Source organism: Aeribacillus sp. JST-2 (assembly GCF_056032925.1).
Genome location: NZ_JBVVUU010000016.1, coordinates 1 through 56,728, shown reverse-complemented (window position 1 = coordinate 56,728; position 56,728 = coordinate 1). Strand labels below are relative to the sequence as shown.

At 38.4% G+C, this 56,728-nt stretch carries 52 protein-coding genes and 2 pseudogenes; 39 read left to right on the top strand and 15 right to left on the bottom strand.

Annotation, left to right across the window (positions count from 1 at the left end; genetic code table 11):
- Nucleotides 1-451: 451 nt before the first annotated feature.
- Nucleotides 452-2,383, bottom strand: a complete 1,932-nt coding sequence (locus tag AC0KTX_RS10010; RefSeq protein ID WP_474252060.1) for an ABC-F family ATP-binding cassette domain-containing protein — start codon at nt 2,381-2,383, stop codon at nt 452-454.
- A gap of 327 nt (nt 2,384-2,710) precedes the next feature.
- On the opposite strand from AC0KTX_RS10010, the gene AC0KTX_RS10005 reads away from it, so the two are divergent.
- The 3 genes from AC0KTX_RS10005 to tatC are packed head-to-tail and all read left to right on the top strand — an operon-like array spanning nt 2,711 to nt 4,312.
- Nucleotides 2,711-3,352: a redox-sensing transcriptional repressor Rex gene (locus tag AC0KTX_RS10005; RefSeq protein ID WP_474252059.1), complete on the top strand. Its 642-nt coding sequence runs from the start codon at nt 2,711-2,713 to the stop codon at nt 3,350-3,352.
- A 15-nt stretch (nt 3,353-3,367) separates the two neighbouring features.
- Nucleotides 3,368-3,544, top strand: coding sequence for a twin-arginine translocase TatA/TatE family subunit (tatA, locus tag AC0KTX_RS10000; RefSeq protein WP_474252058.1), 177 nt, complete (start codon nt 3,368-3,370; stop codon nt 3,542-3,544).
- A gap of 18 nt (nt 3,545-3,562) precedes the next feature.
- The gene (tatC, locus tag AC0KTX_RS09995) at nt 3,563-4,312 is read left to right on the top strand and encodes a twin-arginine translocase subunit TatC (protein ID WP_474252057.1); all 750 of its coding nucleotides are present in this window, start codon (nt 3,563-3,565) and stop codon (nt 4,310-4,312) included.
- A gap of 134 nt (nt 4,313-4,446) precedes the next feature.
- Here tatC and AC0KTX_RS09990 read toward each other — a convergent pair whose 3' ends face one another.
- The gene (locus AC0KTX_RS09990; protein ID WP_474252068.1) at nt 4,447-4,602 is read right to left on the bottom strand and encodes a YdiK family protein; all 156 of its coding nucleotides are present in this window, start codon (nt 4,600-4,602) and stop codon (nt 4,447-4,449) included.
- A 46-nt stretch (nt 4,603-4,648) separates the two neighbouring features.
- The gene (locus AC0KTX_RS09985) at nt 4,649-5,383 is read right to left on the bottom strand and encodes a lysostaphin resistance A-like protein (RefSeq protein ID WP_474252056.1); all 735 of its coding nucleotides are present in this window, start codon (nt 5,381-5,383) and stop codon (nt 4,649-4,651) included.
- Nucleotides 5,384-5,631: 248 nt separating this feature from the next.
- On the opposite strand from AC0KTX_RS09985, the gene groES reads away from it, so the two are divergent.
- The 3 genes and pseudogenes from groES to bglA form a co-directional block, all read left to right on the top strand.
- Nucleotides 5,632-5,916, top strand: coding sequence for a co-chaperone GroES (gene groES, locus AC0KTX_RS09980; RefSeq protein WP_474252055.1), 285 nt, complete (start codon nt 5,632-5,634; stop codon nt 5,914-5,916).
- Nucleotides 5,917-5,973: 57 nt separating this feature from the next.
- Nucleotides 5,974-7,599: a chaperonin GroEL gene (gene groL / locus AC0KTX_RS09975; protein ID WP_474252054.1), complete on the top strand. Its 1,626-nt coding sequence runs from the start codon at nt 5,974-5,976 to the stop codon at nt 7,597-7,599.
- Between the two features lie 504 nt (nt 7,600-8,103).
- Nucleotides 8,104-8,753: pseudogene (bglA, locus tag AC0KTX_RS09970) on the top strand (6-phospho-beta-glucosidase BglA); the annotation flags it as partial.
- A gap of 145 nt (nt 8,754-8,898) precedes the next feature.
- Here bglA and AC0KTX_RS09965 read toward each other — a convergent pair.
- On the bottom strand, nt 8,899-10,323 hold the full coding sequence (locus AC0KTX_RS09965) for an amidase (protein WP_474252053.1): 1,425 nt from the start codon (nt 10,321-10,323) through the stop codon (nt 8,899-8,901).
- Nucleotides 10,324-10,352: 29 nt separating this feature from the next.
- Complete coding sequence (locus AC0KTX_RS09960) at nt 10,353-11,669, bottom strand: MFS transporter (RefSeq protein ID WP_474252052.1); 1,317 nt, start codon at nt 11,667-11,669, stop codon at nt 10,353-10,355.
- Between the two features lie 276 nt (nt 11,670-11,945).
- Between AC0KTX_RS09960 and AC0KTX_RS09955 the strand changes: the two genes are divergently transcribed.
- From AC0KTX_RS09955 to arsC, 5 genes are all read left to right on the top strand, one after another.
- Entirely contained in the window at nt 11,946-13,619 is a 1,674-nt protein-coding gene (locus tag AC0KTX_RS09955) for a sigma-54 interaction domain-containing protein (RefSeq protein ID WP_474252051.1), read from the top strand.
- Nucleotides 13,620-14,137: 518 nt separating this feature from the next.
- Entirely contained in the window at nt 14,138-14,326 is a 189-nt protein-coding gene (locus AC0KTX_RS09950) for a nucleotidyltransferase substrate binding protein (protein WP_474252067.1), read from the top strand.
- Nucleotides 14,327-14,761: 435 nt separating this feature from the next.
- Entirely contained in the window at nt 14,762-15,109 is a 348-nt protein-coding gene (locus AC0KTX_RS09945; RefSeq protein WP_474252050.1) for an ArsR/SmtB family transcription factor, read from the top strand.
- Between the two features lie 244 nt (nt 15,110-15,353).
- The gene (gene arsB / locus AC0KTX_RS09940; RefSeq protein ID WP_474252049.1) at nt 15,354-16,439 is read left to right on the top strand and encodes an ACR3 family arsenite efflux transporter; all 1,086 of its coding nucleotides are present in this window, start codon (nt 15,354-15,356) and stop codon (nt 16,437-16,439) included.
- On the top strand, nt 16,436-16,858 hold the full coding sequence (gene arsC / locus AC0KTX_RS09935) for an arsenate reductase (thioredoxin) (protein WP_474252048.1): 423 nt from the start codon (nt 16,436-16,438) through the stop codon (nt 16,856-16,858). The genes arsB and arsC overlap by 4 nt, the downstream gene beginning before the upstream one ends.
- A gap of 504 nt (nt 16,859-17,362) precedes the next feature.
- On the opposite strand, the gene AC0KTX_RS09930 is transcribed toward arsC, so the two are convergent.
- From AC0KTX_RS09930 to AC0KTX_RS09915, 4 genes are all read right to left on the bottom strand, one after another.
- Nucleotides 17,363-17,959: a DUF2703 domain-containing protein gene (locus tag AC0KTX_RS09930; RefSeq protein WP_474252047.1), complete on the bottom strand. Its 597-nt coding sequence runs from the start codon at nt 17,957-17,959 to the stop codon at nt 17,363-17,365.
- 56 nt (nt 17,960-18,015) lie between these two features.
- Nucleotides 18,016-18,678: an RNA polymerase sigma factor SigZ gene (gene sigZ, locus AC0KTX_RS09925; RefSeq protein WP_474252046.1), complete on the bottom strand. Its 663-nt coding sequence runs from the start codon at nt 18,676-18,678 to the stop codon at nt 18,016-18,018.
- A gap of 136 nt (nt 18,679-18,814) precedes the next feature.
- Nucleotides 18,815-20,119, bottom strand: a complete 1,305-nt coding sequence (locus tag AC0KTX_RS09920) for a (Fe-S)-binding protein (protein ID WP_474252045.1) — start codon at nt 20,117-20,119, stop codon at nt 18,815-18,817.
- A gap of 1 nt (nt 20,120) precedes the next feature.
- Entirely contained in the window at nt 20,121-21,530 is a 1,410-nt protein-coding gene (locus AC0KTX_RS09915) for an FAD-binding oxidoreductase (RefSeq protein ID WP_474252044.1), read from the bottom strand.
- A gap of 1,629 nt (nt 21,531-23,159) precedes the next feature.
- On the opposite strand from AC0KTX_RS09915, the gene AC0KTX_RS09910 reads away from it, so the two are divergent.
- The 3 genes from AC0KTX_RS09910 to AC0KTX_RS09900 all read left to right on the top strand — a co-directional run bounded on the left by AC0KTX_RS09910 (nt 23,160) and on the right by AC0KTX_RS09900 (nt 25,249).
- Nucleotides 23,160-23,861 (top strand): GntR family transcriptional regulator, encoded by a 702-nt coding sequence (locus tag AC0KTX_RS09910; RefSeq protein ID WP_474252043.1) that lies wholly within the window; start codon nt 23,160-23,162, stop codon nt 23,859-23,861.
- An 870-nt stretch (nt 23,862-24,731) separates the two neighbouring features.
- On the top strand, nt 24,732-24,965 hold the full coding sequence (locus AC0KTX_RS09905; protein WP_474252042.1) for a helix-turn-helix transcriptional regulator: 234 nt from the start codon (nt 24,732-24,734) through the stop codon (nt 24,963-24,965).
- Nucleotides 24,962-25,249, top strand: a complete 288-nt coding sequence (locus AC0KTX_RS09900; RefSeq protein WP_474252041.1) for a DUF2178 domain-containing protein — start codon at nt 24,962-24,964, stop codon at nt 25,247-25,249. The genes AC0KTX_RS09905 and AC0KTX_RS09900 overlap by 4 nt, the downstream gene beginning before the upstream one ends.
- A gap of 147 nt (nt 25,250-25,396) precedes the next feature.
- Here AC0KTX_RS09900 and AC0KTX_RS09895 read toward each other — a convergent pair whose 3' ends face one another.
- Both AC0KTX_RS09895 and AC0KTX_RS09890 read right to left on the bottom strand, forming a co-directional pair.
- Nucleotides 25,397-25,789: a ferritin-like domain-containing protein gene (locus tag AC0KTX_RS09895; RefSeq protein ID WP_474252066.1), complete on the bottom strand. Its 393-nt coding sequence runs from the start codon at nt 25,787-25,789 to the stop codon at nt 25,397-25,399.
- A gap of 366 nt (nt 25,790-26,155) precedes the next feature.
- On the bottom strand, nt 26,156-26,272 hold the full coding sequence (locus tag AC0KTX_RS09890) for a biofilm-forming protein (RefSeq protein WP_474252040.1): 117 nt from the start codon (nt 26,270-26,272) through the stop codon (nt 26,156-26,158).
- A 407-nt stretch (nt 26,273-26,679) separates the two neighbouring features.
- Between AC0KTX_RS09890 and AC0KTX_RS09885 the strand changes: the two genes are divergently transcribed.
- On the top strand, nt 26,680-27,192 hold the full coding sequence (locus AC0KTX_RS09885; protein WP_474252039.1) for a DUF3231 family protein: 513 nt from the start codon (nt 26,680-26,682) through the stop codon (nt 27,190-27,192).
- Nucleotides 27,193-28,148: 956 nt separating this feature from the next.
- Here AC0KTX_RS09885 and AC0KTX_RS09880 read toward each other — a convergent pair.
- On the bottom strand, nt 28,149-28,886 hold the full coding sequence (locus AC0KTX_RS09880) for an SAM-dependent methyltransferase (RefSeq protein ID WP_474252038.1): 738 nt from the start codon (nt 28,884-28,886) through the stop codon (nt 28,149-28,151).
- A gap of 141 nt (nt 28,887-29,027) precedes the next feature.
- On the opposite strand from AC0KTX_RS09880, the gene AC0KTX_RS09875 reads away from it, so the two are divergent.
- The 8 genes from AC0KTX_RS09875 (at nt 29,028) to AC0KTX_RS09840 (ending at nt 35,108) form a co-directional block, all read left to right on the top strand.
- The gene (locus AC0KTX_RS09875; protein WP_474252037.1) at nt 29,028-29,180 is read left to right on the top strand and encodes a hypothetical protein; all 153 of its coding nucleotides are present in this window, start codon (nt 29,028-29,030) and stop codon (nt 29,178-29,180) included.
- Nucleotides 29,181-29,777: 597 nt separating this feature from the next.
- Nucleotides 29,778-30,143, top strand: a complete 366-nt coding sequence (locus tag AC0KTX_RS09870) for a hypothetical protein (protein WP_474252036.1) — start codon at nt 29,778-29,780, stop codon at nt 30,141-30,143.
- A 210-nt stretch (nt 30,144-30,353) separates the two neighbouring features.
- Nucleotides 30,354-31,979, top strand: coding sequence for a hypothetical protein (locus AC0KTX_RS09865; protein ID WP_474252035.1), 1,626 nt, complete (start codon nt 30,354-30,356; stop codon nt 31,977-31,979).
- Complete coding sequence (locus AC0KTX_RS09860) at nt 31,976-32,680, top strand: ABC transporter ATP-binding protein (protein ID WP_094245049.1); 705 nt, start codon at nt 31,976-31,978, stop codon at nt 32,678-32,680. Before AC0KTX_RS09865 ends, AC0KTX_RS09860 begins: the two co-directional genes overlap by 4 nt.
- A gap of 39 nt (nt 32,681-32,719) precedes the next feature.
- The gene (locus AC0KTX_RS09855) at nt 32,720-33,205 is read left to right on the top strand and encodes a stage II sporulation protein M (protein WP_474252034.1); all 486 of its coding nucleotides are present in this window, start codon (nt 32,720-32,722) and stop codon (nt 33,203-33,205) included.
- A gap of 922 nt (nt 33,206-34,127) precedes the next feature.
- A complete protein-coding gene (locus tag AC0KTX_RS09850) occupies nt 34,128-34,343 on the top strand; it encodes an AAA family ATPase (RefSeq protein ID WP_474252033.1) in 216 nt (71 codons plus the stop codon).
- Nucleotides 34,344-34,394: 51 nt separating this feature from the next.
- Nucleotides 34,395-34,556, top strand: a complete 162-nt coding sequence (locus tag AC0KTX_RS09845; protein WP_162877049.1) for a hypothetical protein — start codon at nt 34,395-34,397, stop codon at nt 34,554-34,556.
- A 243-nt stretch (nt 34,557-34,799) separates the two neighbouring features.
- On the top strand, nt 34,800-35,108 hold the full coding sequence (locus tag AC0KTX_RS09840; protein ID WP_474252032.1) for a hypothetical protein: 309 nt from the start codon (nt 34,800-34,802) through the stop codon (nt 35,106-35,108).
- Between the two features lie 542 nt (nt 35,109-35,650).
- Here the strand turns inward: AC0KTX_RS09840 and cyoE are convergent.
- On the bottom strand, nt 35,651-36,568 hold the full coding sequence (gene cyoE, locus AC0KTX_RS09835; protein ID WP_474252031.1) for a heme o synthase: 918 nt from the start codon (nt 36,566-36,568) through the stop codon (nt 35,651-35,653).
- Nucleotides 36,569-36,729: 161 nt separating this feature from the next.
- Here cyoE and AC0KTX_RS09830 point away from each other — a divergent pair, with 161 nt between their 5' ends.
- On the top strand, nt 36,730-37,344 hold the full coding sequence (locus tag AC0KTX_RS09830) for a TetR/AcrR family transcriptional regulator (protein WP_474252030.1): 615 nt from the start codon (nt 36,730-36,732) through the stop codon (nt 37,342-37,344).
- Nucleotides 37,345-37,667: 323 nt separating this feature from the next.
- Here AC0KTX_RS09830 and AC0KTX_RS09825 read toward each other — a convergent pair whose 3' ends face one another.
- Nucleotides 37,668-38,525 carry a hypothetical protein gene (locus tag AC0KTX_RS09825; protein WP_474252029.1) on the bottom strand — a complete coding sequence of 286 codons (858 nt, stop codon included), beginning with the start codon at nt 38,523-38,525 and terminating at the stop codon, nt 37,668-37,670.
- A gap of 158 nt (nt 38,526-38,683) precedes the next feature.
- Between AC0KTX_RS09825 and AC0KTX_RS09820 the strand changes: the two genes are divergently transcribed.
- From AC0KTX_RS09820 to AC0KTX_RS09775, 10 genes are all read left to right on the top strand, one after another.
- Nucleotides 38,684-39,694 (top strand): DUF4885 family protein, encoded by a 1,011-nt coding sequence (locus tag AC0KTX_RS09820; protein WP_474252028.1) that lies wholly within the window; start codon nt 38,684-38,686, stop codon nt 39,692-39,694.
- Between the two features lie 435 nt (nt 39,695-40,129).
- Nucleotides 40,130-40,438 (top strand): hypothetical protein, encoded by a 309-nt coding sequence (locus AC0KTX_RS09815; protein ID WP_474252027.1) that lies wholly within the window; start codon nt 40,130-40,132, stop codon nt 40,436-40,438.
- 209 nt (nt 40,439-40,647) lie between these two features.
- Nucleotides 40,648-40,902, top strand: a complete 255-nt coding sequence (locus AC0KTX_RS09810) for a FeoA family protein (RefSeq protein WP_474252026.1) — start codon at nt 40,648-40,650, stop codon at nt 40,900-40,902.
- Entirely contained in the window at nt 40,892-41,632 is a 741-nt protein-coding gene (locus AC0KTX_RS09805) for a FeoB small GTPase domain-containing protein (protein ID WP_474252025.1), read from the top strand. The genes AC0KTX_RS09810 and AC0KTX_RS09805 overlap by 11 nt, the downstream gene beginning before the upstream one ends.
- Nucleotides 41,595-42,995, top strand: a complete 1,401-nt coding sequence (locus AC0KTX_RS09800; RefSeq protein WP_474252024.1) for a nucleoside recognition domain-containing protein — start codon at nt 41,595-41,597, stop codon at nt 42,993-42,995. The genes AC0KTX_RS09805 and AC0KTX_RS09800 overlap by 38 nt, the downstream gene beginning before the upstream one ends.
- A 472-nt stretch (nt 42,996-43,467) precedes the next feature.
- Nucleotides 43,468-44,997 carry an amidase gene (locus AC0KTX_RS09795; protein WP_474252023.1) on the top strand — a complete coding sequence of 510 codons (1,530 nt, stop codon included), beginning with the start codon at nt 43,468-43,470 and terminating at the stop codon, nt 44,995-44,997.
- Nucleotides 44,998-45,324: 327 nt separating this feature from the next.
- A complete protein-coding gene (locus tag AC0KTX_RS09790; protein WP_474252022.1) occupies nt 45,325-47,247 on the top strand; it encodes an electron transport protein in 1,923 nt (640 codons plus the stop codon).
- 269 nt (nt 47,248-47,516) lie between these two features.
- Nucleotides 47,517-48,050: a nitroreductase family protein gene (locus AC0KTX_RS09785; RefSeq protein WP_474252021.1), complete on the top strand. Its 534-nt coding sequence runs from the start codon at nt 47,517-47,519 to the stop codon at nt 48,048-48,050.
- A gap of 518 nt (nt 48,051-48,568) precedes the next feature.
- Nucleotides 48,569-48,991, top strand: a complete 423-nt coding sequence (mntR, locus tag AC0KTX_RS09780) for a transcriptional regulator MntR (RefSeq protein ID WP_474252020.1) — start codon at nt 48,569-48,571, stop codon at nt 48,989-48,991.
- 507 nt (nt 48,992-49,498) lie between these two features.
- Entirely contained in the window at nt 49,499-50,269 is a 771-nt protein-coding gene (locus AC0KTX_RS09775) for an alpha/beta hydrolase (RefSeq protein ID WP_474252019.1), read from the top strand.
- A gap of 150 nt (nt 50,270-50,419) precedes the next feature.
- Here AC0KTX_RS09775 and AC0KTX_RS09770 read toward each other — a convergent pair whose 3' ends face one another.
- Entirely contained in the window at nt 50,420-51,184 is a 765-nt protein-coding gene (locus AC0KTX_RS09770; RefSeq protein ID WP_474252018.1) for a DeoR/GlpR family DNA-binding transcription regulator, read from the bottom strand.
- A 317-nt stretch (nt 51,185-51,501) separates the two neighbouring features.
- On the opposite strand from AC0KTX_RS09770, the gene iolA reads away from it, so the two are divergent.
- The 5 genes and pseudogenes from iolA (at nt 51,502) to AC0KTX_RS09745 (ending at nt 56,546) form a co-directional block, all read left to right on the top strand.
- Nucleotides 51,502-52,965 (top strand): methylmalonate-semialdehyde dehydrogenase, encoded by a 1,464-nt coding sequence (iolA, locus tag AC0KTX_RS09765; RefSeq protein WP_474252017.1) that lies wholly within the window; start codon nt 51,502-51,504, stop codon nt 52,963-52,965.
- 179 nt (nt 52,966-53,144) lie between these two features.
- A pseudogene (locus AC0KTX_RS09760) lies at nt 53,145-53,471 on the top strand (5-deoxy-glucuronate isomerase); the annotation flags it as partial.
- Between the two features lie 721 nt (nt 53,472-54,192).
- On the top strand, nt 54,193-54,531 hold the full coding sequence (locus AC0KTX_RS09755; protein WP_474252016.1) for a L,D-transpeptidase: 339 nt from the start codon (nt 54,193-54,195) through the stop codon (nt 54,529-54,531).
- Between the two features lie 383 nt (nt 54,532-54,914).
- On the top strand, nt 54,915-55,853 hold the full coding sequence (locus AC0KTX_RS09750) for an aldo/keto reductase (protein ID WP_474252015.1): 939 nt from the start codon (nt 54,915-54,917) through the stop codon (nt 55,851-55,853).
- A 525-nt stretch (nt 55,854-56,378) separates the two neighbouring features.
- On the top strand, nt 56,379-56,546 hold the full coding sequence (locus AC0KTX_RS09745; protein ID WP_474252014.1) for a hypothetical protein: 168 nt from the start codon (nt 56,379-56,381) through the stop codon (nt 56,544-56,546).
- The last annotated feature ends 182 nt before the right edge of the window (nt 56,547-56,728 follow it).

The following is a 56,728-nucleotide window of genomic DNA, read 5'->3' as shown; positions in this document are numbered from 1 at the left end:
TTTGGGGACGTTTTATACGAAAAAGGGATTTTTAGCGATTACCGAATGAATGCCCAACCAGGCCTCGAATTAAAGTCATATTAGGTTCAGCCAATTGGTTGAGCCTTTTTTGTGTGATCTGAAAAATTAGTCCGATTAAGCCCTGAACTTGTGTAAAAAGGAAGCAGTTTAGTTGGCCAGGAATCTAGGTTTCTGGGCTGGGAGTGAGATTTTACACAATAATTAGGACTTGACCAATTTGCCCACAAGATCTCCACAACTGTTCAAAACTTTGTGGATGAATCCAAAAAATGTTGACAGAACAGTTAGGAAAGATTTGTGTAAATGTGGATAAATCAGGTGTATTTTTGTGGATAATGTGTATAAATAAACCGAAATGAAATAGGACAGAGGTTTTGTTTGTGGAAAACTATTGATGTTGAAAAAAACAATAACCGGCGTTCTTTGCCGGTTATGTCGTTTGAAGCGTTTCCCACTCATTGATCAGCTTTTCCAACTGTTTGTTTAAGGCAACATTTTGTTCATGGATTTCCTGCGCCTGTTCGTGGTCTTGATAAACATTTGGATCACAAAGTTTTTCATCATTTTCCGCAATCTTTTTTTCAATTTCCGCAATTTCGTTCTCAATTTCCTCAATAAGCCGCTGTTTTTGCCTTTCCCGCTTTTTCAGTTCTTTTTCCTGTAGATAAGATCGTTTGCTTTGTTTTCGATTCTCGCTTTCATCCAACATTTTTTCCGATTGAGTCCATTTTTTAAGCTCGGCCATTTCAGCTTTTTTTTCGATGTAATAATCATAGTCGCCTAAATATTCCGTTATCCCATTTGTGGATAATTCAAATATTTTTGTGGCAATTTTGTTAATAAAATAACGGTCGTGGGAAACAAAAAGAATTGTTCCCGGATAATCGATCAAGGCATTTTCCAATACTTCTTTGCTGTCCAGATCAAGGTGGTTTGTCGGCTCATCCATGACAAGGAAATTAGCTTTTTTCAGCATCAGTTTTGCGAGCGCAAGACGAGCCTTCTCGCCCCCGCTTAAAGAGGAGACTGTTTTTAGAACATCATCACCGGAAAATAAAAAATTGCCTAAAACGGTTCGAATCTCCTTTTCCGTTTTTTCTGGATAATCATCCCATAGTTCATGAAGAACACGCTTTGACGATGTTAAATCAGCTTGTTCTTGGTCGTAATAGCCGATTTTTACATTTGAACCGAATTCAATTTTCCCTTCCAGTGGTTTTAACCGATGAAGGATGGTCTTTAATAATGTCGATTTTCCGATGCCGTTTGGTCCAATTAATGCAACGGCATCTTTTCGATGAATGAAAAAGCTTATGCCTGATGCGATCGTTGTTTGGCCATCGTAAGAAAGCGCTAAATCAGATGCTTTCAATACATCATTTCCGCTTTGCCGTTCGATTTCGAAGGAAAAGCGGGCTGATTTCTCGCCGCTGTTTGGTTTATCGATCAATTCCATTTTTTCAAGCATTTTTCTCCGGCTTTGAGCTCTTTTTGTCGTTGAAGCTCTTGCCAGATTTCGTTGAATAAATTCTTTCATTCGGGCGATTTCCTCTTGCTGCTTTTCATATTGTTTCATTTCCCGTTCGTAATTTTCCGCCTTTTGCCTTAAATAGGCGCTGTAGTTTCCAACATACTTCGTGCAAATAGTTTGGGAAATTTCATATATCACTTGAACGACGTTATCCAAGAAATAGCGGTCATGGGAAACAATAAGCACAGCTCCATCATAGCTTTGCAAATAACGCTCAAGCCAGCTTAACGTCTCCATATCAAGATGGTTTGTCGGTTCATCAAGGATAAGCAAATCGGGATTTGTCAAAAGAAGCTTGCCAAGCGCTAATCTAGTCTTTTGGCCTCCGCTTAAAACGGAAATTTTGGTTGAGTAATCATAATCGGAGAAGCCTAATCCATGCAAAACGGAGCGGATGTCCGCCTCGTATTGGTATCCGCCTTTTTCTTTAAATGAATGTTGAAGCAAATCATATTCTTTCATGAAACGTTCCAGTTGGCTGCTTCCTGTAGAGGGATTTATTTCCGCCATTTTTTGTTCAAGGTGTCTCATCTGTTTTTCCATTTTTCGAAGGTCTTCGAATACCGTCAGCATTTCTTCCCAAATCGAACGATCTGATTCCAACCCTGCATTTTGGGCCAGATAACCAATTGTTAAGTCCTTCGGATTTACGATTTCACCTGAATCATATGACATCTCACCGGCAATGATTTTTAATAAAGTTGATTTTCCAGCGCCGTTTCGTCCCACGAGAGCAATTTTATCTCCCGTTTGGATTTCAAGTTTAATATTCGATAGAATAAGATCAGCGCCAAAATATTTCGTAATTTGGTTTAGCTGCAATAACATCATGTTTGTTCACCTCAATCTATGATAGGATTAGTGTAGCTCATAGATTCTCATTCGAGCAAGAAAAGGTCAAGAAATTGTAACAATCATCCAAAAGACAATATGAAAAAAATAGTGTATAGTTTTAATGTAGAGCAGAGTAAAGGCTAAAACGGCTGCGCATTTAAGATGGAGAAGAGCATAGAGCAATTATGCGAACAAAAAAATTGTAAAATTATAGAAACTACTACGTGGAAGCGTTAACACGATCCGCAGTTTTAAACAGCTGTGACCTGAAATGAATAGTTTCGATCGATATCACTGTTCGTTTGTTGATAGCGAGGGATGAACATGAATCAAGATCAATCTAAAATACCGCAAGCAACTGCCAAAAGGTTGCCATTATATTATCGTTTTTTGCAAAATTTGCACGCATCAGGGAAACAACGTGTTTCCTCAAAGGAGCTGAGCGAAGCAGTCAAAGTAGATTCAGCGACGATAAGAAGAGATTTTTCTTATTTTGGAGCATTAGGCAAAAAAGGTTATGGATATAATGTGAATTATTTGTTATCATTTTTTAGAAAGACGCTTGATCAAGATGAATTGACAAAAGTCGCCTTGATTGGAGTCGGAAATTTAGGAACCGCTTTTTTAAAATACAATTTTACGAAAAATAATAACACACAAATTGTGGTTGCTTTTGATGTTCAAGAAGATAAAATAGGAAAGGAAGTTGGGGGAGTTCCTGTCTATCATTTGAATGAACTGGAAACCGTTTTGCCGGAAGACGTGCCGGTAGCCATTTTAACAGTTCCGGCTACAGAGGCGCAAAGCATTACTGATCGTTTAGTGAAAAAAGGAATTAAAGGAATATTGAATTTTACGCCGGCCCGCCTGAATGTTCCGGAAAACATTCGCATCCATCATATTGATTTATCTGTCGAACTGCAGGCGCTTGCATATTTTTTGAAGCATTATTCTGATGAACAATAAAGGAGTGTTCGCATTATGCCGACAATCGGACCTGGGAGCCTGATCCTCATCATCATTGCAGCTCTTCTTATTTTCGGACCGAAAAAACTCCCTGAACTTGGAAAAGCCGCAGGGGATACGTTAAAAGAATTTAAAAAAGCGACAAAAGGATTAACGGACGATAAAGAGGATGAAAAGAAAAAAGAAGAGTGAAAGAATGGATGAAACGTTATGAAAGATAAAAACATGTCTGTGTTGGAACATATAGCAGAGTTGAGAAAACGGCTGATCATTGTAGTCGTTTTCTTTTTCATTGCCTTCATTGCCGGTTTTTTCTTGGCCAAGCCGATCATCGTTTATTTACAGCAGACAAGCGAAGCCAAGCGTTTTGTATTAAATGCCTTTCGCCCCGCTGACCCGTTAATGGTGTATATGCAGTTTACTTTCATTATCGCCGTTGTTTTAACTTTGCCCGTTTTATTTTATCAGTTGTGGGCTTTTATCAGCCCAGGGCTTTATGAAAAAGAAAGGCGAGTGACGTTAAGCTATATTCCCATTTCGCTCATATTGTTTTTTTCAGGTGTAGCGTTCTCTTATTTCGTTTTGTTTCCGTTTGTCATAGATTTTATGGAGCGTATTGCTGATGATTTAAACATTGAGCAAATGATCGGGATCAATGAATATTTTCGGTTTTTGCTGCAGTTAACATTGCCGTTTGGTCTGTTATTCGAATTGCCCGTTGTCATTATGTTTTTCACAAGGCTTGGAATCATCCATCCGGCATTTTTGGTAAAAATCAGAAAATATGCTTATTTTGTTTTGCTCGTCATTGCAGCGATTATTACGCCGCCGGAAATCGTCTCCCATTTAATGGTAACAATTCCGTTGTTGATTTTATATGAAATCAGCATCATTGTTTCAAGATTCGCTTATAAAAGGTCGCAACAATCAAAAGCAAAAGAAGAAAAAAATCCAAAATAAAAGGTGCTGTCCAAAAAACGGTTTTTCAGACGAATTTATGAAAAAAGCAAGACCCAGGAATGCTGTTATATCAACATTCTTGGGTCTTTTACTTGGAAACATGTGAGACTAAAATGAACTTTATAGACAGTCCCTTATTTTTTGTTTTTTCGAAGCTTATAGGAAAAAGCAAACATTCGAAGCGAAACGGCAAAATCAAATGTAGCTAAAACCATCAATATGAATGTCGGGATTGACCACAAACCATCTTTTGCGCTTTGTATTGCCAAATATGTAAATAAAACTCCCATGGTGAAATAAAATAGTCCCATGGAATTCGGATTTAACTTCATACTCTCAGATGCCTCCAATAATTGTTTGAATTTGTTCCATTTGTTGAATCATGTTTTCAATGTCGTCGCGAAATATCGTTTGAATGAGCACAACGATCGTATTCATCATTGTATGGGCAAAAATAGGAACTAAAATTCGTTTTGTTTTGACATATAAAAAGGCAAACGTAAATCCCATCGAAGCATAAAGCAATATGTGTTCGGGCTCGCCATGGACGATCGCAAACAGCAAGGAACTGACAAGAGCGCCGATAAAGAAGTTTGTTTTACGATAGATAGCGCCAAAAATAATTTTTCGAAAGATGATTTCTTCCAAGATCGGGCCTATTATCGATGTGACAATGATCAAATAAGGCGTTACTTCTATCAGATCAATGATCAGCTGAGTGTTTTCCGATCCAGGGCGAATGTTAAATATATATACTTCGATATTTGCGGCAATCGTTTGGACGAAAAAAGCTAAAAAGACTCCCAAAACAGCCCATGCGACAGACTCTGCTGCTGGCGCCGCCTGAATATGGCGTTCTTTGTTTTTGACATCATGGCGGAGGAAAAATAATATCAGTAAAAGCGCTATTGTGAAACTGACAATCGACCAATAGGCTTGAGCTTGAAATAAGCTGTTATTCGGATTCTCGTCCGCACCAATTCCCAGTTTATAAAAAAGCGGCACACCGACAAAAGCAGACAACTGCATAATGGTATACGTAATGATAATCCACCAATCTTGTTTTTTCACCAATGCGTTCCCCTTTAAAAAAATTTATAAATTTATTTTAGCATAAACCGATCGTCAACATTGAGAGAGAATTTTAGATAGAACCGGCCTGTTATTATTTTGCAGCGCCGAGAAATTTTTTTAAAAGATACTTGAAAAATGAATTAGGTTTCTTTAATATAATAATTGGTGTTAGCACTCTATAATAACGAGTGCTAATAAAAAGGCAAATTTTATAAATCTCAAAAGATTTGAGGAGGTTGTTTCCCTTGTTAAAGCCATTAGGTGATCGCGTTGTTATTGAACTTGTTGAGACAGAAGAAAAAACAGCAAGCGGTATCGTTTTGCCTGACACTGCGAAAGAAAAACCGCAGGAAGGCAAAGTAATAGCAGTCGGCTCAGGTCGTGTATTAGATAATGGTGAACGAGTAGCACCTGAAGTTGCTGTTGGCGATCGCATTATCTTCTCAAAATATGCAGGCACTGAAGTAAAATACGAAGGCAAAGAATACTTAATTTTGCGCGAAAGCGACATTTTAGCTGTGATTGGTTAATGGCAGCCACAGCTTGGATATCATAATGAAATAAAATTTTGAGGAGGTTTTCGCAACATGGCAAAGGAAATTAAATTTAGTGAAGAAGCTCGTCGTGCAATGCTGCGCGGTGTTGATAAATTAGCAGATGCTGTTAAAGTAACATTGGGTCCGAAAGGCCGCAACGTTGTACTTGAGAAAAAATTCGGTTCGCCGTTAATTACTAACGACGGGGTAACAATTGCAAAAGAGATCGAATTGGAAGATCCTTTTGAAAACATGGGAGCAAAATTAGTTGCAGAAGTTGCCAGCAAAACAAATGATGTAGCAGGGGACGGTACTACAACTGCAACAGTTTTGGCGCAAGCGATGATCCGCGAAGGTCTTAAAAACGTAACAGCCGGCGCAAATCCTATGGGCGTTCGCAAAGGTATTGAAAAGGCAGTAGCAGTTGCTGTGGAAGAATTAAAAAATATCTCTAAACCAATTGAAGGAAAAGATTCTATCGCACAAGTTGCTGCCATTTCAGCTGCTGATGAAGAAGTAGGACAATTAATCGCTGAAGCAATGGAGCGCGTTGGCAACGACGGTGTCATCACAATTGAAGAATCAAAAGGTTTCTCAACAGAACTTGATGTTGTAGAAGGTATGCAATTCGACCGCGGCTACGCTTCTCCATATATGGTAACAGATTCCGACAAAATGGAAGCTGTTCTTGAAAATCCATATATCTTAATTACTGACAAAAAAATCTCTAACATTCAAGAAATTTTGCCTGTATTAGAACAAGTTGTCCAACAAGGCAAACCGTTGTTAATTATCGCTGAAGATGTTGAAGGCGAAGCTTTAGCTACATTGGTTGTGAACAAACTTCGCGGCACATTCAATGCTGTTGCTGTAAAAGCTCCAGGATTCGGCGACCGCCGCAAAGCGATGTTGGAAGATATCGCAATCCTAACTGACGGTGAAGTCATCACGGAAGACCTTGGATTAGATCTTAAGAGCGCCAATATTTCTCAATTAGGACGCGCTGCAAAAGTTGTTGTTACGAAAGAAACAACTACAATTGTTGAAGGCGCAGGAGCAAGCGATAAAATCGCAGCTCGCGTAAATCAAATTAAAGCTCAATTAGAAGAAACAACTTCCGAATTCGATAAAGAAAAACTTCAAGAGCGCTTGGCAAAACTGGCTGGCGGGGTAGCAGTCATCAAAGTTGGCGCCGCTACTGAAACAGAATTGAAAGAACGCAAACTTCGCATCGAAGACGCTCTGAACTCCACTCGTGCAGCTGTGGAAGAAGGTATCGTCTCCGGCGGTGGTACAGCTCTAGTAAATGTATACAACAAAGTGGCTGAAATTGAAGCAGAAGGCGACATTCAAACTGGCGTCAACATCGTGCTTCGCGCATTAGAAGAACCTGTTCGCCAAATCGCCCATAACGCTGGCCTAGAAGGCTCTGTCATTGTTGAACGCTTGAAAAAAGAAGAAGTCGGCGTCGGCTTTAACGCTGCAACAGGCGAATGGGTGAACATGATTGAAGCCGGAATCGTTGACCCGACAAAAGTTACTCGTTCCGCTCTGCAAAACGCAGCTTCTGTTGCCGCTATGTTCTTAACAACTGAGGCAGTAGTGGCTGACAAACCGGAAGAAAACAAAGGTAACGGCGGTATGCCTGACATGGGCGGAATGGGCGGCATGATGTAATTTGACAAAAAACCCCTTGATTTCAAGGGGTTTTTTTCATGACTATGTCGATTTGGTACCGTTGTGGTGACGAAACTGAAAAAATGATGCTAAAACTAAAATCTCAGAGGCTTCTCATAAGTTCTGAGTTGCTCCCCTTAAGATAGGCAGCCTAAAGGGAAGTTTTTCGATGCATAAAGAATTCAATAATTGTATGCTTATGAAAACAGAGATTGAACTGTTCAAGAGCTTTGTATGAGATTCATTCATGCAATGGGGAAAGAATTTTGAGGATACTCTGTGTCAAATAGACAATATTTATAAAAACTAGGCAACCTTACTTCTTTTTTCAATTGGGGTAAGGCTGTTCATCTTATCCTAGTCAAGTCCAAATTATTTTCTTTATGTCCTCTTCGATCTACTGGTTCTAACGGGGCTGTCTGAAATGAGACGTTTTTTCTTCACTTGCTTTTGTACGTTTTCCATTTTTCTCTGAAGGCATGCCGGCGGATGCCGGCTACTTGATATTTCTTTCCTGATGTACAAGTTCGTGGATATTACCCGAACTACGCTTTGAAAGAATTTGAACGGGAAGGATATAACATCAAGTTCGAAGACGGCGATGAAGAAATTTTAAGAAACGGCACTGTTGACTATTTAGGTTTTAGTTATTATATGTCGACAACCGTGAAAAGCGATGTAGAAAATGATAATACAGCAAATATCGTTAATGGCGGCTTGCCTAATAGTGCAGAAAATCCGTATATTCAATCAAGTGAATGGGGCTGGCCGATTGATCCAACCGGTTTAAGATATACATTAAACCGTTTTTATGATCGATACCAAATTCCATTATTTATTGTAGAAAATGGTTTTGGTGCTGTCGATACGTTAGAAAAGGATGGTTCTGTCCATGACCCGCAAAGAATCGAATATTTAAAAGCGCATATTGAAGCTTTAAAAAAAGCGGTCACCTACGATGGTGTGGATTTAATGGCTATACTCCATGGGGAATTATAGACATTGTGTCGTTTACAACGGGCGAAATGAAAAAACGGTATGGCATGATATACGTTGATCGTGATAATGAAGGAAATGGAACAATGAAGCGGTATAAAAAAGATTCATTTTATTGGTATAAAAATGTCATTCAAACGAATGGCGAAGAATTATAATATATAAACAAATGTAATCCTTATCCGTCCTTCTAATTGGCGGTTGTCCGACCAGAATAACATCAAAAAACAAAAATACAAAAGCGAGCTGGACTCAGTCATTTTTCCCTGAATCCGCTCAGCTTTTCTGTTTTTTTACAACTGTTCAAACGGTATCCATTTTTACATTGGGAATGGAACTTTCCTGTTCAAAGGCATAAGCGAAGCGATACAGATTTGCTTCGTCAAACGGTTTCCCGATCAGTTGCATTCCGATAGGCAATCCCGATTCCGAGAAGCCGCAGGGTACGGAGATGCTGGGGAAACCGTTAAAATTGGTGGGACTTGTCAAGCGAAGCAGCGCGGATCGGACATACTCTTTATTTCCGTGGATATGGACTTCACGCTGGCCAATGTCAGGCGGCAAAATCGGAAGCGTCGGTGTCACAATGACATCCGCTTCGTTGAACGCTTGTTTAAATTCTTGGACAGCGACGTGCCTGAGCTGCTGAGCATGGACATATGTGTGCGCTTTTTCGTCCATGCCGGTCAGCAACCGTTCCCTCACTTCCTGGTCGTATTGCTCAGACTGATCCCGAAGCATGTCTTCGTGTACCGTATAGGCTTCGCTTCGGATGATGATTTGTTGTGCCAATGAAAATTGTTGGATGTGGGGCAGATCGATGACACGCATTTCTGCCCCCAGACTTTCAAACACCTTCAATGCATGCTGCACTTGCTGTTCCACTTCTTCTTCTACATGGTCAAAGTAAAAAGAGGAAGGAACACCGATAACGCTACCCTTAATGCTTTGTCCAACGAAACGGGTGAAATCTTCCTCATCGGTTTTCATGGAGTACGGATCCCGTTCGTCGTATCCGGACAACACGTTTAATAACAGGGCATTGTCCAGTACGGTTCGAGTCATCGGCCCTACATGGTCAAGAGTCCAACTTAACGGATACACCCCGTATTTGCTGACGCGGCCAAAGGTTGGTTTCATGCCGACGATGCCGCAACAACTCGACGGAATCCGGATGGATCCCCCGGTATCCGTTCCCAATGCTGCATAACATAGGGCTGCCGAAACAGCCGCTCCGGAACCGCTGCTCGATCCCCCAGATATTTTTGACAGATGGTGTGGATTTTTCACCGCTCCGAAAGCGGATCGATCTCCTGTCGGACCGTAGGCAAACTCATGGGTATTCAGCTTTCCGATTATTACGGCGCCTGCCTGTGTCAGTTTTTCAACGACGGCCGCGTCGAAATCCGGAATGTAATCTTTGAAAATTTTGGATCCCATCGTGGTGCGGACACTTTTCGTGTAAATTAAATCTTTTAGTCCGATCGGTACACCATGTAGTGGCCCCTTCCAATTGCCGGAGGCGATTTCCCGTTCCGCTTTACGCGCGCTTTCCATCGCTTGTTCATACATCACGGTGATGTATGCGTTTAATTGGGGATTGATCCTGTCGATCTGTTCCAACAAGGTTCCTGTCACTTCAGCCGGTGAAATCTGTTTCTGTTTGAACGCGTTCGACAAATTGGTGACATCCCACTGCAATACATCGGTGTGCTGAGTGTTTGCCATCTTGAAATCTCCTTTCTGTATTTTAGTTATCATTTGTCCTTGGGAGCCTTGTTGGTTACAGACATGCGCTGACCCGGTTTGACAAGGAGCATTGCCAGCATTCCGATCACAACCGCCACAACAGCTGCCGCAAACATGGAAGTATAACCGTATTTGGCCACCAAATAGCCGGTCAGTGTAGGCGCTACAATGGTGGCAATATTGGTGAAAAAGTGTGTCACACCGCCAAAAGTGCCTGCCCGGTTTGGCTCCGTATCAATGATTACTGACCAGTAAACAGAGTTAGGTAGGAAGTTGAACGCATTTCCAAGTGACATCAACACCATTACAGCTACGATGCTGTCGACAGTAGGAATCAGCAGAAAACACACGGCGGTAAGAAATAGGGAAACCACGGCAAGGCCGGAACGGGCAATCCGCAAATTTCCCGTTTTGCGTCGTAGCGCATCCGATATTTTACCGCCCCACAGTACAGTGAAACAGGCTCCCACCCAGGGAATCATACCCAGGTACCAAAGGGAACTGAGCTGAAAGTTGAATACATCTTGCAAATATTTTGGTGTCCAGGTAAGTAAGAGGAAGTTTACATATTGAAACACAAAATAACCAATCGTATTGAAAACTAAAGTGGGATTCCGAAAAAAGTGGTACCATTTCACATTCGTATCGCCTGCTCCCACGTTTTTCTCGTTTTCCAGCAATTCGGATTTCGATCGAATCTCCTCCAGTTCTTCCTTAGACACTTTCGGATGGTCTTCCGGAAAATTGGTGAAGACTTTGTTCCATATGATGACCCAAACAATACCGATTAACCCGAGAATAATAAACATCATTTTCCAGTTAGTCAACGTAAGCAGTGTGACTGCAATAGGAGCGGTTAACAGAGCACCCAATGGGTTACCCAAAAGTCCCAGAGCCGCGACAAAGCCTCGCTCCTTGGGAGCCGCCCAGTTAGCATTAGTACGGTTGATCGTTGAAAAAGTTGGGCCTTCTGCCAAGCCAAACAGTACACGAAACACGGCAAATCCAGCTAGGGCGGAACCGCCGAACAGAGCCAGTCCGATTTCACCCGCAAAGGCGGTGACTATTTCAAACACCGACCAGCCAAGCCCCGCGAGAATCCAGACAAATTTTGGTCCTTTGCGATCCGCCAAAACTCCTCCAAACAAAGCTCCGATCATATAACCATACCCAAAATAACCGAGTACCGCTCCCCAAGAAACGGCATCAAAACCATAAGTGGCGATGATGTCTTTTTGCGCGTAGGATATCGCGCCGCGATCCACATAGTTGATCACCACCATGAAGACGATCATCCCCATGATGAAATAACGATAATTCTTCATTCCCCCCATCCTTTCTCGGTAAAAATTTTATACACAACAATTTATATGCAAAATCCGTGCCAACTCAAAACGTCCACATCAACCATCATATTATTGCAAAAATGCATACTTTTAAATATAATCGTACTATTGCAAAAATGCATACTTTTTAGCTTAACAGATTAAGCATAATGGATTTGGGAAACAAATAATGAGAATTGATTTTCGTGCAAAAATGCATATAATTTATGCATTTTTGCATAATCAAATTACCATTTAATAGGGATGTGAAGATGGATGAACATTCAGTCTGTTTTGGATGCTTTACGAAGCCCCTATGTCTTGCTTGATGTCAAGGGAACCATCCGTGCCATTTCCCTCTCGGATTATTTGGCCGAAAACTTTGATCTAGAGAATGCCGATTTTCAACAGCTGGTGGATAGTGCCATGGAGGAGAAAAAAGTCAAGTTTCATTCCGTCACATTACAGGATAACAGTGAACTGTTAGTTCAATGCAATCCGGTGATGGAACACGGGCAAGTGGTGGGCGTCCTTTGCATTTTAGGAGGGGCTTTTTATGGGGATGCAGAATTGGACGAATTCCGGAATACGAGCTTAGATCTCAAAACCATCTTTGAATCTTCCTATGATGTGATTTACGTGTCGGACGGGGAGGGAGTGACGCTTCGCGTTAGTTCGGCTTGTGAGGAAATCTGGGGGAAGAAACCAGAAGAGCTGGTGGGCAGGAGTGTGCTTGATCTAGAAAAAGAAGGAATCTATAGACCATCGGTTACTCGGCTGGTTTTGGAAAGCCGAGAGAAAGTCCGTGTGATCCAAAAAACTAAAACAGGCCGGACCTTGCTCGTTGTAGGCACGCCCGTAAAGGATAAGAACGGAAAAATCGTCCGTGTCATCAATGCTTCGCGTGATATAACCGAAATTGGGAAACTCCGTGAAGAAGTACAAACCATGAAGGAAATGATGGAACGGTATAAACAAGAAATCAGCCGCTTACGTCTGCATGAAAGCTCCAGCAGCAAGTTGATTTACCGGAGTGTGGCAATGGAGAAGGTAATGAACCAGGCACAAAAAATCTCCGGATTCGATACAACCGTGCTGATAACGGGCGAGTCCGGGGTTGGGAAAGATGTGGTGGCTTCCCTGATTCACGAATGGAGCGACCGTTCCGGGCAACCTTTTGTGAAAATCAACTGCGGGGCCATTCCTGAATCCCTGTTGGAATCGGAGTTGTTTGGCTATGAGCCGGGGGCGTTCACAGGTGCGCAAAAAGGAGGGAAAACCGGCTTGTTTGAGTTAGCCCATCTCGGAACTCTTTTTTTGGACGAAGTTGCCGAACTCCCTCTCACTTTGCAAGTAAAGCTACTGCGCGTGTTACAGGAAAAAGAAATCCGGCGAATTGGCGGATTGCGTTCCATACAAGTCGATGTGCGTTTAATTGCGGCAACCAATCGCAATTTGGAGAAATTAGTGGAACAAGGAGCATTTCGGGAAGATTTATACTACCGATTGAACGTGTTCCCGATTTGGATCCCGCCGTTGCGGAAGCGGGTGGAGGACATTCCATTGCTGGTTCACCATTTCGCTGTCAAATTTAATGAGCGTTACGGCCTGAATAAAAGCTTTTCAGTGGAAGCGATCGCGGAGTTACAGAAGAAACCTTGGAAAGGCAATGTGCGAGAACTGCAAAATCTGGTGGAACGTTTGATCATTTCGTCGGATGAGCCTGTAATCCGGGTTAAGGATGTCAACCATTTCGCGGCTGGTAAAGAACCCTCTCCAATCGAAATAAAAATTCACCGAGAGGTTCCTTTAAAAGAAGCAGTGGGGGCGGCAGAGAAAGCGATACTCGAATTTGCCAAAAAGAAATATGGGACGACCAGTGGCATGGCAAAGGCTTTGGAAGTGGATCAATCCACTGTCAGCCGGAAACTCAGGAAATATTCTTTATGATGAAAAACAAAGAAGGAAGCGTGTAACATCCTTCTCCTAGCGGAATTACTGTCCTTAAAAATTCCCTAGTCGGAAGGTGCCCCGCGTTGGGAACTACGGGTCTCAGGTCAGTTTTTCCATAATTTAGTAAACGTCTTGGTGGCCGCAGTCTACACCGACAGGCCGTTTCGATCTAGACTTTTTGCACCGCTACCAGTGAAGGCATCTGGATACACGTCGACAGCTGACGCTTCCACGTTGCTTATGTTCAGTTTTTTGGCGGTCTCTAAGAGGCCATCATCGATCCTTATACGAGACTGCTCACCAATAAGATTATTGAATACCTGAACGAAAGAGTATTGAAGTGCTTATCATAAGTTTGTCCTGTACAATCTAAAAAATACACGTGTTCTAAATCGGTGTTGGTTTCTGTAACCGTATGCTATCGCGACTTTAATGTTCGGATTAAATACAGTATCTATGTTAGCTCTACTATTAGTTGCTTTAAGCAGTAAAACAATTTTTATAATAAGGAAGGAATTGATGTCGGTTCACCCAAAGGAGTTATCCGTTCAAGCAGGGAAATTGGGATATTATCAGATGAGGAAACGATCATTGCATTAAAAATGGTAGATGACCGAAATTTAACAGTTCATACATATAATGAAAAATTTTTAGCAATCTTCATAAATACTATCATCTTCTCTATAACTGGATTATCCGAATAATCGAGAGAAAATATTAAAGGTGGCTGCAATTTTTCAGCGCCTCTGCCAAGTTGATATGTTTGGTTTGTTCCTGGGACCCCGGTACAGCGCCATTTCTATATGTTTTGTCGGCGACAGTTGGTTAAGTTCATCCTTTTGATTTAGAGGCTAGGGCTAGTCTTCTTTACTCATCCTCATGGATAGAGAAACCGATTCATTTACTTTTTTTCTCAAAAATCTAAACTTGCAACAACAGACAAAAATGCCATTAGTAAAAAAACAAAAATCCATAAATAGTAGTGTTAACTTTTTTCTTGTTTATATAAGCAAGTAGTTATATACTTATAAATAAGAACCGTGTCAAGGATCAAAACATAATTGGATTGGCTAATAAATGATTTTTTGTTTATATATAAGTTAATAATTATATATCTATTTAACGAAGGAGGCGTTCTCATGGCAAAAACGGTAGTGGAAATAGAAAAAGCAGCACACACTTTCAAACTGCTTGGTGATAAAACACGTTTAACGATCATGGCCATTTTAAAACAACGCGAGTGTTGTGTTTGCGAACTTCTTGAAGTGTTTGATATGAGTCAACCGTCGATTAGCCAGCATCTTCGCAAGTTAAAGGATGCGGGATTCGTAAAAGAGGATAGGAGGGGGCAGTGGATTTATTATTCCCTCAATCGACAAAGTGAGTTATATCCTTTCATTCAAGATATTCTGCAGCATATTCCGGATCAAACAGAACATCTTCGCAAAATTGAGGAAAACAGCCCTGCGCTCCGTTGCGGTTGTTAACTGTCATAAGGTAATATCACAAGTTCTATGAAAAAAAGTGAAAATGTATGTCCGAAAAATGATGGGAAATCCCCGTCGTTTGCCCTTGACAAACACGCCAATGGATTTTTTTAAGGTCAAGTCCTAATGCTTGTGTAAAAAACCGACACCCAGTTAGCAAACTTATGTCTCCCTTTGTGTCCGCTTATTTTTCATAAATTAAACTTCATCTTTTTTTAAGAATGACAAGATCAGGAGGGGAAAAATGAGAAATACGGGGAAAAAACGTCTGTCGTTCCTGGATCGATACTTAACGCTTTGGATTTTCTTTGCAATGGCAGCAGGAATTGGCTTAAGTTTCATCTTTCCAAACTTTGTAGACGGAATAAACGGTTTGCAGATAGGAACGACATCGGTTCCAATTGCCATCGGCTTAATTTTCATGATGTATCCTCCGTTGGCAAAAGTTCGCTATGAGGAAATTGGGCGCGTCTTTAAAGATGTGAAAGTATTAGTGTTATCGCTCGTACAAAACTGGATAATTGGACCGATATTCATGTTTGTATTGGCGGTTATATTTTTGCCGGATAAGCCGGAATACATGGTCGGACTTATCCTAATCGGTTTGGCACGTTGCATTGCAATGGTGATTGTCTGGAATGATTTAGCGAAAGGAGACAGAGAGTACGCAGCTGGACTTGTGGCGTTTAACTCTGTATTCCAAATGCTGTTTTTCTCTGTTTATGCGTACGTGTTTGTGACGATCATTCCGGAATGGTTGGGACTAGAAGGTGCTGTCGTTTCTATTACTATGATGGAAGTTGCGAAGTCGGTATTCATTTACTTAGGTATTCCGTTTCTTGGCGGAATGTTGACTCGCTTTGTGTTGGTGAAAGCAAAGGGAAGACAATGGTATGAAAAAGCATTCATTCCGAAAATCAGCCCGATTACATTGATTTCTTTATTGTTTACGATTATTGTCATGTTCTCTTTAAAAGGCGATGCGATCGTAAGCTTGCCGTTGGATGTAGTAAGAGTCGCCATTCCATTGTTTATTTACTTTGTCTTGATGTTCTTCGTTTCCTTCTTCCTAGGGAAGAAATTTGGAGCGGGCTACCCTGTAACGACAACACTTGCTTTTACGGCCGGCAGCAATAACTTTGAGTTAGCGATTGCCGTAGCTGTTGGCGTGTTTGGGATCCATTCCGGTGCAGCATTTGCCGCCGTCATTGGCCCGCTTGTCGAAGTGCCTGTTATGATTGCGTTGGTCAACGTGGCATTATGGTTGCAGCGAAAATACTTTCAAACAAAATCAGTACAGTACGAACAGCAAAGGTGGAATGAAACATGAAAAACAAAAAGATTATTTACTTCTTATGCACAGGCAACTCTTGCCGCAGCCAAATGGCGGAAGGATGGGCAAAAAAATATCTTGGTGGTGAATGGGAAGTGTACAGCGCCGGCATCGAAGCCCACGGATTAAATCCAAATGCGGTAAAAGTCATGAAAGAAGCAGGGATTGACATTTCTAATCAAACATCTGATGTGATTGATCCGGAAATTTTGAATAAAGCCGATCTCGTTGTGACGTTATGCGGCCATGCGGCAGACCATTGTCCGGTAACACCGCCAAACGTGAAACGAGTCCATTGGGGATTTGAAGATCCGGCAAAGGCGGAAGGAACGGAAGAGGAAAAATTAGCGGTATTCCGCCGCGTCCGCGATGAAATCTGCGCACGCATCAAAAAATTTGCTGAAACTGGCGAATAAAACTGAACGAACAGCCGAGAGGAATCTTCTCGGCTGATTTTATATTAAGTTGATAACAATACTTCATCATACAAAGGACGAGACATGTCGCAGAGTTTTAATTTGCAAATAATAGAATAAAAATATATGAAGGCGTGGGAGAGGTGAGTGTGTATGTTCGAGATGTGAGTTGAGGAAAAGGAGTAGGAAAACAACTTCTAGAAGGCATGATCAAAGAATCAGAGGCAAAAGGATTTTGAACATTAACCGTGGGAATTTTCTGAAAATATACCAAGTCTACGTTTGCATCATAGTGTTGGATTTCGCAAAGTCGGTATAAGGCAACGTATAGGAAAGTTAAATGGGGTATGGCGTGATGTGTTATTGCTTGAGCGCCGAAGTCCAGTTGTAGGCATAGATTACTTCTAACCGTGCTTAACTGGCTTGGAAAGTGACCGTCCACATACTTGGAGTTTACTTAAAATTATTTCATGGACGAAAGAAAGGCGGGAGGCTCCGCCTTTCTTAACAACATTCCGCTGATTGTCCCTTTGTACAGCAATCTTTATGTTTAACTTCTCGCTTAGCAGTAAAAAATCGTTTGAGATTTTCAGGAATGACATATGGTTCTTTTCTTCTCTCTTCTCGATTTTGTCCGGCGCCATAGATTTCTTTTAAGATGGCATCCATGATGAGCGATTTTGGAGCTTCTGTATATTCCTTTCCATTATAAATCCATACCCGGCAATTAACATTAGAACCCGTAATGGAACTGCATGTATCACAGTTGCTTTCTTTTGCGATCAACTGAATATCTTTTCCATTAATTCTAATGGTTGGTGAACTGGCAAAATGTAATGCTTCTGCTTGCTCTTCATTTTCAACCAAAATTTTGTTCACTCTCACGTCATAACCTATGGTTTTTAACAAATTGGCAATTTCAGTTATCGCTTCGTTTAGATTTTCTTCCGTTCCTTTGCAGCGAGTACATACCTCAAGGTCAATGTACATAAAATCAATCGTTAGTTGTTTTCTCTCCTGCCGTACAACTTCCGTTTGTGATCCGCATTTGCATCCGCTAGAGCCCGAATTTTTTGTTTGATTAATCTGGCAGTTAGACATCAAAAAAACCTCCTGTTTTCATAAATGTTATATTCATCTAGAAAGACGGAGGTTTTTTAAAAAGGACGCAAAACTTGTTTTAATTCATCAATTTCCCGGCAGGAGCAATTTCCCTTATTCAAACGGTAATCAAGGATATTTCCATAATGATCGAACTCTAAATGACAGCAATCAAGAAGTATATTTTTTAACTTCTCTCTCCCTCGTTGAACCCTTGACTTGGCACCTGACAAAGATATACCTAATTTTTCCGCCAACTCCTTTTGGGTATGTTGTTCTAATTCAACATAGATAAGAGCTTCTTTATACTTTTCAGGGAGTTGTTCCATCAAGTCTTTTAACCATGTGGCAACTATTTTATTCTTGTTGTTCTCGTAAGTTATATCGGTTTCATTTGGAAGTATCTGCTGCTTTTTTGCATCCAATAATTTAATTTGGCTTTTAGCTTGGTAACGATAAAAATCAATGATGGCGTTTCTCGTTATTTGATATACCCACGAACGTAGTTTATCTTCCTCTTTAAGGTCGGGCAAATGATGATGGATTTTCATAAACACTTCTTGAAGAATATCTTCACAATCTTGATCATTTTTAACACGAGCTCTAATGAACTTTTTTAAAGAGAGTCTGAATTCTTGCCAAACTTCATGGAGACAAAGCTGTTTGATACTAGCACCTCCTTTATTTAAACTTGAGAATTGTTGATTAAAAGGAGCCAAATGACAAGTGAAAACGTTTAAAAAACGCACCTGAAAAAGATAAACATGTACCTTTCAGGTGCGGAATCTGTTTTTTCTGTTTCTGGCCAATCCGTCTTTGCACAATAAGCAAATATTTATTATGGGCGTAAAATGTTTATGAAATACCAGCTGCTTCAGCCAAATATTCGACTAGATGCAACACACGCACAGATTGAGAGAGTTTCTCGCGTTCGACCCCAAGCTTCATCTGGATGAGACAACCTGGGTTGGTCGTAATAATTACGGACGCACCAGTCGCCTTCGTATTCTTCATTTTTTCATCGAGGATGTCCATTGATGCATCATAGTTAATAATATTATAGATTCCTGCTGAACCGCAGCACATGTTTGCTTGCTCCATTTCGATAAAATCAATTCCTGAAACACTTTTTAAAAGATCTATTGGTTCATCAGTCACTTTTTGAACATTGGTCATATGACACGAAGGTTGATATGTTACACGTTCTTCAGGGTTTGCCCGCAGATTAGGCAGTCCGCCGCAAGCGACTAGCACTTGGCTGATATCTCTTGATTTTGCAGTAAACGCAGCAGCTCTCTCAGCCCATTCTTGATCATCAGCGAGCAGATGATCATATTCGTGCAGCATAGCGCCGCATCCTCCGGCATTATTCACAATAAAATCTACGTTCTCTTGTTCAAATGCGGCGATGTTTTGTTTAGCGAGTCGCTTCGCTTCTTCGATTTCACCAGAGTGCGCATGAAGTGCACCGCAGCATGTCTGATTGGGGACTACGATCACATCGCAACCCGCTTCCGCAAGCAGTTGTACAGACAATCTGTTGATACGATGAAAAATGGCATCCATGACGCACCCAGTAAAAAAGGCGACCGTATACTTTTTTTCACCTTTTGCTTTTACTCTGGAAGGAGCTTGTTTGCGCTCTGCAGGTGAAACTGCTTGAGACATTGTCGCTTCGAATTCGCCTAGATGATAAGGCAGCTTCTTCATGATGCCGGATTTGCGCATTGCTTTTTGCAGCCCGCTTTTTTCATAAAGCCAAAATGTATTGCCGATCATATTCATGGCCGTTTTACTTGGGAATACGTTCTGAAACATTGTTTTTCGCAGCAGACGAACAGGAGCTTTAAATTTTTTCCGTTTGACGAGTGCAGTCCGGGCTGATTCAAGAATTGAACCATATTCCACTCCGGTTGGACAAACGGTTTCACAAGCGCGGCATCCTAGGCACAAGTTCAGCGGCTCTTCAAGTATTGATAAATCAGTAATTCTCCCTTCGCCAACCATTTTCACCAGATTAATTCGGCCGCGTGGAGAATGTGTTTCTTTTCTCATCGTCACATATGTCGGGCAGACAGGCAGACAATAACCGCATTGTACACATCTGTTCGTTTTATCATATTGAAATTCTTCCCTCAGTTGTTCAAGCGATTGTTTCATGCTAACTCAACTCCAATTTCTGACCCTGTTCCGGGAAAATTTTTCCTGGGTTCATGATGTTGTTTGGGTCCCATGCGGCTTTAATACGTTTCATCATGTCAAGGCCGATCGACCCTAATTCCATTTCCATAAAAGGAGCCTTCATTGTTCCGATGCCGTGCTCGCCGGAAAGCGTTCCGCCAAGTTCAACTGCTGCTTTAAAAATTTCAGCAACAGCTTGTTCTACGCGGCGCATTTCTTCTTTGTCGTTTTTATCGCAAATAATGTTTGGATGCAGGTTGCCATCACCTGCATGACCGAATACGACGAGGTGGACATTATACTTCTCCCGAATTTCCTGTAATTTTGCGCACATTTGTGGGATTTTGCTTCGGGGCACGGTGGCATCTTCCGAAATTTTGGTTGGTTTGATACGTACGATAGCCGGAGATACCAGTTTTCGGGCTTTCCAGATTTCCGCTTTCTCAGTTTCATTTTGTGGGATGCGGACAGTTCTTGCCCCTACCAGATAACATAGTTCAGCTGCTTGTTTGATCTCTTCTTTTAAAGCGACAGGATGGCCGTCCAGTTCAATGAGAATAATCGCTTCCGCATCAACGGGCAAACCTAAAGGTTCGTAATTTTCCACTGCGACAATAGAGGCTTGATCCATTAACTCCATTTTGGCAGGCAAAATACCTGATGATAAGATTTTTGAAATGGCGCTTCCGGCATCAACCAAACTATCAAATACTGCCATAATGGTTTCTGAAGCAGGAGGCTTTGGAAGGAGGCGCAAAATGGCTTTTGTAATAATGCCTAAGGTGCCTTCTGATCCGACGATGAGTTTGGTTAAATCATAACCGGTTACATTTTTTACGGTGCGTCCTCCAGTTTGAATAATTTCCCCTTCAGGAGTAATAACCTCCAAACCGATCACATAATCTTTCGTTACTCCGTATTTTAATCCTCTTGGTCCTCCTGAGTTCTCGGCTAAATTTCCGCCAATGGTAGATACGTGTGAACTGCTTGGATCTGGGGGATACATTAAACCTTTTTTCTCGGCCGCTTTGTGAATATCCGCTGTTAATACTCCTGGGGATACAACGGCAATTAAGTCTTCTTCATGAATTTCCAGGATATCGTCTAAAACCGATAAATCCAATACCATGCCGCCTTTTACCGGCAGCGGGCCGCCGCTTAATGATGTGGCTTGGCCGCGAGGATAAACAGGAATCTTCTCCCGGTTGGCAAGTTTCACTAGCGATGCCAATTCTTCCACACTCTTTGTTTGAATGACAACATCCGGCAGATATGTTCCGAAGGATCCGTCGAATGAATAGCTGAAACGATCGCTCTCATCAGTGAGTACTTTACCGGTTTTAACTATTGATTTAATCTCTTCAATATGACTCGGTGTAACTACCTTCATATGAATCTCTCACTTCCTATTTCACTAAATTGTATAATCTTTTAAGAAAAGACTTAATTTTTTCGGCATTTTTTAAACGGATGAGACATTGGGTTTTAGCAAGCTCCGGTTTTTCCGCTTCGATGGTAGGCAATATTGTGAAGTTCTTGGTATTAAGCTCATCGTTTTTGTTTTAACTCCACATTAGAAGTGATACGTTTTCAAAAGTTTGAATAATTGTATGATGAAAGTCGATGTCGGCCTTCGCTGAAATATTCCCTATTTCTATTGATCTATTTTTTTAATATTTGATTCATTTGTTCCAATCGTTCAGGTGTGCGGCAGCTGAATGTGCTGCTTGAGGTTCAAAATTTTCTCATTTCATATAAAAATTTAATACTTCGCTCTCAATTCGAATACGCTGCGATTTTGTTGTTTCTTTGGATCCCTCCTGTCTTCTTGAGGAGGGAAAAACACATGCAGCATACTTAAATCCTTACGAATTAGATTCTCTACTTTACACCGAATTGGGCAGCCAGCTCCATTTTTGTTGGCAGCTTGGAGCAAGGGGAATTTCCCATTTCCATTTGGTTTAATAATTCACAAGAATCATTTGCGAAACTTTTTCTTTTTTGGCAGTTGGCACTCCTTTCTTTTACTGCTTTAATAAAATAGGGAAAAATTTGTATAACAAATTTAATTCAAATTTATAAGTGTTTTTTGGAATTGATGATTTGAAATACTTTATTTTACAATTATAATAAACAAAAAAAAGAAAAAAAACAAGGCGGGCAGTGGAATTTGTATTACGAATTTGTATTACAAAAAATTGTTATTGACATTACTTTTCAACACTGTAAAAGGAAAGGTTTTTAAATTAATTGAAATGTAAACACTTACATTCCGTGAGGTTTTTTTGCCTTCATCTTGTAAAAGTGGGTTGAATCTTAATTGCAAATAAATGAAAGCAACGCGGTGCTGTCTGAAAAGCTCATTTTAGTGTCACATGTTTCCAAATAAAAAACCAAAGAATGTTGATTTAACAGCTTTGGTCTTACTTTTTTCATGCTGAAAACTATTTTTCGGATTCATCTTAATCCGTATAACTTGTAATTTAAATGAAATTGACGGAGAAGGTGCATGATTTCTGACATAGTATCTTTGGGGAAACGAACGACACTTTAAAAAGCTACTAAGTGAATTGTACTTTTTCTTATTGTGAAAAAGGATATATTTGGAATTTAACAGTTCAAAATATGGCTAAGAAAAACAAACAGAATGTTTATGAAAAAAGGAAATTATTGCGAGATCGGAATGGGCGTGAAATACCGTATTTATAATTATCCCGTTAAACTCTGTTATAGGCATGTATTCATTTGGCATAAATCTAATAAACACCCCCATGATTAAATCATGCATTTAATAAAATCTCAGCAAAACTTTCTTTATTAGCCTCTAAGCAAATCTCACAGATTGACTCTCCATAGCTATAAAATGAGCTTGGACAGTCCCGATTACTTAAACTATACTGGAAGTGACCATTATGCAAAAAATGAATGTGTTGCAAAAACATTTTTTTCAAATTCTGTTTTCAGGCTGCCGTGTGAGCAAATCAAAAAGAGTTCCTATTCAAAGCGGGGGAGAATGCAAATGGCAGAAGAAATGGAAATCATTGATAAGATCATTTCAGAGATTCATTCTGGCCGGTATGAAGCCAATGATAAATTGCCATCCGAAAATGAACTTGCTGACTATTTTAACGTTCCGAGAATGACAATCCGCAAAGTATATGAAAGACTTCAAGAAATGGGCTACATTTATTCAAAACAAGGAAAGGGCAGCTATGTAAAAGATCGGCATATGCAAATTCCACTTGTTCTTTCCGGGAATGAAAGCTTCAGCAGGAAAATGATTAGACTTGGATATCAATTCCAATCGGAAAACATTTTTTGCGAAGAAATCGGCTATAATAAAGCAATCTATCATTCTCTCGGTGTTGCGGAAACGGATAGAGTATTTAAAATTGGCAGGCTGCGTATTGTAAATAATCGACCAATTGCCTTGCATATATCCTATGTGGCAAAATCCGTATTTGATGACATTGATTTGTACGGCAAGGAAATTACGTCCATGTTTGAATATTATCATAAGAAAGGATTTACTGAATTTGAATCAAAGTCCAGTATTTTAAAAGTTTTATTTCCGACTAAATTCCAATGGGAAATTCTTGAATGCACCAGCTTAATCCCGCTTTTAGTGTTGGAAACGGGGTGCATCGATAAAAAAACTGGAACTGTTTTAGAACATACAGAAATTTTTTATCGGAGTGATTGTTTTAACTTTGTTATTTGAAAAACTTTTTTTAATGGAGAGATTCTGTCAAGGAATCTCTCTTTTTTTTGTATCTTTAACAAAGTCTTAAAGAAGCATTTGCGAAAAATTAATATAATTAACTGTTTTTTTAATTTTTTCCACTTGGCAACAAGATATGCTTAAATCAACGAAAACAAAAAATCAATATGGAGCATTCCTGTAATGAAGAATTTTCGTTGCCTTCTTCTGTTGGAGGGATAAAGTCTATCGGCTCTAAAAAATGGATGTTGAAATATTTTCAGGGGATTTTAGAGACAGATTAAAATGCAGTTTGTATATTTTGAAAGGGGAAACCAAAAAAAACGTAGGTTCATCAAAGTATGATGGGATTCGTTATGAACAGCTTTGCGTTTCATCGCAAGAGACGGTCAAAAAGACACTTATTCAGGAGTTATGGTAAGAACGAATGTGATTAGATAAGCCTTTGAATTCTAAGTTGTTATCCAACAATATACTTTGCACCGATGCTTGAAGGGTTTTTCAATTTATGAAAAAGATTAGAAGATGGCCGTTTTAATCAATCCGTACAAAACGTGTCAAAAGGATTTACTGTATTATTATTTTGGTTTTAAGATGATCCAATCGTGTGGCAGCGAAAGATACGGGTACATAAATGATAGCAATGGTTGGTTGATAGCTGTCAGATTGCGGCAAATACCGTTACTGATAAGCTTCGATTAACCAATTGGAAAAATTAACAAGAAAAAATTTCTGTGACTATGGTTTTCTTTATTTGAACAAATGACCGCTGATTACTTGGAGGATTTTTTTGTAAATGCATGTCAAAAATAGTTTACAAAATGTTAAAAATAAATTACAATGAATTGTGAGGGGGAGATAAATCAAAATATGAAAAAAAACGGACAATTACATAACAAATTATCCATTCTGAGAGCGGAAAAAAAGTGGACTCAACAAGATTTAGCTAATAAAGTTGGCGTTTCGAGACAAACCATTGCTTCCATTGAAGCCAATCGTTATAATCCGTCTCTGATTTTAGCGTTTGAAATTTCCGCTGTTTTTGGTAAAGAGATACAGGAAGTTTTTCAATATAAATTAATTGAAAAGGGGAAAGAGTTATGATGAATATTGTCGGTATTGGTTTATCTTTTATTGGTCTTGCGGCGGCCATCTTTTCAGGGTATTTCATCAAAAAGGAAGGGGGAGATGAGAGAGGAAACCAAATTTTGGGCTTTGCGGGGATGACTGTTTATTTGGCTTTTTTGTTGGGGTATTTGATCATTTTTCTAATTAACATGACAGTGCCATTAAATGGAGAACAATTTCATTTTGCTTTAACTTGTTTATTTGCCTTGGTTGTCGTCTCTTATTCCGCCACGATCATGATCTTAAAAAGGCAATATTAGTTTATCGAATACTTGAAAAAAGGACGGTAAAGAAGTCCTTTTTATTTTTTTACTGTTTCCACACTTTTTTATGAACAAAGCTATTTTTAAAGAAGGAACCCGAAAAAATTTTTTGGGGCGCCTTCTTCAATTTTTACAATACAATCGTCATTTTTTTGATTTTAAAAAATAGTATAGGAACCAAACAGCGTGGTTTTGCTCATCCGCTGCTGCTCTGCGAAATACTTCTTTCATGTACGGATCAGTGGTTTTATCTGAAATTTTCAAATAAAAATCAACTGTTCGCTGCTCATCTTGCAGGGCAAATTCTAATCCATTTACATAAACATTCGGACATTCTTCTATAATTTTTGGATGAGGTTGTTTTCCGGCCAGGCTTAAATAAATTTGGGAAAATTGCTGAAAGTGCTTTATTTCATCCTGTCTGATTTCAAGTATTTGATTTCGTTCCTTCTCTTTTGAAGCTAAATTCGCTAACTTGGTATAACAATTTATGGCGCTGTACTCTCCATTAATTGCCCTTTCAAGATCCTTCCTCATTTTTTCATTTCTGGACAACGGATTGTATGGATGTAAATACAAATCCATTTGCTTAAACCTCCCAGTACGTACTCTTATATTTTATTCAAAAGGAAAGTACTGGGTGCATATCCTTAAAACCACTTAACCGCTCACAAGCTGAGGGAATATTAAAAGCCGGTAATTTGAATAGTCCAAAGGAATTTAGGAAAATTTTAAAAATCAATAATGACCCTTCTCTTCTCAATTCATAACTTAAGGTTGTGCATTCATTATATTTATCCATAAATTATTTCAATGGCTTCCTAAGGGGATAGGTATGTACAATTTTGCTTCTTATTATTTATTTGACTCGTAAAAACAAGAGGAGCCGGCGATTGGCTCCTGTTAGGATTTGTTCTTTTGTTTCTTCTTCTTTTGTTCATCCGCCGTGAAAGCTGATTCTGTTTCGTGATCTTTTTGAAGTTGTTCAATGCTTGAGTTTCGAGTTGCTTTTTTCCCCATCGTTTCACCGCCTTTTTCATTTCAGAAATTATCTACTAAATATTGTTTGTCAACTTGTTGGAAACCATTCAGGATGAAATAAAAGAATGGGGAACCAATGATGATTTTTGATGGAGTCTAAAGAAGCGGACATAAATATCGGTTCTATATCCGGAGACATAAGTTTGCTGAACTGAGACTCGTCTTTTTTACACAAACATTAGGACTTGACCGATTTTTTGCTTTTAAAAAAGGTGGGGGAAATATATTAAGGAGGAAACGGGTTTAATCCGTTTTTCTTTTTTTACAGCTCTTTCCTCACATAATTTTTATTCTTTTGAAAGCAGTTCATCACTGAATAATAAAGGGAAATGTGGACATGATATTTTGTGACAAAAACAATAGTGGCATTTTTAAGGAGGATTATAATGGGAATTTTAAGCGGAAATCCGAAAGATGAACCGATGCATTATGGAGAAGTATTTGGAATTTGGTCATATCTTCTTGGAACAAAAGCAATGATTGCCGGCTATCAAACCTTGATTAACCATATTGGAGATCAAGACTTATTTAAGCTGATTGAAGAATCAATTGAATTATGTCATCAGCAAATGAATCAAGTGGAAGAATTACTTAAAATGAATGGAGTTGGCCTCCCGCCGGCACCGCCTGAGAGACCAAAGGCATGTTTAGACGATATACCGGTGGGCGCCCGTTTTCAAGATCCGGAAATTGCTTCCATAGCCTCTAAAGATATTGCAGCAAGTTTAGTTGTTTGCAGCCAAATAATCGGACAATCGGTTCGTGAAGATATCGCAATGATGTTTGGCCAATTCCATACTCAAAAGGCAGCCATTGGAGGAAAATTTTTGCGCCTCTTAAAAGAAAAAGGTTGGTTGGTTCCACCGCCATTGCATAAAAACCGTTCTGAAGATTGCTAATAATACCGGTTTTCAAGGCAAGGACAAATCGCAACATTTTTGTTCTTCTTTTTTGTTTGACAAGCATCCTCTTTTTGGAAAAATGATATATCACTCCTAAAAAATGAATTTGCCATAACATGCATAAAAAAGCAATCAAAATGATTTGCAACAGGGGTTTTTCTCATTATATTTAAAGGACAATTGCAAGATTTTGATTCAATTTTCAAGGCAAGAACTGAAAAAAATTATAAATTTTTTATGGTTTGTATAACTAAAACCTTGGGCATCCGATGGGGATGATTGCTTTGTGGTAGATATGATGATTCTTTCAATCAAACTAAAAAGATCGTCAACGAATTGTCGACCGTCTTTTTAGTCATTGATATTGTTTCTCGCAACCATTCATACTGATTAGATAAGCCCGCCAAGAAGAGATTGGATAATGTTAAGAATAGTGTCAATAAGTTGCATAGTTTTTCACCTCCTAACGGTTTTTTATTTCTTGTTACAATTTTATTATATAAAATATATGGATAAATTCTACAAAAAGTATCCATTTTTTACAATTTTAACACTTTTTTACCTAAATTTCATATATATTTAAGCAGCTTAACAATATTTTCTCTTGTCCTTTAAACAAATAAGAATCAAAGACATTTTTTATCGAAATATCTACCATTCTTATTAGATGTTTTACTAGGACCAAAAATAAGAGATACATATTGGATCAGATTTTAAAAAACATGTAATAAGAATTAACTTCTTAAACGAAAACTTGAAAAAATCTGAAAAGAAGTCTTTTTTATTTTTGCCGTCAACACTATTTATTTAGATAGTCATTATGAAGAAAGGTGCCCAAAATATTCTTTTTGGACACCCCGTCAATTTTAAAATACAATTTGTTTATTATTGGATTTTAAAAAATAGTATAGGAACCAACAGATAGTTTTGCTCATCATCATGTTTTGCCCGGTTCAGCCTAAAAATTTGTCAGCGGCCTTTTCCTTTTTTATTAATTTTAACATCGTATTTGTGTTTTTTTGAAATTCATATGGTACTTTTATTTCTTCAGCAAACCATCCTAAATCATTTATGTCCTGAATCAGTTGATCCATATAGTGATATCTTTTGCATGCCAAATTGGTTGTTGGAAACATTCTTATTTCCGTTCTGGTTACACGCATAAATTCTTTTATTGTCTGCAAATGGAAATCATAATCCAATTGCTCTTCATAAAGAAATAAAAAATTGGCTGAAAGCGTCATATCGAATTGCTGATCAGCAAAAGGCAATGAGGGCAAAACTGCAGGAACATAGCGGCTTTTGTTCTTTTTCATGTCTGCAATGCATTCCGTTAATGCTTTAGTTCTTGCCTGCTCCAATTCTTCAACGGATTTGAAATAATCCCATAGGAAATTCTGTTGAATTTCGGATTTTTTCATATTCTGCATAGTGACAGCAATATCTTGTATTCCTTTTTCCTCCAATTGGTCAATCGGAAAAGAATAAGCAATATCACATGCTGTAACATTTAATCCGAGTTGGTTGGATGCGGCCGTAAACGAGCACGCACCTGCTGGGCAATCAAGAACTTTTTGGCCCACTAATTCCTCTTCGGCAAGGTCAAACATTCGCATGTATTCATCCCGAATTCTGCCGATAAAGACAATGTGATTTAAATCCCATTTGTTTTTTGTTTTCACTTTGCTCATCTCTGCTCACCTTTCCTCATACTAATCTAAACTACATGATAAATATATCAAAAAAAGCCAAACAATGGAACTGCCTTGCCCCCTGCCGGAACTTTAGGCGAATATCTTATTTATTGAATGAAAATCTAGGGGGAAATTGACATGATTCAGATGTATCCTTATTACGGCAGCGAAACAAAGTGTCTACAAATTCCTATCGCTTTTCTGCTGCAGCATCAAAAACGGCAGCCCGGCTCAGAGTATTTGATGAAACCTTTGCCGATATTCGATAATCCTTATTATAAGACGATTTAACGTATGATCCATTGTTCTTAAAAGTATTATTAATAGCCAAAAAATTTGCGGATAAGGGTTCATTCAATTGAGCAACAATCATCAACTGAAAAAACTTATAGGCCGTAAGCTTTTTAACGTATTTATCAATACAATCCAAAATACTTGACAATTTCATTAATGTATAATGTAAAACGAATGCTATTTTCCAATTTATCAAATCCTTGCTATCAAAATGTAAAATTTTATTTGAAAATTGTGAAGGCTAAATATATAATGAATACAGAATGTGTTATTTTTTATAAATTATGTAAATAAATTTAAAAATTTCATAAAAGGTAGACATATGTGGAAAGCAAAATAATTAAATTATATAAATGTAGCATACTTTTATATTTTTTCACAGAATAATTTTTTTCAGATCGTTAACTCTCGAAAAAATAGTCGTAAAATTGCGTGGTTGGTATTTGGTTAATTTCTTTATGTTTTTTTATATCTATTTCTCCTACGATCACCAATATCGTTGCATTAGTTTTTCAGGAATATGATCTGAAATTTTCGGAAAAATTCAACATTTTAATATTAGTTATTTTATTGTTGCTAGGAACTGTTCAAATAGTGGCAACTATTTTTACAAGTTTTTATATATTACATATCACAAGTATTCTGTTTGGTGGAAAAAGTACAGCAAGACAGTTTTTCCGGAATTATATACTCGCCATGATACCTTTAGGAATAAAATTCATTATATTAACATTATTTGCTGTTACGATTGGAAGTGATTTTTCTTTTTCCTATATAAATTCTCTTAATAAATCTAGTTTTTCTTTGTTAACTAACCTTTTGATAGATCCATTTTTTTGGTGGTCAAGCATTTTGGGATGTATTGCCTTAAAAGAATCACATAAATTGTCTTATATAATTGCGGCTATTATTGGTGGGGCGGGTTTAATCACAGCCGGAATGGTTCAAACTGCAACTTAGCTAAGAAAAAAGGAAAAGAGTATGCAGCAAAATGGTAAACAAAGATAAAAGGTAATTCAGGTGATGGCGAAATAATTTTTGCCATCACCCTAGATTGTAAACTCAGGGGGCAGTATGTTAAAGTCTAATCTTTTTTACTCGAATTTCAAATTAAATTTTAGACGCTATGTCAATAGATTTCTTTTTTTCTTTCCGTTTGGGGAAAAATTGTTGAATCAAAAAATTTTACTAGTTTTATTTGTTTTCATTTTTGGAGTATACAATTTTATCCTATATCATTTAGTAGAACTGATCATTCCTTATTTTTCTCAAGCAGCTGTTTTGTTAGTCAATTTGCTAGTATTATGGAATTTAATCAACAATCTTCGTTCTTCTCACGATATTTTGCAAAGGTTTGTCTATCCGGAAGATTTTCTCTTACTATACTCCGTTAAAACAGATCCAAAAGATATATTATTGGTAAGATTTTTTACGCAAATCATTTTCAAGTCACTGTTTTCGACTCTTTTCTTTTTATATCCAATCCTGTTCTACGTTTTAAATTTTGCAGAAGAATCAATAACTTCTAGGCTATTGTTATTTGTATCTTTTCCATTTTATGTTCTTTTTTTAATTGGGGTCATCAGTTTTTATTCTTCAGGATTATACATAATATATTCAAAGTTTTTGCATGTTGTTTTTCAGTCAGCTGTGAAAAGTGTACTTTCTTTCGTTTTTGTTATGCTTTTATCATTTCTGTCTACGATTGTATTTGGCTGGTTAGGCTTCAGCTACTTTTATGAGGAAAACTTTATAGAATCAATCATTCATTCTATTTCCAGATTCAATCTTGATGTGATTTTGACTGGTTATGTGCTGCCTACTAATTGGTTATTTAATACACTAATGGAAGTAGAATACTTTCTCTATTATCAACCGTTGTTGTTAATTATTGGAATCATTCTAATTTATATTTCGTATCTTATTGTAAATAAATATTTAGACGTAAAAGATATGTCGCAGCTTTCCAATGAAAAAGCAAATGTCAACATAATAAAAAACAGATCTTTTCATAACTTTATTGATAGAAAACTAAAAAAGCTTTTATCAAGGAAAGTTTTGGCGGTTATGAAAAAAGATTTCATCGCTTTCACTCGAGCGAATTTTTTAATAAAAAAGAGGTTTTATTTATCTATCTATATGCTGGCTTCCGAAATCGGAATATTGTTCGGGTTAGGAATGATGCAAAATTGGTTTGAATTCCCGGCTCTTTTCGTAATATATCCGATCATCTTTGCAGTTTCGTTAAATGTCTCGTTTTTAGGAGACGGATTATTAGGGATTACATCAGCTGATGCTGAAAGGGAGAACTTGCTTTTATATAAAGGGTCAGGCTCTTCTTTGAACCAGTTAGTCGTAAGCAAGGCGATTTTACATGTTATTCCTATTTTGATTGTCATGAACGTTTTATTTATATGTGTTGTCTCGTTATTTCATCTGAAACTAAGTACTGTCATTATGATATTTGTCCTTGTAAATACTACCGCTATTATCATCAGCAGTGCTCAAATTATTGGAACGTTTTTGTATCCGCGTCTGGATTGGGAACATATTGAAGATGTTGGCTCTTCCGTTAAAGCTTCTGTTTTTGAACACACGATTCTTGGAATTGTTTTAATATTAAATTTAGAAATATATGGACTGTTAGGGGTTCTTTACTGGAAAAACTACATCAGCAGCATTCTTTTTAATGTGTTGGCAATCTTAGGTTCTTTCTTGCTGCTCATAAGCTTTTTTATATTCTTTTACTTTTGGATTAAACGAGTCGGTACTTCTCATTGGGAGATGAGCAGATGATTATTAAAAATGTTTCAAAAAGGTATAAGGAGTATGATGTATTAAAATCAATTAATATTACATTAAAAAGAGGAGAAATATATGGATTATTAGGGCCAAACGGTGCTGGGAAGTCCACTTTGCTTAAATGTATAATCGGATTGGTCACTCCAGACTCTGGAAAAATATTTATTGACGGTAAGACAATTGATGATGATCGATCCGAATTTTTACAATACATAGGTTATGTGCCGGACACACCTTTTATTTATAATTATCTTACTCCAAAGGAATATTTAGATTTTATAGCTGATCTGCAGCAAGTACCCGATTCGCAAAAAACTGACCGTATTCAAATGTTGTTAAAAAATTTTTCACTAAAAGATAAGGAAAATGAAATGATTTCAACTCTTTCCTTTGGTATGAAGCATAAGCTGTCTGTTGCCGGTGCTATCATTCATGAACCGGATGTGCTTTTACTAGATGAGCCGCTAAGCTCATTTGATCCTCCGACAACAATGTTTATGAAAAAGTTTTTAAGGGAATACGCAGATAGTGGAAAAATTATTTTCATGTCTACTCATTTAGTGCATGTTGCTCAAAATCTATGCGATCGTGTAGGAGTTTTAATCAATGGGGAAATATTAAAGGAATACACGAACATGAAAAACATAATAAATTTCGAAAATATGATTATTAACGATATGGAAGAGATTGGTTAAATAAAAAACGTTCTACTGCGAAATAAGCGGGTTTTATCAGTGGCGTTTATAATATACGTGATTGGAATTATCATGGGTACTTTTTTTAGCAATATCTTACCTGTAGAAAGACAGGAACCAAATGTTGGCCGTACTATATTTGATTATTTTATACATAACGTACTTGCGGATGTTTTCATAAGCTTTACTATATTTACGTTTGGAATTTTTACTGCTGCTTTATTACTAGTCAATCGTTTTTTAGTTGGTGTATCTATCATGCACAGTCTTCAACATGGGAACGATCTAATTTATATTTTAACAGCCCTAGTTCCACATGGTATATTTGAGATTCCTGCTATGATTGTTGCGGGTTCTATTGGGTTTAAACTGATTGATGCGGTCATTGCCAAAATGAGGGGAGAATCAAATTCTGTTTTTTTAAAGGACATCTTTACATTCTTTTTTCTATTGATCATTTTGACATTTATCGCTGCAGTTGTAGAGGCTAAAATCACTCCATATTTAATGGCCCAACTTTCATGAGGAGGTGTAAAGCATATGCTATGGGAAAAACTAAACTTAGAAAAATTACTGAATGATTCGAATAATGGGTCAGATGATGAAGAAAATGAAAAAAGCACATGGTTTATACCTGTTTTTTACGTTTCCATATTATTAGCTTTATGTATAGCATTTATTGAGATAAAACTCATTTTAATCACTCTGTTTGCTCCAGCCATTATTTTCATAATGTGGAAGCCGCCGTTTAAAACTAAAAAAAGGCTCTTTCGAATTATATCATTCATATATCTTTTATTTCTAACTATTGTTACGATATGGTGGTTCCAAGGTTGAATTTCTAACGAAAGTTGTAAAGACTGTATCTTATGACGCTCACAAATTTTCATTTCATCTAATATATTGAAGTCTAATTCGCGATTTTGATAGAAATATACATTTCTGACAGTTTTCGCCGCAGCCATAATGTAAAAGACAATAAAGGTCGATTCAAGCACAAACAGCACCGTTTATGAGATTGGAACAACAGAAGAAGAGGAAAGCATAGTAAATAACGGCCAAGCTTTTATGAGGCGCTTGAAAAGGGGAGATTCTGTTACATGAATTTATTATTACAGCCCAAGCAATATTTCTGAAAACAAAAGCCAGCCAAATCAATAGTAGGCCTGATTATCCTGCTTTTATTTGTATCTACTGCTTTTTTGAGCCTATTCATCTTAGATATACTATCGGATGAAGTATACGATCTTGACAAACAACTGGCAACTTTTGTTTTTATTAAGAAGCAATGGCCTATATTCCTGAAAAACCTCTTGTTTATTATGCATTAACTGGATTTGAAAATAAGGAGCTTATTCTTTCACTTTGAAGGATCAGAAAAGAAAAAAGAGCTGCATATGAAGAGAAATTCCAAGAGCTTTGTGAACGGTTTGATCTGACACATGCTTTGCAAAAGCCAGTCAAACATTACTCTCTAGGTATGAAATATAAACTATTCCTTATTAGTATGTTAGCAAGATCACCTGAGTTGATTATTTTGGATGAACCTTTTACTTCATTAGACAAGGCCTCACAAAAGCAGTCAATCATGATGCTGAAAGAAACGTACAAGGAACAATGCATTTTATTTACAAGTCACCAAGATATATTTATGCTGAATTAGGCAGCCGATATTTCTGTTTGAAAACAGACAACTAAAGGAGATGAACCTCATATGAAAACTTATTCTCTCATTATGATCGCAATCAGTTTAGTTATGATTTTGGCAGTATTTGTGCTGAAAATAACAGCATTGCTTGTCGGAAAAATTCTTCTAGCCGTTGCTGCTGCTTTTTTGGTCTCCTCACTGATTCGTTTAATAAGTCTCAAAAAATAAAACCTGTCCGACAGACAGCATTTCGGAAATTCGTACAGAAACAGGTGAAGTTTTTTGAAGGTACTGGATTGCCTCCCGGATTCAATAGCTGAAATCTTACAGAACTAAAGCAGATGGCAGCATCAAGGAAAAGAAATTGTTCGTTAAATAATCAAACAGAGGGGAAGACAGGAAAACATTTTTGTTTTAAAATAGAAAAACCAGTTATATAATGAAGAAAAGATTTAAAAGGGGCGTGTACTGATGAAAAAAATCGTTGCCCTGACCATTTTTATTTTTGTGAGTATTACCTGTTTATCTCTTTCCAGCGATCGTTCCATTCATAACATAAGTGCCGTTCACGAGATTAGCACCATTGACCATTTTGCGGATAATTTTGTTCCGATTGATGGTTCGGATATAGCAAAAGATTCTTGGCTTGATGTGGCCAGCTATATTTTCATTGCGTTAAGCCTCACTTATTTCTGTTATCGCTATGTGCAATCTGTCAAAAGACGGATTATGCTGAATCCTGTGTTTTACGAATCGAATTATGTGGTCTCACCTTTTTGAATTGATCATAAACTATCATTCAAAGGAGGATGGCCATGATGTGGATTCGTTTTATTTTAACAGCATTTTTTTCCATTACGGCTCTTACTTTATTTTCTTATCAAGGATTTGAAATTTTCAACGCGTTTATGGACTTTTTTAGAAAAGATTCATAGCCAGAGGCGAAAGTTCAGTCCTTGAAAATTATAGGTAATCGGGAAATAGTGGAAGGAGGGTTAAAAAAGACCCTCCACTTTTGCTTTCACCAGTGTGGAAAAGTCTGCAATGTAGACTTCTTCCTCAAACCAAGAGATGGAGTTACAGACTGAACCGATAATCGTCCTCATTCCTCTTCATACTTAAAATTTGAGAGATCATGAACATTATACCTTTTCATCATCGTATCTCTTTTAAGAGATTGGCTTTAAACCACTAGCTGCCCCTAATACCATTGTTCTTCTCAAGCCTTTTGATTCACCATCTAAGATCAGCCACAGAGGCTCCCATTCGAAACATAATTGTTTAAAAATATTTCATTAATCAATTATCATTGTTTTATATTATCATAAATTAAAAAAAATCCCTGTCAGAGAATAGATAATGACAGTTGAAAATAAGATTGTCATATGAAGCAGGGAATAAATAAACATTGATTTTGCCCATTTCTCTGAATCCATCTTTTTATAGCCGAAAATGCTTAACATAAGCCACAGAACACTTAAAAGAAGGGCTACTAACACAAGACCGAGGCTTAAAGATCCAAAAAGAAAGCTTACAACAATTAAAATAATTAAATAAATATTCGTTTGTATATATGTTCTTTTAACACCTTTGACTACTGGAAGCATAGGAACCTTCGCCGCCTTATACTCATCGTGCTTGCGAATAGCTATTGCATAGAAGTGAGGCATTTGCCATATAATTAAAATCACAAACAGACCAAGAATGGCTGGATGTGTGATGTCTGGATAAATAGCAGACCATCCTATAAGAGGCGGCATGGCTCCAGAAATACTTCCAACCTCCGTATTATAAATTGTTCTTCTCTTACTCCACATCGTATACGGGACAATATAAAAAAACAAACCTAGAAATCCTAAGAATGCTGCTAGGGGAGTTGTTAATGCAAGCGCTGCTATTCCGAAGATAGACATGGAGATGCCAAGCCATAATACGGTTTTGGGCTTTATTTCTCCTGTTACAGTTGGTCTGTTTTTCGTTCTCTCCATGATCGAATCTATATCTCGATCATATAAGTTATTAAAAGCTCCCGCCGCCCCCATTACGAAAATCGAACCGATCAAAGCAAATAGTATTTCCGGAATTTTCTCATGAAGACGGATTTGATATGTATACATTGCCAATGTCAACCCAGCAAACATCGGAATCAGGTTTGATTGAATAATCCCTATTTTAATAGTTTGCGCCAAAATTTTTCCCAAGGTCTGTTTCTGTATTGCAAAGTTTTCTTCCCTCCGCATTAATACCTTTTCCCCTTTTACTAGATTGCGTTAATTTAGAAATGACATAGTGGATGGTTACTTATAATTAAAAATTTAATTTGCATACTGATTAGAATTTATATACTATTTGGTATGTTAATTCTATATGGTTTGATTGTCAAGAGAGAAGGAGGGAAAAAATGGTCAGACGAAGATTAACCCAAGAGGAGCGAAAAAAAGAAACGCGGCAATTACTTTTAGAATCAGCTGTTGAGATCTTTGCTCAATTAGGCTTTCACGGCGCTTCTGTTGATAAAATTGCGGAACATGCCGGATTTACCAAAGGGGCGGTTTATGCACATTTTCATTCCAAAGAAGAGCTCTTTCTAGCGATATTGGAACAACAAATGCAATTGCATGTGGACAACATCCTTCAAATAATAGAACAACAGCAATCACTTTCACATTTTATCGAAACAATAGATGAATATTTCCTTACAGTTAGTCAGAAAAATCGAACATGGAGCATGCTTCACATGGAATTTTTTCTTTATGCGATGCGTGAAGAATCGGTGCGCCATAAATGGTCTAACATGATAACGGAATCGGTAAAACAAATTTCCGAGGCGATTGAAAAATTGAAATCGAAAGAGAATCATGAGTCTTCTCTATCTGCGGATGAAATGGCATGGACAATTCTTTCGTTAGAAAATGGTTTAGCTATATTTTATTATATTAGCGAAGATCGTGTGCCCCTTCATTTATATGGAAAAGCACTTCAAAATATGCTCCTCTCCCCCATGCTAGAAAAATAAGAAAATACTAGTCGAAACAGATTGAAAAATAGTTATAAATTTTTGGACGCAATTTAAACTTTATTCGAGATGGGAAGTATGAGAAAAAAGAATAAGCGTTTTTTAGTTCATCAGCCGATACTCAGTTATTGCAAATATAGTTGTAAAAAGTACATTTTCATGCCATTATCCGATTTATGACGTTGTGAACATTCGTTTAACGGGTTGAGATTTTCAACGCGTAATCCGAATACCCAAAATGATCAAGCCAGTTTGGCTAGATTGAGAAAGCCCGACTGGCCTTTTTTCTGCTCATCATTAAATGCAGACGATTATTCATATGGCTAGTAGCTGAATTGATCTGTTACATCATATTCATAATTTATCGTCGCACGGACATTTGTCATTGTCGACTTGCCCGTTGCTTTGGCGTTATATTTGAAACTCCATTTTTGAGCAACCAGTAATTGATCCTGCAATGAAATCGGATAATGTCCGCTTGTCGCGCTGGAAACAGTGGAAGTATACCAAATCCCTGTCTGTTCCGGCATAATTTTGTGAAGTACATTTCCTTGAGTTGGCGATTGGGTGCTGGATGTGGTGATTGATTTAACAAATGCTCGTTTTGGGATTGTCAAATTATTTGTTAAATCCATTGTAATGACAGAGGAGTCGACACCTTGGGGATTTAAATAAATGTTTCCATTATTAACAGCCGTTCCTGAAAATGGAAATGTTCCGCTTCCCGATTTTATTCGATCCAAAATTGATACGGTAAAATACATATCCCCCGCATAGTTCCCGCGGCTGACTCTTATATAAAAAGTTTGGGAATTTGCGGCTGCATCGGCTTTTGCGAAAATAAAAGGAGTCAATGAATCAGGATCCACGACATTCGTTCCTCTATCAATAGGTTCTTTACTGCTGTTAAATAGTTCAATTTTCATGCCTTCGTACTCATTTCGATAGGAGCTTCTGACATAAATTCTTTCGCCGGCATTTGCCGTGAACTTGTAATAGGCTTCTTCTTCGCCTTCAGGCAAAATAGTAGTTCCCATATTGCTGTATTTCCAATATCCCGCGTAATAAGCAGTTTCAAAGCTGTTATTACCAGTGATGGTGCTTGCTGCAAATGATGGTGAACTAATTGAGAAAATCACAAGGACTAATAAAATGATTCGTAGCAACGGTTTTATTAACATATAATCCCTCCTATAGTATTAATTAACTATTATTTTATCTAAAAATCTCATAATTGTAAAATAATTCTTTAAATGTAAATAAAACTTTAGGATTATCTTATATTTCCTTCTATTAATGCCGATATATATAATAAATGGAAATATAGGGGGCGATTGAAATGAATATCCATTCTATCCGTACATCCATTACGGCGTATTCCAGCTATCAGACGAACAAAACAGGAAAAAAGGCGGAAGAAAAAGATGAAACGATTATTCAAAGCAAAAATGATTGGGTGAGTGATCTGGATAGAAAAATTCAATTATTAGATGAGCATTACAGAAAAGTTACAGAACAAAATAAACGTTTTAAAGATCCTGTACAACATATTAATGATAAATATATAAATCGGAATTCTCCATATTTTAGACACGACATGACTGAATTGGAGAGAAAAATTGCTCATCGTAACGAGATATCTTGGCTATTTAACGGTCTTGCCGGAAGTTATGATTTGAGAGATGCTGTTTTGCGCGATCAGCCCCTTATCCAGGGTGATGTGGAAGTGGCAGAGCGAAAAGCGTATAATCGCCAAAAAGTGAATGAACAGATAAAACAACTGTTTGAAAAATATCAAATCAATGTTCCGGATGGAGTGAAATTGACATTTACGATCGATCCCAACACTTACAAGTTGACCGTAAGCGGAACTGATGATACAGAGCTTATCAGATTAATAGAAGAGGCGCTGAATTCAGCCAATAATGCGAAAGAATTGTTTATCCATATCATAAAAAGCCGTTCCCATGATAATACGCAATTTACTCCTGAAAAGTATGACAAATACAACTTGGTTCGCGTTATAAAAAATGCAACAGGATATAATTTGAAGGACTTGGCCGTTGTCGACGGAAAGTTTGTTACGGAAGATGGGACCGATATTTTTGAACTTTACAAACGATCGCTTCGGCAAAATCCATATGTAACCGAGGAAGATTATCGAGTGTTGACGGCCCATTACGGCCCGCAGCTTTATGACTTGGCTAAAAACGGCTTCGACTCAATTCCGGACTTAATTTTATCCATCAGCTACGAAAACGGTTCTTTATATGACATCGGCCAGAAAGAAAATTACGGAACGGGAAAAACGGATTGGATTGATGAACTAAAAGCTGGCAAGCTGAAATAAATCAATAATAAGCAAATGGCAAGTTTCAAAACATGTTAAAAGAGCTTTGTAAAAAATTGTACTCTCCCTTTACGATCGACAGGTGCAAAAAATCTGTTGATCCTAAGGGAGCTTTTTTATGTCAAAACAATCTAACTGCTGACTGTTTTCCATGTCTATCAAAGCGGAAAGTACTTCATGAAAGAAATTTGTTTGAAATATTCGCTAAAAGAGTGGAGGAAGAAAGCCGTCCGAAACGCAGGGCCCAGCCCTGTTAGTATACATAAGCGGAAAAAGAACGCTCAAACCCCAAAATTCATCTTGGGTTTCCATGCATGGGAATTGCGGGAATGAGGGGTTCAGAAAGATGTTGACAAGGTTTTTCTAATTTACCATAGGAATGCTCAACCTCAAGCCCTGCTCCCTATCTTGAGGACAGAGCGGATGAAGCAGCATATGAAAAAGCTTAAAATCGCACTTGAAATAAGAAGAAATATCGTTTTAGATGCATTCGGTAAGTTAGAGGGGGCAACTATATCCAAACCGAAAGGAGGGTTAAATGCTTGGATTAAGCTTCCTGCTGTTATTCAACCAATAAAATTGCAAGAAAAAGCGAGAAAAAACAAAATCTCTTATTTGCCCGGAAGCGCCTGCTTTCTTCACGAACCAAATGCACATTATATTCGGCTCAGTTATTCTTATTTGAGTGAGCATGATTTACAAAAAGGCCGAAAAAATTCGTCAAAATCATTCAAGAAATGTTAAATGAGTGAAGGTCTTTTCTCCTCCCAGCGAGAGGAGAGAGGGCTTTTTTTGTGACAACAAAGGGTTTTAAGAGTTGAAAAAAAAGTCGGAAAATTGCCTAATAAAATTTTGACAAAGGAAACTTTTGTGAGTATGATAAAAATATCAAAAATTTGCATTAGGGAAACTTTATAACCGTAATCCAAATTATCAACCGGAGGTAAATTTTTATGGGTAGTCCCAAATTAATTGCTCTTAATGAAGCGACAACAGGCGATTGTATAAAAATTACACAAGTAAACATTACAGGTGCGATGAGAAGGAGGTTGTTTGATTTGGGGTTTGTTCCCTCTGCCTTAGTGACAGTATTGCAAAAAAGCCCTCTTGGCGACCCCATTGCTATTCGCGTGAGCAATACGACCATAGCACTACGAAAAGAAGAAAGCTCCAATATTTTAGGGGAGTTGGTATCCGATGAAGGATAGACAGCAGATAAAAGTTGCCCTTGTAGGAAATCCGAACGTTGGAAAAAGCACATTATTTAATGCATTAACCGGCTTAAAACAGCATACTGGCAATTGGCCGGGGAAAACAGTAGTAAAGGCGGAAGGGGAATTTTCCTATAAAGGAAAAACCTACTCCATTATTGATTTGCCGGGTACGTATTCGCTTTTTTCAAGCTCGCAAGACGAAGAAGTCGCACGTGATTATATTGTCTTTGAACATCCGGCCATCACAATTGTCGTCTTGGATGCTACCTCCATTGAAAGGAATTTACATTTGGCGCTGCAAGTGCTTGAAATAAGAGACAAGGTCATTGTCTGTATTAATTTAATAGACGAAGCAGCGAAAAAAGGGATCGAAATTAATGAAAAATCGTTAATGAATAAGCTTGGCGTCCCTGTCATCAAAATTTCTGCCAGAAAGAAAATAGGCATCGATCAATTGCTAGATACAATGGATCGATTGGTAGATGGGGAAATTTCAACATCACCTTATGTAACACACTATTCAGAAGAGATCGAGGAAAAGATCAGACGGTTGTCCCCTCATATACAAAAAGTTTTTGGGGATGCAATACCAGTTCGTTGGTTGGCGCTTCGGCTGCTTTCGGGCGATGAATCACTGCTAAAAACATATTGGGGAAAAATGACTAAAGGTCAGGAGGTGTTTAATAGTGGCTTCTCAAGTGGAAATAAAGCCTGCCATTTATGATGAAATCCTCAATTTGGCACAATCTTTAACAAATGAGAAAATACGTGATGAAGTAGTGACTACCATTTATCAAACTTCCAAAAATATATGTAAATCAACAGTAACTTATCATGACATGAACAAGTTGACACAAACAGAAAAACTCGATCGGATTTTCACTTCAAAAATATGGGGATTTCCTATTATGTTCTGCATGTTGGCAGTCATATTTTATATAACAATTGCCGGGGCAAATATTCCTTCAAGCATGTTATCCGATCTGTTTCATTGGTTTGAAGGTTACTTGGCTGCATTTTTCAAATGGTTGCATGCGCCGGATTGGCTCTACGGAGTGGTTATTTTCGGATTTTATCGCGGCACAGCATCTGTTGTGAGCGTGATGCTGCCGCCGATGGCCATCTTCTTTCCCATTTTTGCGTTGTTGGAAAACTACGGATATCTTCCGCGTGTCGCATTTAACATGGATCGGTTGTTTAAAAAAGCTGGAGCCCATGGGAAACAGTCTTTAACGATGGCAATGGGGTTCGGCTGCAATGCCGCGGCGATTTTGTCAACAAGAATCATTGAGTCGCCGAGGGAACGGATGTTGGCCATTTTAACCAATAGCTTTGTTCCATGCAATGGACGATGGCCTTTATTAATTCTGCTCTCTTCCTTATTTATGGCATCCGGATTCTCCGGATCTATGGGAACTCTTGCAACAGCTGGCGTCGTTATGGGAATGGTTCTCTTCGGCATCATGGTCACTTTAACGGTTTCATGGGTTTTATCGAAAACGGCTTTAAAAGGAGTGCCAACTCATTATACATTGGAACTTCCGCCTTATCGGCGCCCGCAATTTTGGAATACGATTATTCGCGCAACACTTGATAAAACCTTGTTTGTATTAAAAAGAGCAGTCGTTGTTGCAGCTCCAGCCGGCGTGTTCACTTGGGTTTCAGCAAACATTTTTATTGGTGATCAAAGTGTTTTAGCACATGTTGCCGAATTTTTAGATCCTTTTGCCGAAGCATTGGGTTTGGACGGTTATATTTTATTAGCCTTCATTTTTGGATTGCCGGCCAATGAAATTGTTTTGCCGATCTTGCTCATGGGCTATTTATCTGCCGGGACAATGACGGAAGTTGAAGATTTACATTCATTAAAGTCAATATTTATAGATCATGGCTGGACATGGCTGACAGCTTTGAATATGATGTTATTTTCGCTGCTGCACTTTCCGTGCGGGACAACATTATTTAATATCTACAAAGAAACGAAAAGCAAAAAATGGACAGCTATTGCTTTTCTCCTGCCAACAACCGTTGCGATTATTGTGACATTTGTTGTAGCTCAGACTGTTAAAGGACTGGGTTGGGTTTAGGGCTAAGTTTTAATGTTTGTGTAAAAGCCGACTCCCAATTCGCAAACTTATGTCTCCGGAAATAGAACCGCTTTGTGTCCGCTTCTCTTTCTGCAAATTCCTAGACTTCACAGGATTTAGGAACCAAAAAAGGGTGAGCCGATTCGATTTTCGGACTCCCTTTTTAGCGGAAATTTCTACTTTAAAGTAAATCATAATTTGCCATAGCCCAGCTTAATTGTTTTTTTTGGCTGCTTGCGATAGAAAAGGCGATCATTCAACATACACGTTAGTTATTAGTTCCCGATGTGGGCAGGGAAGGGTGATGAAGTACAATTATGCCTTGCAAGCTACCCGATTTTTCACAGCCAACCAGATTGGGAAAAAATTATGTTAAAAAACATGCCATAAAAATGTTATTTCTATGTATGAAGAGAGTATACTGTTCTAAACAGGATCATCCTGAAAAGGAAAGAAAGGTGGAGGAAATGATATGGCTGTGAAAAAACCTACAATTGAACAATTGAAAAAAATAGCAGAGGAATTTCACCTGCACCTTACAGATGATGACTTGCTTTTCTACCAAGAAATGTTGCAGCCAACCATTGAATCTTACAATCGTTTACATGAACTGGCAGAACCTGCACTTCCGGTAAAATATCCGCGTACTCCGGGGTATCGCCCTGACAAGAAAGAAAATGCGTACAACGCTTGGTATTGGAAAACAAGTATTAAAGGGAATAGTTCCGGGAAATTAACAGGGAAAAAGGTTGTTTTGAAAGATAATATTTGTTTAGCTGGGGTTCCCATGATGAATGGCTCCAGTATTCTGGAAGGTTTTGTGCCGGACGAAGATGCAACCGTTGTGACAAGAATTTTGGACAATGGCGGCGAAATCGTTGGGAAAGCTGTTTGTGAAGATTTATGTCTGTCAGGGGGCAGCCATACAGCTGCAACCGGACCTGTGTTAAATCCGCATGATACAACTCGATCGACAGGGGGATCTTCCAGCGGTTGTGCGGCATTGGTTGCCGCTGGCGAAGTTGATATGGCCATTGGCGGAGACCAAGGAGGTTCCATCCGCATGCCAAGCGCTTGGTGCGGTGTTTATGGGTTAAAACCGACATACGGACTTGTTCCCTATACAGGGATATTTCCAATTGAACAAACAATTGATCACGCGGGACCAATCGCAAAAACAGTGGAGGATGTCGCATTATTGCTTGAAGTAATTGCTGGCGATGATGGATTAGATCCGAGACAGTCCGGATTGCAAGTAAAGCCGTACACAGAATCTCTTATCGGCCATGCAGAGGGAATCAAAGTAGGCATTGTAACAGAAGGATTTGGCTGGGAAGGTTTATCGGAAGAAGATGTCGATCAAGCGGTCAGAGAAGCGGCTTATTCTTTTCAAAATCTTGGAGCAGTTGTAGAAGAGGTATCGATTCCGATGCATCGGGACGGAATTCACATATGGAATGGAATTGGAACGGAAGGGCTTACTTCCTTAATGCTCAAAGGGAATGGTATGGGAACAAATTGGAAGGGGCATTACAGCACGAAACTTCTGGATGCATATGGAAAAGCGAGAAAATGGAGGGCTGATGATTTTTCCGAAACAGTTAAATTAACAATGTTGCTTGGTCAATTTATGCAGGAACAATATAATGGAAAATATTACGCTATTGCCCAAAATTTAGCCAGAAAATTAACACAAAGTTACCATGAAGCTTTCCAAAAATATGATGTGTTAATCATGCCGACAACCCCGATGAAGGCAACAAAAATTCCTCCATTCAATGCTTCGAAAGAGGAAATTGTAAAACGAGCTTTAGAAATGATTCATAATACTTCCCCCTTTAATATAACCGGTCATCCGGCGATGAACGTTCCGTGCGGAAAATCGGAAGGACTTCCAATTGGGATGATGATTATTGGCAGACATGGGGAAGATGATATCGTGCTGCGCGCTGCTCACGCTTATCAAACTGCTTATGGACGTGTTTCCGTTGCTGCGAGATAAGGAAATCATAAACTGACCAGCCTTGCTATTTTGCGGTTACCAATACTATGGTATAAATAAACCGGATTAGCAGTTCAAACTTATACTAATGAGGTGAACTAGGCATAAATAAACATTTAAGAACCCCCCTAAAAAATAATCGATGGAAGGGGCAGCCCTTCTTTTCGCATTTCTTCTTTTTTGAAGGATCCGCTTAGAAAAATACCTTTCGAACATCCATTTCTCTTTTTTCCCAATTTGCTTGTTTGGCAGCTTCAGTATAATTCTGCTTTCACGAAGAAATATTACTTAATAGCCGATACATGAGAAGGAGGACATCAAGAAAGCATGAACTATCTGAGGCTTTTGATCGGAATTTTTGTAATATTGGTCATCGGCATTTTTTTCTTCTTTTTTGCAGATTTTCGTTATGGTTATACTCCGAAAAAAGAAAGGGTCATGCCGTATGTTGCAAATAAACATAAAAACTATGATATTTGGGGCAAACAAATAACAAAAATCCCCGAAACAGGAAGCGGAACGAAATTGGCCAAAAATGGGGCGGTGGAGATTGATCAACGATTGCTAAAAATCGGAAGAGACACATTTTATGAGGAAACATTTGGGAATGAGTTTTTTTTAACAGATATTATGGGGATCATAGACGGTCCGTTTACTATTGGCAATATTGCCAAGGCAATTATTGCACTGAAAGGGGAAGGAACAACAAATTTACGTGTCGAACTGGCTGAGGATATCACCATAGGCGGCAAAACATACAAGAAAGGCGAAAAGATTGATACAGGAATAGATGTTGTAAAAGGTACATATGCTCCTCTTGGAATGCCCGTTTCCGTTTCAAAAGGGAAAGTTAGAGTCGGGATCAGCTGCGCCGCTTGCCATGCGACTGTTGATGAAAATACGAAACAAGTGATTGAAGGAGCGCCGAATAGCGATTTAAATCTTGGTTTATTATTATCTTTAGCAACAAATTCAAGTTCCTATTTTACCCATGCCAATATTGCGAATATCAAGGATTATATAAAAGAATCTGCTGATCGCTCCGTTACCACTTCAAAAGGAACAAAAGAATCATTGCCTGATCCGGAATTGCTGGAAAAAGCTGTTGACGAAACCTTCAGCAAGTGGCCGCATGGCCATTTTGACTCATCCATTGATTTAGTCAGCAATCCAACCGATATTCCAGATTCTTTTACTTTAGGGGATCATCCGTATGGCTGGAGCGGATTTGCCGCGGCTGGATCTTTTCGGGGATTAGCTGCATTTAGCAACAATGTTCATGCCCAGAACGCCGACTCACTCTCTCAATCAGAAATTAGCCAGGAACTTTTTGGCATGGACAAAGAAGTTTATTTAGGAACCATTTTGCAAAACGCAGCAAACCCTGATTTCCGCTATCATCCGAAGAGCGGTATAAAGCCTTCTGAATTTTTTCAATCCGTTGATCCTACTCCCGGTGTTCCCGGAGTAAATCAACTTGTCGCTCCTCCGCAATTTCCAAAAGTGTCGTTGGCAGCGCCCGACGGACTAATTGTGAGCAGTCCGGGCTATAAATTTAATGAACAAAATAACGGTGTGGCTGCATGGCAAAATACGATCCGCCCTCCCAAACCAAAAACAAAAATTTCGCAATTGGCTGTTGAACGGGGGAGAAAAGTGTTTGTCAAAGCAAATTGTATTTCCTGTCATGCTGGAAATGCATTAACAAATCATAAAGTGATTTCGGTTAAGGAAATCGGAACTGAACCATCGAGGGCAAAAGCATTGAAAAAATACGGGAAAGTTATGGGTGAATCTTTATTTTATCCGCCAGACACAAAAATTCCCCTCCCCAAAAATCCGGATGTTGTAAAAGTACCGACAAATCATCTTGACCGGGAGCAATTGACATTGGCCTTTGCGTTGGGAGATTCACCAGGAGGCTATAAAGTTCCGAGCCTGATCGGATTGTATTGGACAGCTCCGTATTTGCATGACGGCAGTATAGCGGTTGGAAAAGATTTAAACAGGGAAATCGGTGTAACAGGCACCATTTTAAAAGGCATCACACCTGATCCGGCAAACAGCCTGCGCGCCATTATTGATAAGAATTTGCGTGCAAAAGTGATCAAAGCCAATCTCTCTTCTCAACAGCTTAAGGATTTGCACATTAAAGGAATCGGCCATGAATATTGGGTTGACCAATCAACAGGATTTACAAAATCAGAACAGGATGCGTTAATTGACTATTTGCTTTCTATTACTTCATGAAAAGGAAATGGGAAATGAAAAAATATGGAATAGGTTGTCCAAAAAATGGTTTTTCAGCCCAATCATGAAAAAAGTAAGACCAAAGAATACTGTTAAATCAATATTCTTTGGTCTTTTATTTGGAAATATGTGACGGCTCTTTTTCGTTTGAAAGGTTGAATAGGAAAGGATGACAATTTTTTAATAGAATGTTAAAATATTTATAAAATTAATAGGAATAGTCGGAAATACATTGAATTTTAAAAAGTAAACAATGGGGTGAAATCTTTATGGATGTTTTTGAAGCAATACGTAAAAGAAGAGAAATTACGCATTTTTCAGAAAAACAAATTGCTGCTTCTGATCTCGAGAAAATTTTGGATTCGGCCTATTTAAGCCCAACCGGGAATAATTTGCCGTCCCGGGAGTTTATTCTGGTGAAGGAGAAAGAAAAGCTTACATATTTATCGCATTCTACTCCTTTTGTCTCTTGGCTTGCAGAAGCCCAAGCTGCAATCATCGTGACTGGTTGTCCGAATGTCAGCAAGTATTGGCTTCAGGATGCCTCGATTGCATGTGCGTTCATCTGGTTGTCAGCAACGGAATTAGAGATTGGCGTAGGGTTTGGTGCTGTATACAATAATGCCGACCCGGAAGAAGCCGAAAAAAGGGAAGAATATGTCCGAAAAGCATTAGACATTCCTGAAGATCGCCGAATTGTTGCGATATTAGGTTTAGGTTATCCTGAAAAATGGCCCCAAGCCAAAAATATGCATTTGCGGGAAGCCATTCTTCATTATGAGCGTTTTGGCGTTTCTAAATAATAATGCAAGACTCCTATGAGAAATCTCTTTCCGTTTATAGGAATACGGAAAGAGATTTATAAAAAAATTTGGGGAATTTATAGAGTCCATTAAGATGAAAAACTTCGCAAATATGACAGGAATGTAATCTTCGTTTGTTTTTAAAATCTGATCCATATATTTCCACCATTTTGGGCAAACTTCTGTTTTGGCGATTCCCAAATCACATTTATTGATTTTTAAAGAGAAGCTGAAATCACAGCAACATTGAAGATTAATAACACTTTTTTTGAACGTTTGTAAGCATCATCATTAAGTTGGCACTGTCTTGTTTATTTTAGTTGAAAACGAAAGCGGCAACAATTTTAAAAAATTTTATTGGAAGAAGGGAGAGTAAGAAAGTTTACAGAAATGCAACAGACGTTAGCTTGCTTCCCCCGTAAGTCCGTTTACATTTTTCATCAGCTTGTCTAACATTGCGTTTATATAGTAAACTTTGTATTACAAAGCATTATTGTGATTTTAATGGAGGAGAACGAATGCCAACCCCAAGCATGGAAGATTATATAGAGCAAATTTATTTACTAATAGAAAATAAAGGATATGCAAGGGTTTCGGATATCGCAGAAGCGTTGTCCGTCCATCCTTCTTCCGTCACCAAAATGGTGCAAAGGCTCGACAAAGATGAATATTTAGTATATGAAAAGTATAGAGGTCTTGTATTAACCCCAAAAGGCAAAAAAATCGGCAAACGCCTCGTTTATCGGCATGATCTGCTGGAACAATTTCTAAGAATGATTGGTGTCAAGGAAGAGAATATTTATCATGATGTGGAAGGTATTGAGCATCATTTAAGCTGGGATGCGATCGATCGCATTGGCGACCTCATTCAATATTTTGAAGAGGATGAAAACCGTTTAAAGGTTTTGCGGAAAATCCAAATGGATCAAGACCGGGATTAGAACGGCTCCTGTTAAGGAGGCGTTTTTTGATAGAAACATGTTCATGATTGTTTAAGGAAAACCGATTATGAATCATAAACTAGTGTTACGCTTTTTATATTGTAAATTGTTAAAAACAGTTTGATTTGCTCAGCAGTCAATACGATTTGTTTTGTTTCTAAAAATCAATTGTCTTTAACAATCTTTTTCTCCATTCCATATCCCTCGCATGTAAATATCGGTATAGTTTGCAAAAAAAAAATTCCTACATTTTGGGCGATTAAAATGGTGGGCGGTTGTTTTAAAAACAAATGTATTCATTATATAGACATTACGTCTTTTTCTGAAAACTTAAACATCCCGATTTTCCCTCCCAGCTTGAACAAACGGAAAAGAACTCCATCTGCTGTCGGTTGATATTTAGCTGGAAAATAAAATAATCTGAATTGATAGAATCATGGAACGAATTGGTTTATATTAAATATGATAGAAAGTTTCATCAAGTTATGAAAAGAAGGGACGATGGCGATGGCATTGATTCAATGCAGATTTTTTTCAGAAACGCTAGGACTCAGTACTTCCATGACAGTCATTTTGCCGCAGGAGACGACAAATCAAATTGGAATGAAAGGGGCAAAAATGAAAGCGCTTCATCCAACGCTTTATTTGCTCCATGGATTGTCTGATGACGATTCAATATGGCTTAGGAGAACATCAATCGAACGATATGTAGCGCCGTTGGGGCTGGCTGTTGTGATGCCGCAAGTACATCGGAGCTTTTATGCCGATATGCAATACGGATATAAATATTGGACTTTTTTAAGCGAAGAACTTCCAAAGGTGTGCCGGTCGTTTTTCCCTTTGTCAGATAAGCGGGAAGACAACTTTGTGGCCGGGCTATCGATGGGGGGCTACGGGGCTTTCAAGTGGGCGTTAAGCAAGCCTGAACAATTTGCCGCAGCAGCCGGTTTATCGACTGCCAATTTGATCTACAAAGATGAAAACAGTCCGCTGAACAATGACCTATTCCTTGCGTTTGGCGAGGAAGCTGCCGGAACGGAAAATGACCTTTTTTATTTAATCGAAAAATGTCAACAAATGGACGGTTCAAAACCGAAAATTTACCAATGCTGCGGTACGGAAGATTTTCTTTATGAAAGGAATTTACAATTAAAAGAGGCGTTCGAAAAATCTTCGTTCGACTATACATACGAAGAAGAGCCGGGCGAACACGAATGGGGCTATTGGGATAAGAAAATCCAAGATGTCCTATCCTGGCTCCCGTTGGGAAATAAGTAATAATGGGGATTAAAAAACATGCTTTTATCCCATGAGGATAGAAGCATGTTTTTTTACGTTTTCCCTCTCAACATAAAAAAATCATGCATGCAAGCGGAAAAACTGCATCTCATTTCTCAGCTATCATTTTTTTAGCGTGAAATAATGTCGTTATTCCACTGCATCCGCAATGACAAGCTGGATATCGTGTTTTTTGGCAAATTCCTGATATTTCTCGCTTGGCGCAGAATCCGTGATGATATAATCAACCTCCTCAAGCCTGCAATAAGTCATTAAAGCATATTTATCAAATTTATCATGGTCGACCAATAAATAAACTTGTTCGCTTCTCCGAACAACTGTCTGTTTTATTTCGCTTTCGAGAGGGGAGGAATTGGTTACGCCATTTGAAATCGAGATGCCGGTTGACGCCATGAAAGCTTTATTGATATTGTATGTTTGCAATAAATCCATATTTTTGAAACTGACAAACGATTTGGTTTTCCGTTCAAACACTCCGCCTGTTGACAGAACGTTTAAGTTTGGGTAAGGGTAGGAATTGATAATAAAATCCAAATTGTTTGTAATAATCGTGACCTGTTTTGTTTGCAAATACTCCACCATTTCCAATGTTGTTGTTCCCGAGTCAATATAAATGATATCGCCATCTTCTACAAAATTTGCGGCTGCTTTGGCAACCGCTTTTTTCTGTCTTTGATTGCGGGTTTGTCTGACTGTAAATGATTCTAATGTTGTGTGATTAACAGCGACTCCTCCGTACACTTTTTTGATCGTTCCCCGTTCGACTAATTGCTGAACATCGCGCCGAATGGTGTTTTTCGATACATTGAACACCTTGACAAGCTCATCCAATGAAACGGTTTGATGTTCAAAAACATATTTTTCTATTTGTTCTATTCGTTTAGATTTTAACATATGGATCCCTCATGCTTTCTTTAATTTTCACTGGCAAATATCCAAAATGGAATATAAAGTTAACCAAAACTTAACCATCAACGTTAATTATATCTTTATTACTTTATAAGTTCAATAATAATGAAGATTTCAACATTGATCGCACAAATATTTTGAAATTTTTGTTGACTGAAAACGCTTTTAATATTATGATAAAAATCGAGATATAACCAAAATATAACTAGAATATAACAATAATTTAACCAAAATTTTTTAGGAACATTTCCAATGTGTATGATTTATAACTGATCAGTGTTGAGAATGAAGGGGGACAGAAAATGTCGGAGGTAATAAAGTTGAAAAATTTCATTAATGGAGAATGGGTTGAGAGCAAAACGACAAAATATGAGGAAGTCTACAATCCTGCTACAAAAGAAGTAATTGGCCAAGTTCCGCTATCAACAAAAGAGGAAGTGGATGAAGCTGTTGAAGTGGCCAAAAAAGCTTTTGAGGAATGGAAAAATGTCCCTGTTCCTCGCCGTGCAAGAATCCTATTTAATTTTCAGCAGCTGTTAATAAAGCATAGGGAAGAATTAGCGCGGATCATTACGATTGAAAATGGAAAAAGTTATTCTGAAGCATTAGGAGAAGTTCAGCGCGGAATAGAAAATGTAGAGTTTGCGGCAGGAGTGCCTACTTTAATGATGGGGGATTCTTTATCAACGATTGCGACTGATATTGAGGCGACCAATTACCGCTATCCGATCGGCGTGGTCGGCGGGATTACCCCGTTTAACTTCCCGATGATGGTGCCTTGCTGGATGTTCCCGATGGCAATAGCGCTTGGCAATACCTTTATTTTAAAACCATCCGAAAGAACACCGCTCTTAGTTGAAAAATTAGTCAACTTATTTACAGAAGCGGGTCTTCCAAAAGGTGTATTAAATGTGGTAAATGGTGCGCATGATGTTGTCAACGGAATCTTGGAGCATCCGGATATCAAAGCGATTTCGTTCGTTGGCTCCAAACCGGTTGGCGAATATGTTTATAAACGGGCTAGTGAAAATTTAAAACGTGTTCAGGCGTTGACTGGAGCGAAAAACCATACGATTGTGTTAAAGGATGCCAACTTGGATGATGCTGTTACCAACATTATTTCTTCAGCATTCGGATCAGCAGGAGAACGATGCATGGCATGTTCAGTTGTGACGGTGGAAGAAGAAATTGCTGATCAATTTATCGCCAAGTTAAAAGAAGAAACAGAAAATATTAAAATGGGCAACGGCCTTGATGACGGTGTCTTGCTAGGACCGGTCATCCGAGAAGAAAATAAAAAACGCACGATCCGTTATATTGAAAAGGGTGTTGAAGAAGGCGCAACCTTGGTATGTGACGGACGCAATCGCGCAACAGACGACGGGTTTTTTATCGGACTTACGATTTTTGACAATGTTACAACCGATATGACCATTTGGAAGGACGAAATTTTTGCACCTGTCTTATCGATCATTCGGGTGAAACATTTAAAAGAAGCGATCGAAATTGCAAATAGATCTGAGTTTGCCAACGGCGCATGTATTTTTACAACGAACGCTCAAGCCATTCGCTATTTCCGCGAAAATATTGATGCAGGTATGCTAGGCGTTAACTTAGGAGTGCCGGCTCCAATGGCGTTCTTCCCGTTCTCCGGATGGAAGTCTTCGTTCTTTGGAACATTGCACGCCAACGGAAAAGACAGCGTTGATTTTTATACGCGCAAAAAGGTTGTCACAGCGCGCTACAAAACGCCGAGTTTTAAATAATAGATTGGTAGTGTGATAGAAAATTCAACCTTCAGGCTCATTATTCAGCTTTATGAGCCTGAAAATGAGTCGGAAAAGAGAGCGCGACGGCTTTGTCAAAAGCTTTAAGAAAACAATTGTTTTTTCGGTTTTCTTTCCTTTAAGAAAAAGAAAACCGCCGCCATGTGAGGGAGGTATATATGAGTTATTTGCTGCGAAAACCGGATAAAAAAGAAATCGAAAAGGGAGTAACAGTTGTTCATGAAGTAACATCAGAAAACTCTCCTTTGGAATATGTGGGATTTAAAGTCATCGATTTAGATCCGAACGCAAAATATTCGGAATTATTAGGAAACCAAGAATGTTGCATCGTCGCCTTAACGGGAAAAATTAATGTTTCAGTTGGTGATGAAAATTTCGAAAATTTAGGCACTCGGGAAAGCGTATTTGACAAGATCCCGACGGACAGCGTGTATGTTTCCAATCAGCGGCATTTTGAGGTTGAAGGAGTAACAAAAGCGCGCGTTATGAAAAGGTGAATAACAGTTCAAAAGAAATGTTTAAAAATTTTTGATAGTTTAAACAATAGTTCTAGAATTGCAAATATGATTTTGTTAACCGATTTGTAAAATAGCTTTTGAGGCTAATTCCGCTAAAAATGAGAAGGCGCTCTATATAAATGTAAGCATCATACATTTTGATGGAGGTCTTCTCTTGATCCAGTTATCAATTTTGATAATGATTTTATCTTTTGTCATCATTTGACCGAGTAATTGCGGTTGGAGTATGTCAATTTAATCCGTTTTACTTGTTTTCGGTTTCCTTTACGTTGCAACGTTACCTAATTTAGACGATCCCATGATTAAGTATGATAGCTGAAATAATTATTTGGAGATTATTTTTTATATTTCTTCCTAATTTGAATCGGTGCAATAGAAATGAGAATACAGCGATTATCCCCCATTTGTCGCTTTTCATAAATTGTTTGGTCTTTCGGGAAGCCGAACTTTTTTGCGGCGGGCCATCAAAAAAATTCCGTTAATCCATTTTATTGTCACATCAAACACCTTTTCTCCATATTGTGCAAAAGGAACGTATGTAACCATTCCGGCCAAAACGGATTTTTGCCGGCTCTTCCACAGGACGGCTTAATGGATGAAGGGACAAGGGCGCCGGAATCATACGTCAGTTACCCACTCCCCATGCGCCGTTTGCGCCTGAGGGAATGAAAGCATATGGAGGGATATAATGCCCAATTACCGGATTATTGTTGATACCTCTGACCGCAAACTTTATCTTTTGGATGCAAACCGAGTGGTGAAAACTTATCCTGTTGGTGTTGGAAAAATTGCCACTAAAACGCCGTATGGTCAATTTACCATCGTCAATAAAGCGCCGAATCCGGGCGGCCCTTTTGGGGCGTTTTGGCTTGGATTATCTAAAAAACATTACGGCATTCACGGAACAAACAATCCTTCTTCTATTGGCAGAATGGTCTCCCACGGTTGCATCCGCATGTACAACGAAGATGTGCTGGAACTGGCCAAACTCGTTCCGATTGGCACAAATGTTGTGATACGGAAGTAATCTCATGGGATCTTCTTTTGAAAGGACTGAATGTGAAAGGGAGGTGGTCTTTTCAACCTTTAACAGGAAAATGAAATACATCTGAGATATTGACAATATTGAAATTTAACATACGAGGCTAAGGTGTTTTTGCCAATTCGAATAAAGCAAACGGCAGTATATTCATTCGTTTTTACCAAACAAAATTTGCAATGGAATTATGTCGCTTTGCATGAAGCCTCCGCAAACTTATTTCCTGGAAAAGGCGTAACTGAAAATGAGTTTAACAAGCCCGCCGCTTCATCTAAAGCGGAGTGGTATATATATGGTTAGCAACAGTGAAAGACAAAAAATTATACATATTATGAAAAATTTAGTAATATAGAAAAAAAGGAGATGAGACAATGGCAACCCAAAATCGAATTGGAAAAACAGATTTATATGTAAATCCGATTGGACTTGGAACAAATGCGGTTGGTGGCCACAATCTTTACCCGAATCTTGACGAAGAAGCAGGAAAAGATTTGGTTCGCACTGCTTTGGATCACGGCATTAATTTTTTGGATACTGCTTTTATATACGGACCGAAACGTTCAGAAGAACTGATTGGCGAGGTTTTAAAAGAAAGAGGGAACCGTTCAGAGGTTGTGATTGCAACAAAAGGGGCGCATAAATTTGTCGGTGAAGATGTTGTATTTGACAATTCTCCTTCCTTTTTAAAACAGGCAGTTGAGAACAGCTTACAACGGCTGCAAACGGATTACATCGATTTATTCTATATCCATTTTCCTGATGAACATACGCCAAAAGACGAAGCAGTCGGGGCTTTAAAGCAATTGAAAGATGAAGGGAAAATCAGGGCGATCGGTGTTTCAAACTTTTCAATTGATCAATTGAAAGAAGCGAATAAAGATGGTTATGTCGATGTTTACCAAGGTGAATATAATTTATTAAAACGGGATGCTGAAAAAGAACTGCTGCCGTATTTAAAAGAACATAATATTTCATTTGTTCCTTACTTTCCGCTGGCTGCCGGAATATTGGCAGGCAAGTATACGAAAGAAATGACTGTGAATGATTTTCGTAAAGACCTTCCTTATTTTCAAAAAGAGACATTTGCGCAAAACTTAGAAAAAGTGGAAAAGATACGCAAAATAGCAGAAGCGAAAAAGGCGGAAGTAGCTCACATCGTCCTTGCTTGGTATTTAACACGCGATACCATCGATGTGATCATTCCGGGAGCGAAAAGAGCCGACCAAGTGCTGAGCAACTTGAAAACATTGGATGTTCAGTTGACAAATGAAGAAACCAACGAAATTGACCGTATTTTCCAGCAGCAATAATAGAATTGCAAATTTCATTGAAACCTGAAAAGCTCGACTGCATTCAGCGTTCATATTCCTGAACCCTTTTGACAAGCGGGGCGGCGGGCAACATATCCTTGCTTCATGTCTCATTTGTAGATAGACTTGGGACGTATGGAAAAATCCAATGGTTTTTAAAGCGGTAATTCAATATTGACTTGAAAACGAATGTCATTAAAAAATGAGCGATCTTGCCTATTCCCATCAGAATACCAAGATCGCTTATTCCATTCCCAGCACATAATTTTCATTTTGGGTTCAGTTGTTCGATGGTTTTTGAATTTTTTACTGTACAGTTAAAAGGGAATGCAAGCCATGAAGAAACCCGTCTAAAGTTCTCTATAAAACAGAAGGCAGCAGACCATGGCTAGTGCTTGTCTTTTATAATGATGCTTTTATTTCCGCCTCCATTTACATTTAAGGAAAATGAGGAAAATTTTACTCATCCTCCTGTTTTCAGAAGACAATTGGGATCTATTTCCAAGGGAGTGGGAGTTAACCCTTTTGGAATGGTGTTTGGCTGGTTCGAAATTTGTCGAAATGTTGGTGGTTGAAAGAGAAGATCATGTATATTACAATAACATTAACAGAACATATGTTCCCGATATATCTGGTGGCAAAGTTTTCATTAGAACGGCTGCCGGTTGGGATTTGTCAAGAAGTGCGTATTAGAAAGGCGATGGGCTCTTTTTTGTCTGAAAACTCTGTCAATGGTTTTGGCTTTTCTTTAGATGAACCTCTATTCCTCTCCAAATTCTCCTCGAAAGGATGATCCCTGTTATGAAGGAATACCTCGATTTAAAACTGGACTTTATGTTTAAACAATTGTTCGGCCACCCGAGCCGAAAGCAGAT

Coding starts and splice junctions, on each gene's coding strand:
- AC0KTX_RS10010 (WP_474252060.1), bottom strand. CDS start 2,383: ATGATGTTATTGCAGCTAAACCAAATTACGAAATATTTTGGCGCTGAT.
- AC0KTX_RS10005 (WP_474252059.1), top strand. CDS start 2,711: ATGAATCAAGATCAATCTAAAATACCGCAAGCAACTGCCAAAAGGTTG.
- tatA (WP_474252058.1), top strand. CDS start 3,368: ATGCCGACAATCGGACCTGGGAGCCTGATCCTCATCATCATTGCAGCT.
- tatC (WP_474252057.1), top strand. CDS start 3,563: ATGAAAGATAAAAACATGTCTGTGTTGGAACATATAGCAGAGTTGAGA.
- AC0KTX_RS09990 (WP_474252068.1), bottom strand. CDS start 4,602: ATGGGAGTTTTATTTACATATTTGGCAATACAAAGCGCAAAAGATGGT.
- groL (WP_474252054.1), top strand. CDS start 5,974: ATGGCAAAGGAAATTAAATTTAGTGAAGAAGCTCGTCGTGCAATGCTG.
- AC0KTX_RS09965 (WP_474252053.1), bottom strand. CDS start 10,323: ATGGCAAACACTCAGCACACCGATGTATTGCAGTGGGATGTCACCAAT.
- AC0KTX_RS09960 (WP_474252052.1), bottom strand. CDS start 11,669: ATGAAGAATTATCGTTATTTCATCATGGGGATGATCGTCTTCATGGTG.
- AC0KTX_RS09955 (WP_474252051.1), top strand. CDS start 11,946: ATGAACATTCAGTCTGTTTTGGATGCTTTACGAAGCCCCTATGTCTTG.
- AC0KTX_RS09945 (WP_474252050.1), top strand. CDS start 14,762: ATGGCAAAAACGGTAGTGGAAATAGAAAAAGCAGCACACACTTTCAAA.
- arsB (WP_474252049.1), top strand. CDS start 15,354: ATGAGAAATACGGGGAAAAAACGTCTGTCGTTCCTGGATCGATACTTA.
- arsC (WP_474252048.1), top strand. CDS start 16,436: ATGAAAAACAAAAAGATTATTTACTTCTTATGCACAGGCAACTCTTGC.
- AC0KTX_RS09930 (WP_474252047.1), bottom strand. CDS start 17,959: ATGTCTAACTGCCAGATTAATCAAACAAAAAATTCGGGCTCTAGCGGA.
- AC0KTX_RS09920 (WP_474252045.1), bottom strand. CDS start 20,119: ATGAAACAATCGCTTGAACAACTGAGGGAAGAATTTCAATATGATAAA.
- AC0KTX_RS09915 (WP_474252044.1), bottom strand. CDS start 21,530: ATGAAGGTAGTTACACCGAGTCATATTGAAGAGATTAAATCAATAGTT.
- AC0KTX_RS09910 (WP_474252043.1), top strand. CDS start 23,160: ATGGCAGAAGAAATGGAAATCATTGATAAGATCATTTCAGAGATTCAT.
- AC0KTX_RS09905 (WP_474252042.1), top strand. CDS start 24,732: ATGAAAAAAAACGGACAATTACATAACAAATTATCCATTCTGAGAGCG.
- AC0KTX_RS09900 (WP_474252041.1), top strand. CDS start 24,962: ATGATGAATATTGTCGGTATTGGTTTATCTTTTATTGGTCTTGCGGCG.
- AC0KTX_RS09895 (WP_474252066.1), bottom strand. CDS start 25,789: ATGAGGAAGGATCTTGAAAGGGCAATTAATGGAGAGTACAGCGCCATA.
- AC0KTX_RS09890 (WP_474252040.1), bottom strand. CDS start 26,272: ATGGGGAAAAAAGCAACTCGAAACTCAAGCATTGAACAACTTCAAAAA.
- AC0KTX_RS09885 (WP_474252039.1), top strand. CDS start 26,680: ATGGGAATTTTAAGCGGAAATCCGAAAGATGAACCGATGCATTATGGA.
- AC0KTX_RS09880 (WP_474252038.1), bottom strand. CDS start 28,886: ATGAGCAAAGTGAAAACAAAAAACAAATGGGATTTAAATCACATTGTC.
- AC0KTX_RS09875 (WP_474252037.1), top strand. CDS start 29,028: ATGATTCAGATGTATCCTTATTACGGCAGCGAAACAAAGTGTCTACAA.
- AC0KTX_RS09860 (WP_094245049.1), top strand. CDS start 31,976: ATGATTATTAAAAATGTTTCAAAAAGGTATAAGGAGTATGATGTATTA.
- AC0KTX_RS09845 (WP_162877049.1), top strand. CDS start 34,395: ATGAAAACTTATTCTCTCATTATGATCGCAATCAGTTTAGTTATGATT.
- AC0KTX_RS09840 (WP_474252032.1), top strand. CDS start 34,800: ATGAAAAAAATCGTTGCCCTGACCATTTTTATTTTTGTGAGTATTACC.
- cyoE (WP_474252031.1), bottom strand. CDS start 36,568: ATGCGGAGGGAAGAAAACTTTGCAATACAGAAACAGACCTTGGGAAAA.
- AC0KTX_RS09830 (WP_474252030.1), top strand. CDS start 36,730: ATGGTCAGACGAAGATTAACCCAAGAGGAGCGAAAAAAAGAAACGCGG.
- AC0KTX_RS09825 (WP_474252029.1), bottom strand. CDS start 38,525: ATGTTAATAAAACCGTTGCTACGAATCATTTTATTAGTCCTTGTGATT.
- AC0KTX_RS09820 (WP_474252028.1), top strand. CDS start 38,684: ATGAATATCCATTCTATCCGTACATCCATTACGGCGTATTCCAGCTAT.
- AC0KTX_RS09815 (WP_474252027.1), top strand. CDS start 40,130: ATGAAAAAGCTTAAAATCGCACTTGAAATAAGAAGAAATATCGTTTTA.
- AC0KTX_RS09810 (WP_474252026.1), top strand. CDS start 40,648: ATGGGTAGTCCCAAATTAATTGCTCTTAATGAAGCGACAACAGGCGAT.
- AC0KTX_RS09805 (WP_474252025.1), top strand. CDS start 40,892: ATGAAGGATAGACAGCAGATAAAAGTTGCCCTTGTAGGAAATCCGAAC.
- AC0KTX_RS09795 (WP_474252023.1), top strand. CDS start 43,468: ATGGCTGTGAAAAAACCTACAATTGAACAATTGAAAAAAATAGCAGAG.
- AC0KTX_RS09790 (WP_474252022.1), top strand. CDS start 45,325: ATGAACTATCTGAGGCTTTTGATCGGAATTTTTGTAATATTGGTCATC.
- AC0KTX_RS09785 (WP_474252021.1), top strand. CDS start 47,517: ATGGATGTTTTTGAAGCAATACGTAAAAGAAGAGAAATTACGCATTTT.
- mntR (WP_474252020.1), top strand. CDS start 48,569: ATGCCAACCCCAAGCATGGAAGATTATATAGAGCAAATTTATTTACTA.
- AC0KTX_RS09775 (WP_474252019.1), top strand. CDS start 49,499: ATGGCATTGATTCAATGCAGATTTTTTTCAGAAACGCTAGGACTCAGT.
- AC0KTX_RS09770 (WP_474252018.1), bottom strand. CDS start 51,184: ATGTTAAAATCTAAACGAATAGAACAAATAGAAAAATATGTTTTTGAA.
- iolA (WP_474252017.1), top strand. CDS start 51,502: ATGTCGGAGGTAATAAAGTTGAAAAATTTCATTAATGGAGAATGGGTT.
- AC0KTX_RS09755 (WP_474252016.1), top strand. CDS start 54,193: ATGCCCAATTACCGGATTATTGTTGATACCTCTGACCGCAAACTTTAT.
- AC0KTX_RS09750 (WP_474252015.1), top strand. CDS start 54,915: ATGGCAACCCAAAATCGAATTGGAAAAACAGATTTATATGTAAATCCG.